Genomic DNA, 54,084 nt, shown 5'->3' with positions numbered 1-54,084 from the left:
GTCATGATCGCCCCGCCCAGCGAAACCGCCTTGGACAGATCGGTATCGAGCAGCACGATCTCGGAGGCGCCCAGATCAGCCAGCCCGAACGCCACCGCGCGGCCCACGCCGCCCGTGCCCAGAACCAGCACGCGGCCGGGGGCCTGCGCTCCGAACCGGTTGCGATAGGCCGCGACGAAGCCGGAGTGATCGGTGTTGAAGGCACGCGGACCCTGCGCGGTGAACTTGACCGCGTTGGTCGAGCCCATTGCCGCCACCACGGGCGTGCCCGGCGCTACGAGACGCAGCGCCTCTTCCTTGTAGGGGAAGGTGACATTCACCCCGTCGAAGCCCAGCTCCGCGCATTGTGCGAGCGTCTGCGCAAAGCTCAACCCGCGCTCCTTCGGAATGATCAGGTCATAGGTCGCGTTGCGCCCGATCGCGAGCCCGCAGGCCATATGCAGCACCGGCGAACGGGTCTCGGTGATATTGCCGCCGATCAGTCCAAGCCGCAGCGTGCGCTCGGTCGAGCAGGAGGAAGAAGAGGTCGCGTGCGTCATCCGTTATATCCAAACAGGCGAGGAACGAAGAGAACGAGGTCGGGGAAAGCCGCGAGCGCCACCAGCGCCGCGATCAGCGCGGCCAGGAAGGGAAGGATGCCGCGGATGATATCCTTGATCGGGATGCCGGTGACGGCGTTGATCACGAAGATCAGGATGCCGTAGGGCGGCGTGATCAGGCCGATCATCGTGTTCACCACCGCGACAACCCCGAAATGGATCAGGTCGATGCCGAGCGCCTGGGCCGCGGGCACGAAGAGCGGCAGCACCACGAGAATGATCGTCCCGCCATCGAGCAACATGCCCAGCAGCAGGATCAGGATATTGACGCCGATCAGGAACTCCATCCGGCCGATCTCGTGCCCGTTCATCCAGGCGGCGAGCTTGGTGGGGACGTTCTCGGAGGCGACGATATAGTTGAAGATCAGCGCCGAGCCGATGACGATGCCGACGGTCGCGGCCTGCCGGGCGCTTTCCGAGAAGACCTTGCCAAGCGCCACGATCGAGAGCTGCCGATAAAAGACCATCGCCAGCAGAAGCGCATAGAGCGCGGCGATCGAGGCGGCCTCGGTGGGCGTGGTGGCCCCGCCATAGATCCCGCCCAGCAGGATCACCGGCATGAAGATCACCGGCAGTGCGCGGAACGTGCGGCGCGGCAGCTCGCGCATCGGCACCGGGGCCTCGCGCTTTTTCTCCGCCTTCTTGGCGAGGAAGAAGTTCATCACCGAGAGCGCCAGCGCCATCAGGAGCCCCGGCACGATACCGGCCAGGAACAGGTAGCCGATCGACTGATCCGAGATCAGCGCATACATCACCATCGGGATCGAGGGGGGCACGATCGGCCCGATCGTCGCCGCCGCCGCGGTGATGCCCGCCGCATAGCTTTTCGAGTAATGCCCGTCGCGGGTCATCATCGAGATGATCATCTTGCCCGGCCCTGCCGCATCGGCCACCGCCGAGCCCGACATGCCCGCGAAGATCAGCGAGACGGCGATGTTGACGTAACCCATCCCGCCGCGGAACCGGCCCACCAGCGCGATACAGAACGCCAGCAACCGATCAGAGATCGAGCCCGCATTCATGATGTTGGCCGCGATGATGAAGAGCGGCACCGCCAGCAGAATGTAGCCGTTATAGAGGTTCTGGATCAGCTGCTCGCCCGCAAGCGCGAGATCGGCGCCCGAGACCGCGAGATAGGTGATCGCGGCGACGATCATCGCGTAGCCGATCGGCGCGCCGAGGGCGGCGATGCCGAACAGCACCGCTAGGCAGATGTAGAAGGCAAGGCTCATGCGTCAGGTCTCCGCGCCGCTCAGGGGCGCAATGGTCTCAGTCCTGAAGGATATCGCGATCGTCCTTGGACAGATCGTAACCGCGAAGGATCTGAACGATGCGCCAGCCATAGCGGGCGATCATCACGACGAGGAAGGCGATATAGATCGAGTAGACGTAGTTCAGGGGCCAGCGCAACGTGGCCGATTTCTTGATCTTGTAGAAGGTCACGTAATCCCAGCTTGCCGGCAGCGAAGCCGCAAAAGCGATCACGATCGCCACGGCCGCGAGGATCGCGAAGACCTTCTTGCGGCCCGGCGAAGCGGCGTGGAAGAACAGGTCGAACTTCACATGATCGCGCTCGCGCAGCACGAAGGCGCAGGAAAACAGCACCAGCCAGAGCCACAGCGTCAGGTTCAGTTCGATCGTCCAGCCGACCGACCATCCCAGGATGTAACGCGCGGTGATCTGGTAGAGGAAGGTGAGGAAGATGGCGGCGAGCATGCCCGCCGCCACGACCTCCGCCCCGATCCCCAGCCCGTTCCCGAGTTTCCGACCGAGGCGCTTCATCTTACTGCTCACCCAGAGCGTTGATCTTCTCGAGCATGCCCTCGGGCCAGTTCTTCGACAGATCCGAGCTCAGATAGGCTTCCTGAACGTGCTTGCGGAAGGCAGCAACGTCGGGCGTGTTGAAGACCAGACCCTTTTCTTCGAGGAAGGCGCGGTCCTTTTCCTCGTTGGCGAGCTGCATCTTGGTCTCGGCTTCAGCGGTGGCGAGCGCCGCTTTCTGGACCGTGTCCTGCTGCTCGGGGGTCAGACTGTCCCAGACCTTCTTCGAGAACGCGATGTAGTTCAGGTCAACGAGATGCGAGGTCAGAACGATCTGGTCGGTCACCTCGTAGAACTTCATGTTCACGTCATTCGGGAGCGGATTGTCCTGACCGTCCACGGCGCCGGTCTGCAGCGCGGTGTAAAGCTCGGTGTAAGCAATCGGAACCGGCGAGGCACCCAGGGCCTTTCCGAGGAACTGCCACGCTTCCGAGCCGGGCATGCGCAGCTTCACGCCATCCAGATCGGCCGGGGTCATGATCTTCTTGTCGCCGCGCAGGTTCACCTGACGCTTGCCGAGATACATCACCGCGAGCAGCTTCACGCCAAGCTCGTCTTCAACCTGCTTCTTCAGCGGGTCCATCAGCGCGTCATTGAACACGGCAACCTGGTGCTCGGGCGATTGCATGACATAGCCGGCGGTGAAGATCGAAAAGGCCGGGATGAACTCCGAGAGCTCCTGCGCCGAGGTGATCGACATTTCGAGGTTACCACGCGCGATGGCTTCCAGCTCGGTGCCCTGCTTGAACAGCGTGCCCGACCAATGCGGTTCGAACTCGGCGAAACCGGCCACGGCGGGCGCGAAGATCTCGGTCATCGTGACAGCGCGGGCATCCGCCTCGTTGTTCACGGCCGACAGGCGCAGCTTGATCTTGTCTTCGGCGAGTGCGACCCCGGCGCTGAAGGCGACGGATGCGGCGGCGGTCACCGCGAGCAGCGCGCGGCGGGTCATGTTCATGGACATGCGGTTCCTCCCAAAATGTAACGGATCCCTCCTCCGGGATACGCCGATCAGGTTTGCGGATTCGCCAGACCCTGTCCAGTTAATATCTGTTCATTAGTGTAACCTAATGTTAATTTGTTATTGCCTTATGATTTGTAGATAATCGATTATTATCTTGATACCTCGGAACCTTGCCTGTGCGGGCTCCGCATCTCCTGTTTGAGGTAGGCAATCATGGTCTCGGCAAAGATCGAAAGCGGATATTCGACGTTGACGACCGCATAGGTGCGAAAGCTCGTGGGCTCGCGCAGCGGGCGCACCGCCAGCCCCGGCAAAAGCGGGCCTGCGACCGAGAACTCGTCAATCAGCGCCACCCCGGTGCCCTGCGCGACGAGCGCCTGCAGGGTCTGACCGAAGCGCGCCTCGATCTCGAACTGCACAGGCAGATCGGCATCGCGCAGGGGCCGCGCGAGGATCTGGCCGTAAGGATCGCTCGGCGTGATCCCGATCATCGGATAGCGCGCGAGATCGCTGACCGAGACCGTGCTCTCCTGCGTCAGCTCGTGCCCCTCGGGCAGCAGCGCCATCACCCGCCCCGTCCCGAGCGGCTGCGAGGACAGGCCCGGATGGTCGATCTTGAACGAATTCGCGACCAGCTCGACCTTGCGCATCAGGAGAAAGTCGATGGTCTCCTCGATCTTCGTCTGATCGACCGAGAGCCGCAGATCGGGATAGCGCGCACGCATCCGGCGCACAGCACAGGGCAGGATGTGCTGGGCAATCGAAGGCACGGAGGCCAGCGCGAAGACCCGGCTTTCCCCACGCTTCAGCATGTCGATCGATTCCTGCAGGTTCTCGACCTTGGCGAAGACCTCGTTGATCTGGGTGAAAATCTCGCGCGCCTCATCGGTGGGCGCGAACCGCCCATGCGCACGCGAGAACAGTCGCAGGCCAAGCTGGCTCTCGGTATGCTTCATCACGCGGCTGATCCCGGGCGCCGAGACGCCCAACAGGTCAGCCGCCCCTTTCACGGTGCCGGTCAACAGGATCGCACGGATGACCTCGATCTGGCGCAATGTGAGCATGGTATCTCCTCCACGCTCAAAAATTAACATGATGTAACCAGTAGCGCCACTCCGCATATTCGACGTTATTCTGATCCAGCTCTAATCTGATCCCCGAAACGACGCCGCTTTGCGTCTGGGAGGATCACATGTTCGAGGCGACTGGCCCTGTCCTGATCGAGGACGAGTTCCTGCGTGACGGGCTGCAAAACGAGAAACGCCTGTTCTCGCTCGACGAGAAGCTGGGTTTCCTCGCCGATCTGGAAGCAGCCGGCGTGACGCGCATCCAACTGGGCTCCTTCGTGCATCCCAAATGGGTGCCGCAGATGGCCGACACGGACGAGCTTTTCACCCGCATCACCCGCACGCCCGGCGTGACCTATTCGGCGCTGGTGCTGAACAAGGCGGGGCTGGAGCGGGCGCTGGCGGTGAAGGTCCCGCATCTGTCGATTTCCGTCTCGGCCTCCGAGACGCATTCGCGCAAGAACACCAACCGGTCGGTCGATGAGGGCCGCGCCGTGATCGCCCCGGTGATCGAACGGGCGCTGTCAGAAGGGGTCGAAGTCCGCGCTGGCATCCAGTCGGCCTTTGGCTGCGGTTTCGAAGGCGCGATCGACCCTGAAGTTGTGATCGACATCGCGCGGCAATGGTCCGCTCTCGGCGCGCAGGAAATCAACCTCGCCGATACCGCGGGCCTCGCCAATCCGCGCCAGGTTTATGATCTGTGCCAGCGTGTGCACGATGCGGTGCGTCCCGACTGTGCGCTGTCGCTGCATCTGCATGACACGCGGGGGCTCGGGATCGCGAATATGGTCGCGGGGCTTCAGGCGGGTGTGCGGGTCTTCGATACCGCGCTTGGCGGCCTTGGCGGCTGCCCGTTCATTCCGAAAGCGGCTGGCAATATCGCGACCGAAGACGTGGCCTTCGCGCTGTCCGAGATGGGGATCAAAACCGGCATCGACTGGCGCGCGCTCAAGCCTGCCATCGCCCGCGCCGAGGCCCTTCTGGGCCGTCGCCTGCCCGGGCGCATGGGCCATATCACGCAGCCGGGCGAACCCGACACCGAACTGGGAGAATGCGCATGAGCCGTCTTTATGCCCTCGAATACCTGACCTGTCCGGGCGTGACCCCGTCCGAGCTGGTCCATATCGCGGCCGATGCGGGTTATGACGCGGCGAGTTTCCGACTGATCCATATGGGCGTCGCGGGTGAGCCCGATTGCGACCCCTGCGCACCGGAAATGCTGCGCGAGACCAAGCGCGCCTTGGCCGATCGCGGTCTGATTGCCTGGGATGTGGAACTGGCCCGCATCCTGCGCGACACGCCCGCCTCGGCCTATGAGCGTGCCTTCTCGGCGGCTGCCGAACTGGGCTGCACCCAGGCGATCTCCTCGGCCTGGACCGATGTGCGCAATGACGGGTCCTTCGTCACGGAACGCTTCGGCGAAATCTGCGATCTGGCCGCGCAATATGGGCTGACGGTAAACCTCGAATACCCGGCCTTCTCGCGGCTGTGCTGCATCGAGGATGCGCTCGACGTGCTCAAGCGCGCGAAACGGCCCAATCAGGGGCTGCTGATCGACACGCTCTATCACCATTTCACCGGCGGCAAGATGGCCGACCTCGCCCGCGTGCCGCGCAAATGGGTGAACTTCCTGCATGTCTGCGACACCGATCACGTCGCCTATGACAAGGCCGAGATGATCCATATCGCGCGCGACGCGCGGCTCTATCCGGGCGAGGGGGTGATCTCGTTTGCTGCGATCGCGGCCGCCCTTCCCGATGCCGTTGTCGCGATCGAGCTGCCCAATGCCGCGCGCTCGGCCGAGCTGGGCCACACCGAACACGCCCGCCGCGCATTGGAGGCGGCGCAACGTTTTTTCACTGAAGGCGCGGTTTCCCGCGCCGCCTGAACATCAAGCCTGACGACCGGAGGAGAGAGCAGATGGCTCGCGAAATCACCGCAGAAGAAATCCGCATCGCGGATGAAATGATCGCCCGCGCCCGCGCGGCGATGGAAGAGATCAAGGATTACGATCAGGCGCAGGTCGACCGGCTGGCGCGCGCGCTCGGCTGGGCCTGCGGCAACGAGACGACCTTCCTGCGCATCGCGCAGATGGGCGTCGATGAAAGCGGTATCGGCGACCGAGCGGGCCGGGCGGGCAAGCGCTTCAAGATCCTCGGCGTGCTGCGCGATGCGCTGCGCGGGGCCTCGGTCGGCGTGATCGAGGTGGACGAGGCCAAGGGCCTGACCAAGATTGCCAAACCGGCGGGCGTCATCGCCTCGCTGATCCCCACGACCAACCCGGAACTGACCCCGCCGGTCACCGGCATCTACGCGATCAAGTGCAAAGACGCGGTGATCTTCTCGCCCCACCCGCGCGCCAAGAAGACGACCTTCGAGATGGTCCGCGTGATGCGCGAGACGCTGGCGAAGCTGGGCGCGCCGCGCGATATCTTCCAATGCGTCGAAGAGCCCTCGATCCCGATGACCGATTATCTGATGGCCAATTGCGATCTGACGATGGCCACGGGCGGCAAGCCGATGGTCCACGCGGCTTACAGCTCGGGCAAGCCCGCCTATGGCGTGGGTGCAGGCAATGCGACGATGGTGATAGACGAGGATGCCGATATCGCCGAGGCCGCGATGAATTCGCGCATGTCCAAGACCTCGGATTTCGGCTCGGGCTGCTCGGCGGACGGCAACCTCGTGATCCATTCCAAGATCTATGACGCGATGAAAGCGGCGCTGATCGCCGAGGGTGGCTATCTGTGCAACGCGCAGGAAAAGGAACTGCTCAAGGCGGCGCTCTGGAACGAGAACGGCGGTCGCCGGATCGAGACGGTGGCGATCGCCGCGCAGCGGATCGCGGAATTCGCAGGTTTCGAGATCCCCGAGGATCGCAAATTCCTCATGGTCGAGCAGGACGAGATCGGCCCCGAGCACAAGTTCTCGGGCGAGAAACTCTCGGTGACGATGGCGCTGTATAAAGCCCGCGACTTCGACGACGCGATGACCAAGGTCCGCGCGATCTACGAGGTGGGCGGCAAGGGCCATAGCTGCGGGATCTACTCGTTCAACGAGGACCACATTCTGCGCCACGCGATGAACGCGCCGGTCAGCCGCGTGATGGTGCGCCAGCCGCAATCCAAGGCCAATGCGGGCAGCTTCACGAACGGGATGCCGATGACCTCCAGCTTGGGCTGCGGCATCTGGGGCGGCAACATCACCAACGAGAATGTCAGCCTCAAGCATTACATGAACGTGACCTGGGTGGCCCGCCCGATCCCCGAAGACCGCCCCTCGGACGCGGAGCTGTTCGGCGAATTCTACAACACCGAAGTGATGTGAGGGGGATGATCTGATGGTCGCCAAGCATATCGAACCCGGCAAGGATCTGGTCGCCAACCAGCTGTGCCGTTACCTCGCGGGGCGCGGGGTCAAGCATGTCTTCGGCCTGTGCGGGCACACCAATATCGCGGTGCTCGCGGCGATGGCCTCGTCGGAGCTGGACTTCGTCAATGTCCGGCACGAGCAGATCTCGGCCCATGCGGCGGATGGCTATGCGCGGGTGACGGGCCGCGCCTCGGTGGTGCTGAGCCACCTCTCGCCGGGGCTGACCAATGCCGCGACCGGAGTGGCGAATGCCGCGCTCGATTGCATCCCGATGGTGGTGATCGCGGGCGACATCCCGAGCTATTACTACGGCAAGCACCCCCATCAGGAGGTGAACCTGCATGCCGACGGCAGCCAGTATGAAATCTACCGCCCCTTCGTGAAACGCGCCTGGCGGGTCGATACGCCCGAACTGCTGCCCGAGATCATGGAGAAGGCCTTCACGCTGGCCGAAAGCGGCCAGCCCGGCCCGGTTCTGGTCAACGTGCCGATGGATTATTTCTCGGCCCAGATCGAGGACAGCCTCTGGGAGCGTCAGCAGGCCAATGCGAAGGCGCTGCGCAAGCCCTCGCTGGACGAAGAGACCGCGCGCGAGATCGTCGGCCAACTGATCGCGGCAGAGCGCCCGGTGATCTATGCGGGCGGCGGCGTGGCGCTGGCGAAGGCGTGGGACGAGCTGCGCGAACTGGTCGATCATCTGCAACTGCCCGTCGCGCATTCGTTGATGGGCAAGGGCTGCCTGCCCGACGATCATCCGCTGGTGCTGGGCATGACCGGCTTCTGGGGGACCGAGTTCACCAACCGTCAGACCCATGATGCCGATTGGATCCTCGCGCTCGGGAGCCGGTTCAAGGAGGCCGACAGCTCCTCGTGGTATCCCGAGTTCACCTTCGATATCGGGCCGGGCAAGACGCGCCTGATCCATATCGACATCGAGCCGCAGGAGATCGGGCGCAACTACCCGGTCGAGATCGGCGCGGTGGCGGATCTGAAAGCGGCACTCAAGGTGCTGGTGAAGGTCGCGCGCGAGATGGTTCCGCAAGGCATCCAGCGTCCCGACCTGATCAAGGCGATCGGGAATTTCCGCGCCGAATTCAAGGCGAAGAACGCGTCGATGCAGACCTCGGATGCCTTCCCGATGATGCCCGAGCGCATCCTTGCCGATCTGCGCGAGGCGATGCCGCGTGATGCGATCCTCACTTCGGATGTGGGCTGGAACAAGAACGGCGTGGCGCAGCAATTCGACATCTACACACCGGGCTCGATCCTGATCCCGGGCGGGTTCGCCACGATGGGCTTCGGCCCGCCCGCGGCCGTCGGTGCGAAGATCGCGGCGCCGGATCGTGTGGTGATTTCGCTCGTGGGCGATGGCGGCTTCGGGCAGAACCCGGCGGTGCTGGCGACGGCGGCGGCAGAGAATCTCGCGGTGATCTGGGTCGTGATGAACAACAACGCCTTCGGCACCATCGCGGGGCTGCAAAAGGCGCATTACGACCTGACCTATGGCACGACTTTTGCCAAGGCCAATGACCCGATGGAACAGACGCCCGACTACGCCACCATCGCGCGCGCCTATGGCTGCGACGGGGTGCGCGTGGACAGTGCGGCGGCGTTCAAGCCCGCGCTGGAAGCGGCGATCGCCTCGGGCCGTCCGACGGTGATCGACGTGGCGATGATCAACAACCCGACGCCGACCTCGGGGCATTGGAACATCCTCGACATCTATTCGCCCGAGGGCGGGGTCGGGCACGTCACGACCGACTGAACAAAAGCGATCGCCGCGCCTGATCAGGGCGCGGCGATTTCGGTTTCCCCCTTGCGGGGTGCGGGCTAGTGTGAGCCCGACCGGGCATCGCGCCCGCGTTTTTCATCAAAGATGACCGGAGGCTAGCCGCATGTTCCGCTCGATTTCCTCGATCTCCTTCTCGGGCCAGCTCGAGGACAAGATCGACGCCGCAGCCCAGGCCGGTTTCGACGGGATCGAGATCTTCCGCGAGGATATCATCGGTTTCGAAGCCCCGCCCGAGGCGATTTCGGATTACGCAGCCCAAGCGGGGATCGAGATCGTCTCGTTGCAAAGTCTGCGCGGGTTCGAAGGCTACACTGGCGAGGCGCGGGCGGCTGCGTTTCGGCGGGCCGAACGGTTCCTCGATCTGGCCGAGCGCATCGGCGCACCGCGCTTGATCGTCTGCGCAAATACCGACCCACACAGCGATCCCGAGACCGCCAGCGTCGATCTTCGCGAGCTGGCGCAGATGGCCGCCGAGCGCGGGCTGCGGCTCGGCTATGAGGCACTGGCCAGCTCGGCCCATCACAACTCCGTCGAGGCCGCCTGGCGGGTGGTCGCGGCGGCGGATGCGGACAATCTGGGGCTTGTGATCGGCGCGGTGCATCTCTTCGCGATGGATGGTGATCCGTCGATGCTGGGCGAGATCCCGGCGGGCAAGATCGAGCTGGTGCATCTGGCCGATGCCCCCACGACCCGCATTGACCGCGCACTTCTGACGCAAAGCTTCCGGCTCTTTCCGGGCCAGGGCAACCTGCCCGTGGCTGACCTTTATGCGCGGCTTCTGACCCAAGGCTTCGAGGGTCCGTTTTCCATCGAGATCTTCAATGACCAGATCCGCGCCCTGCCCCCGAGCCAGATCGCGGGCGACGGGATGCGCGCTTTCCACCTGATGGACGAGACCCGCAAGCGCGCGGGCTCGGCTCATTCCGATCTCGTCGCGCCGGCCTTTGCCGAGTTTGCCGCCCCGGCGAAGGCGGCAGGCGAGCTGGTTGGCCTACTCAAAGCGCTGGGGTTTGTCCGCACCCATGTCGCGGGCGAGGTAGCGCTGTGGCGCAACGGCGGGGTGACGCTCGCGGTGAACGGGCGGGAGAGCGGGCTTGCCCATGCGATCTACCTTTTGCAGGGCGTCTCGGTCTCGGGCATCGGCATGGTCGTGGATGATCTGGGCCGGATCGACCGCCGCGTGGGCCGCTTCCACGGCGAGAATGTCGAGCGCCCCGAGCAACCCTATGACCTGCCCGTGCTGCGCGGTCCCGGCGGGTCTGTCTTCTACCTCTCGACGGGGCCTCTGGAAGAGGCGCCGGGCTATGGCGCCTTCAAGCCCACCGGCGAGGCACCCGGCGACGGGCTGACCCGGATCGACCATTTCGCGCAGGCGCTCCAGCCAAACCTGTTTCTGTCGGGGCTGATGTTCTACCGCTCCAGCTTCAACATGCGCTCCGAAGAAATCCGCGACGTGCTCGACCCGCATGGCACGGTGCATTCGCGCACGCTGAGCAACGACACGGGCGCGGTGCGGCTGTCGCTGAACGCAAGCTTCGGCGCGGGCACCACGACCCAGAGATTCCTCGAAAAATCGGGCTTCGCGCCCTGGCACCATATCGCGCTTGCGACCGAGGATATCATCGCCTTCGCTCAGCGGCTCGACCCGGTGGACGTGCTTCCGATCCCGGCGAACTACTACGAAGACCTGCCGCTGCGCTTCGATATCGACGCGGAGTTGCTGGAAGTGCTGGCGCGGCTGAACATCCTCTATGATCGCGACGGGCACGGGGAGTATTTCCAGCTCTATACCCGCGCGGTGAACGGCTTCTTCTTCGAGATCGTGGAACGGCGCGGCTATGCGGGTATGGGGGCACCCAATGCCGCCGTCCGGATGCTCAGCCAGTTGCGCGAGTTGGAAGTCGAAGACGTCATGCATCTGATGTGAGTGCGTGCAGATTGCACGCGATCTGACGCGCAAGGAATAAAGGGAAACGACCATGATCTCCGGCAAGACGCGGCTGATCGCGCATCTCGGCTACCCGACCGAGAATTTCCGCGCGCCGATGATCTACAATCCCTATTTCGAGAAATACGGGATCGATGCTGTCGTGATGCCGATGGGCTGCAAACCCGAGGATTTCGAGGCTTTCTTCCCTCTGGTCTTCAAACTGTCGAACATCCACGGAGCGCTGATCACCATGCCGCACAAGGTCTCGGTCCTCGGGCTTCTGGACGAGATCTCCACGACGGCGCAAGTCGCTGGATCGTGCAACGCCGTGCGATTGACGCCCGAGGGAAAATTGATCGGCGACCAGTTCGATGGCGAAGCCTTCGTGCGCGGGTTGATACGCAAGGGGCTGGTTCTGAAAGGGGCACGCGCCTATCTCAGCGGCTGCGGCGGCGCGGGGGCGGCAATTGCGGCCTCGCTCGCCAAGGCGGGCATCGCCGAGATTGCGCTGCAAAATCGCAGCCCCGCCCGAATGGAAGCGCTGGCCGAACGCTTGGCTTCGGCTTATCCGGCCCTCGACGTGATCATTGGCCATGATCATCCCGCCGGTTTCGATCTTGTGGTGAACGCCTCGCCCTTGGGGGCCAAGGCGGGAGACCCCCTTCCCATTGATGTCGACCTGATCAGCGCGGAAAGTTTCGTCGGCGAGGTTGTCATGAGCGCGGAAATCACGCCTTTCCTCGCCGCCGCGCAAGAAAAAGGCTGTCGCTACCAGGTCGGCAGCGACATGCTTCTCGAACAAATTCCCGCATATCTCGAATTCTTCGAGTTCCGCTCTGCGACCCCGGAAGAGGTGCGTGAAGTCGCTCGCATCACCTACTGACGCAAAAGATCGACAAAGCGTGAAAACGGACAGATCAACTGTCCGCTCCACATCGTAGAGACAACGCGAAAGGCCCGCGGATCAACGGGGCCACTCAACCACGCCCATCACGGGAGCGCGGCGTCAATGTAGTCGAAGGACCGTCTGATATCCGTCAGGAGCGATGCGCTCTCCAGCACCTCCGGCGCCGTGCACTCGAAGGAAAACATTCCCGTATAACCAGCCGTCAGAAAAGCCGAAATCTGCTCGAGATTGCCGCAACGATCCTTTGCATCCACAAGAACGCGATGTGCGTCCTGCTCCGCGTCCAGCGCGACATCCGGGTCGGATATCCCCGAGATGTGAACGATTCCGGTCTGAACCGGAAAGACGCCCTCATCGCCCGCGATACAGTGCTGGAACGTGTCATGCACCAGCCCGAAACGATCCGATCGGAAGGCCTCGATTTCCGCGACCAGCGCGGCCTTGCGCGGGAGCGACGAAGACGCAAACCCGATCGGCTCGATCAAGGCGCGCACCGAACTACCCTCGAGCAGCGGCGCGACCTTCTCCATCGCCGCGCGCAACGGCAGGACCTCCCGGTCATCGACACAGGGGATCAGGCTGATCGTGGCCGCGCCCGCCGCTTCGGCAACCGCGATCAGGTCGCGAATGGCCCCCTCACGCTCGGCATCCCAGACGTTGAACCCGTAGACCTCGCTCAGCCCCGGGAACTCCAATCCGCGCGCGCGTGCCAATTCGGCCGCGCGCTCGGGGGCGAGACCGTCGAAAAACGGCCGCCCAAGATCATTGCGCGGCTCGACACCGACACAGCCCAGCTCGGCGGCGAGGTCGAGAAACGCCTCGAAGGGCAGCGCACGCGCTGTCTTCTGGTTCAGCGCCCGCCGGATCATTTCGCATCACGCTCCATGATCCACTCCACCGCCGGGTCGGGCTGGAAGCGCCAGTTGCGGCGCGGCCCGGCCATGACGTTGAGGTAATACATCTCGAACCCGTAAGGCGCGCCGCAGGGGTGATGCCCGCGCGGGACCAGCACCACGTCGCCGCTCGAAACCGCCATCGTCTCATCCAGAGTGCCGTCCTCGGTATAGACCCTCTGGATGCCGAAACCCTGCGCGGGGTTCAGACGGTGGAAATAGGTCTCTTCGAGATAGGTGATGCGCGGGAAGTCATCCTCGTCATGGCGGTGGCTCGGATAGGAGGACCAATGACCTGCCGGGGTGAACACCTCGGTCACCAGCAGGCTGTCGCAATAATCCTCGGCCTCCATCGCGATATTGTTGATATAGCGCGTATTCGTGCCCTTGCCGCGCTCGGTCAGGCTGATCCCGTCGGGCCCGATCTTGCGCGCTTCATGCCCGCCCTTGCCGGGCGCGAGACAGACCGCGATCGTGCAATCGGTCTCGGCCACGGCCTCCCAGTCCTGCCCGTTGGGCACGTAAAGGCAATGCGGCGGTGTCTTCTCAAAAACGTCCATCCGCTCGCCCAGCACACCCCAATCTTGCCAAGCGGCCGTGACCCGTGCCTTTCCCTCGACCATCACGAGGATCGCCTCGTTGCCGCCCGTGGCTTCCGCCGCGCTCTCGCCCGCCCGCAGCTGGTAGAGCGAAAAGCCGACATAGCGCCAGCCCGCCGATTGCGGGGTGATCTCATGCACCTTGCCATGGGTCCCAAAGGGTTTGCGCAACAGATCCGCCATCTCTCTCTCCTTCCAACTGCTTCAAATATCCCGGAGGGGGCTCGCATCCGCGAGCGGGGAGGCAGAGCCTCCCCTCCACCCTCTCAATTCACCAGCCGCGCGCTTGCGATCTGGGTCAGGTATTCCGCGAAGCGATCGCGCTGCTTCTGGCGATCGGACACTTCCGGAACCGCCACGTCCCAGAAGAAGCCATGCTCGCCCGCCGTGGTCTCGAGCCCCGTGCCGGGGAAGTCCTTGGCCACGGTGTCGATCACGATCACCGTCGGGATGTCACGCTCGCGCGCAGCTTTCACTTCCGCTTCCAGCTGATCGGTATTCGCCGCCTTCACCGCATGCGCGCCCATCGCCGCCGCATGGGCGACGTAGTCGATCTCGGGCTGCACCTCGACATTGCAATCGACATACATGTTGTTGAAGGGCTCGCCGCCGCAGCCCATCGTCTGCAGCCGGTTGATGCAGCCATAACCGCGGTTGTCGGTCAGGATCACCGTGAATGGCACCCGCCGCATCACCGCCGTCGCGAGCTCCGAATTCGCCATCATGTAAGAGCCGTCGCCCACGAAGCAGAGCACCTCACGCTCGGGCCGCGCGAGCTTGAGGCCCATCGCACCCGCCACCTCATAGCCCATGCAGGAATAGCCGTATTCCATGTGATAGCCGCCCTGAGACGGCTTCCACAGCAGCTTCAGCGCGCCCGGCATCGTGCCGGCCGCGCACATCGCCACGGCATCCTCGCCGGTTGCACGCTGCACCGCGCCGATCACCTGACCGTCGGTCGGCAGCGCCGCCTGATCCTCGGGACGCGCACAATAGGTATCGACCGCGCACAGCCAGTCCGCGCGGGCATCCGCGTCAGGGGCCTCGGCCTTATAGTCCCCAAGCGCCGCGCTCAACATCTCCAGCGCGACCTTGGCATCGGCCACGAGGCTTTCCGCCCCATGTTTGGCCGCGTCATAGCCGTGCGTATTGATCGAGACGAGCTTCGCCCCGGCCCCGAACAGCGTCCGCGAGCCGGTGGTGAAGTCCTGGAACCGCGTGCCCACCCCGATCACGAGATCGGCGGCCTGACTGGCCGCATTCGCCGCAGCCGAGCCATCCACGCCCGAAGCGCCAAAACTCATCGGATGGCTCTGCGCGAGGCTCGACTTGCCTGCCTGCGTCTCGGCCACCGGGATCCGGTGCTTCGACGCAAACTCGGCCAGCGTGTCCTCGGCTTGGCTATAGACCACACCGCCGCCTGCGATGATCACCGGGTTCTTGGCCGCCTTCACCATCTCGGCGACCCGCGCCAATTCCCCCGCATCGGGAGCGGGACGGCGAATGCGCCAGACGCGCGGTTCGAAGAACGCGACCGGGTAATCATAGGCCTCGGCCTGCGTGTCCTGACAGAAAGCCAGAACGGCGGGGCCGCAATTGGCCGGATCGGTCATCACCCGCAGCGCCCGCGGCAGCGCGGAGAGGATATGCTCGGGGCGCGAGATCCGGTCGTAGTAGCGGCTCACGGGCCGGAAACAGTCATTCGCGCTGACCGTGCCGTCGTCGAAATCCTCGACCTGCTGCAGCACCGGATCGGGACGGCGCGTGGCGAACACGTCCCCCGCCACGATCAGCACCGGCAGCCGGTTCACATGCGCCAGCGCCGCCGCCGTCACGAGGTTGGTCGAGCCCGGCCCGATCGAGCTGGTCACCGCATGGGCCCGCGTGCGTTTCTTGCCCTTCGCATAGGCAATCGCCGCATGCCCCATCGTTTGCTCGTTCTGCCCGCGCCAAGTCGGGAACACATCCTGGTAGGCATGCAAAGCCTCACCGATCCCGGCCACATTGCCGTGCCCGAAGATCGCCCACATCCCCTCGATGAACCGCTCGCCATCCTCGGTCATCTGCACCGAGAGCCATTTTACCATCGCCTGTGCGGCGGTCAGCCGGATCGTCTCGCTCATCTTTTCGTCCTCTCCGGGGCCACTTCTACTTGACCCAAATATCTCGGGGGGCTCGCGTCAGCGAGCGGGGGCAGAGCCCCCTCCCCGTTCACATCTCACGCCGCCTTCGCCGCCTTGGCGCGCGCCGCATCCCAGATCCCGCAGAGCCGGGTGTAGCGGCTCGCCATCTCGGCCACCGCCTCGGCATCACTCAGCTCATCCTTCATCCAGCCCCGCGCCACGTCGCCGAAGATCGTCCGACCCACAGCGAAGCCCTTGACCAGATCGAACCCGGCCGCGACCTCGAAGCTCGCCGCCAGTTCCGCCTCGGGGGCGTCCAAGCCCAGCACCACGATCCCGCGAGTGTGCTTGTCATATTCCTCGATGGCGGCCACGGCCTTGGCCCATCCGGCCGCGTCCGCCATCGGTTCCAGCTTCCACCAGTCCGGGTAGACCCCGATCTCGTAGAATTGCCGGATCAAGGTGGCGGTCGTATCGGGAGTGACAGCCCCCACCTTGGAGGGAATGATTTCGAGCAGGAATTCCAGCCCGTTGCGCCGCGCCGCGGTGAAGAGGCGCTTGACGACCGCCTCCTGTTTCGCGCGGGTCTCGGCATCGTCATCGGGGTGGCAGAAGACCAGAAGCTTCACCACCTCTTCGCGTGCCCATTGGGTCAGACCGCCGCAATCGGTGCCCAGCTCGGCCTCCAACGCGATCGGTCGTGAGCCGGGAAGTTCCGTCGGCCGCCCGATCCAGAGCCCCGAGCCCGAAGCCGCATGCAGCGCCGTGCGTCCGATCCGGTCGTCACACAGGATACCATAGCCCGGCCGCCCGGCCTGCACGTCGGTCGCCGCTTTCAGGCACAGCTCCTTGAACGCCCCACCCTTCGCCTTGGTGTAGCCCGGCATCTCTTCGAGCTGCATCCGGTGATCGAAGGCGAAGACGCGGTAGTCCGGCCAGTCGGGCAGCGAACGGGTGTGCCGGTTCGTCGACCAGTGGATCTGCTCCAGCTCCGGATCGTTGCGCAGATCGGGCTGTTTGACACCGCGCTTGAGGAAGAATTCCAGCTCGGTCAGCGAGGGATAAGCCGGCGTGCAGCCATGGCGCGAGACCGCGAAAGCCCCGCAGGCATTGGCGTATTCCAGCGCCTTCGGCCAGCTCTCGCCATCGAGCCAACCCTTCATCAGACCCGAGAAGAACCCGTCCCCCGCGCCCAGCACGTTGAACACTTCGATCGGGAAGCCCGGGCCGGTCTGGCCATCATCGAGGCTGTCCGGGATCGCACCCTCGAACGCCACCGCGCCCGCGGCCCCGCGTTTGCAGACCAGCGTGGCGCCCGAGACTTCACGCACCGCGCGCAGCGCCGCGATCGTATCCGTCGAGCCGCCCGCGATGTGAAACTCCTCCTCGGTGCCCACGATCAGGTCGAAATGATGAAGCGTGGCCATCAGCTTTTCGGTGACCTCGGCGCTCTCGACGAAGCGGCTCTCGCCCTCGCCATGACCCGCCACGCCCCAGAGGTTCGGGCGGTAGTCGATGTCGAGCGCGGTCTGCGCGCCGTGCTTGCGCGCGAGTTCCAGCGCCTTGAGCACCGCCGCCCGCGTGCGCGGATGGCTCAGATGCGTGCCGGTCGCCAGCACCGAGCGCGTCCGCGCGATCAGCGCCTCGTCGATATCCGCCTCGCACAGCGCCATATCGGCGCAGTTCTCGCGATAGAAGATCAGCGGGAACTGCTCCTCGTCGCGAATGCCGAGGATCACCAGCGCCGTCAGCCGCTCGGGATCGGTCGCAACGCCCGACACATCGACGCCCTCGCGCAGCAGCTGCTCGCGGATGAAACGGCCCATATGCTCATCGCCGACCCGCGTGATGAGGCCCGATTTCAGCCCCAGCCGCGCCGTGCCGCAGGCGATGTTCGTGGGCGACCCGCCGATATATTTCTCGAACGAGCCCATATCCTCCAGCCGCCCGCCGATCTGCGCCCCGTAAAGGTCCACACCGGCCCGGCCAATCGTGATCACGTCGAGGTTTTTCGTCATCTCAGAACCCTGTCTTTGCGAGGAAAGCGCGCGACGCGGCGAGATCGCCCGTCACCCCATCCGCATTGCGCGGATCGCGTTCCTGTTCGATGGTGATGTAGCCGGAATATCCCAGCTCGCTCAGCAGCTTGCGGATCGCCGGATAGTCGATATTGCCGCGCCCGATCGGGCACATGACGCCTTGCGCACAGGCCTCGAAAAAGCGGATTCTCTCGCCCATGACGCGGGAGAAAACCTGCGGATCGATATCCTTGAAATGGATGTAGTCGAGCCGGTCGAAATAGCGGCGCAGCATCTCGACCGGGTCCATGCCCGCATAGGCGAGGTGCCCGGTATCGAGGCACAGCCCGGCCGTCTCCGGCCCGATGTCGGCGGCGAGTTTCGCGATCTCGTCTTCGAATTCGATATAGCCCCCCGCATGGGGGTGGGTCGTGGCGCGCACGCCGAATTCGTCGCGCGCGCATTCGGAAATGGCGCGGATATTGTCCATCATCCCGGCCCAGGCGGCCTCGGACAGGCGCGGGGCGCGGTCCGAATGGCCGGCGGCGAAATCGCGTTCGTCATGGCCCCAGTCCATCACCGTCAGATAGGGCGCGGGGTAGCGCTGGCCGTCATGGCGCATAGGCGCGGGCAGCGCGGTGATGAAGGCGCAGATCTCGCGGGTCTGGCGCAGCAGGTTGTCGCGGTTATCCGGGTCCACCAGATCGTCAAAGATCGTGCCCGCGACGATGCTGAGCCCGCGCTCTTGCAGCGCCGCGCCGACCGTGTCGACATCGAGCGGCATATAGCCATAGGGCCCGAGCTCCAGCCCGCCAAAGCCCGTCTGCGCCGCCTCGTCCAGCACCGTCTGCCAGCTTGGCAGATGCGGGTTCGACACGTCATCGACCCCCCAGCAGCAAGGCGCGCATGTCACCGTGATATGCCGATCAGCTTGCGACATTGATCGTCTCGAAGACCAGCTTGTCGTGGAATTGCTCGTGCCAGGCGATGAAGGCCTTCGTGTGGTCCTGCTCCATGTGGAAATCATGGGCCGCCTGATCGACCCAGGATTCCACGAAGACCAGCTTGTCGGGGTCATCCGTGCAGGTGAAGAAATCATAGGCGATGCAGCCCGGCTCGGCCCGCGTCGCTTCCTGCGCCTCGGGGGCGCGCTCGAGGATCTTGTCGCGCGTGCCCGGCTGACAGGTGATGGTGATGATGAACTTATACATCGTTGATCCTCAGAGCGTGACGGTCAGCCCGGTCGCGGCGCTTTCGCGCGCGGCATCGAGCACGGAGAGCACGGCGATCCCCTCCTCGGCAGTGACCGGCGGGGCGGTGCCGCTGCGGATCGCCTCGGCGAAGGCCTCGTAATAGCGGAAATAGGCGCCCTGTTCGGAGGGCACGCGGCGCGCGCCCTCGGCATTGCGCAGGGTTCCCCAGTAGGGTTCGGCCTCGTACCCCCAGCCCGACTTATCATCCGCGGGGCGCTTGCCGGCGAAGATCGCCTGCGCCTGCACATCGGTCCCGTTCGAGACATAGCTGCCCGCCGCGCCATAGATCCGCAGCTCACGCTGCTCGATATGGTTGAGCTTGGAGGCCGAGAGATGCGAATGCGCGCCGCTTGCGTGGCGCAGCGTCAGGCAGAACCCCGCATCGGTGCGCCCCTCGGCCAGATCGACATGATCGAGCTGCGCATCGACCGAAGTAACCGGCCCCAGCACGAAGATCGCCTGATCGACGATATGGCTGCCAAGATCGCGCAGCAACCCGCCTGTCGGCCCGGCCTCCAACGTGGCCGGATCGTCGAAATCCATCCGCGAATGGAGCCGCCACGGCGTGCCGATCTCGCCGGCATCCACTACTGCCTTGAGCGTGCGAATATCGGCGTCCCAGCGGCGGTTGTGATAGACGCCGAGCGTGACGCCCGCCGCCTTCGCCGCCTCGGCCAGCGAGCGCGCGGCCGCGGCGCTCGGCGCGAAAGGCTTGTCGGCGATCACATGAACCCCGGCGGCGATCGCCTCGCGCACCAGCGCGTCGCGGGTCTGCGGCGGCGTGGTGATCGTGACGGCCTCGACGCCCGCGCCCAGCATCTCGGTCAGGCTGGAAAAGATCGGCGTGCCGGGCAGGTCGGCTGCGACCTTGGCCTGCGTGGCCGGCGCGCGCGCAACCACGCCCGCCAGCTCGCAGCCCTCGGCCGCGGCGATGAAGGGCGCGTGGAAATGCTGCCCTCCGGTGCCATATCCGACAATGCCGATCTTCATGGTTTCAGCCCCTTAGCGGATGATCGTCGCTTGCAGCGCGTCGATCGAGGACTGGATGCCCGCTTCGGTGGACATGGTGAAATCTTCCATCTCCAGCGACACCCAGTCGTCATAGCCCATCATGCCGACGACCGAGAAGAATTCCTTCCAGTATTGCAGGTCGTGACCCGCGCCGACGGCGACATAGTTCCAGCTGCGATTGGCGACATCGGTCACCTCTTTCAGCTCCAGCAGGCCGTTCACATCGGCCAAGCCACGCTCGATCCTTGTGTCCTTGCCGTGGACGTGGTGGATCGCATCGCCAAGGGCGCGCGCCACGGCGATCGGCTCGGCGCCTTTCCAGAACAGGTGGCTGGGGTCGAGGTTCATGCCGACCATCGGGCCGACCTCGTTGCGCAGGCGGAACAGGGTTTCCGGGTTCCAGACCAGCATGGCCGAGAAGTTCTCGAGCGCGTATTTCTCGACGCCGCAGGCTTTCGCGTGAGCGACCAGATCGTGCCACAGCGGGAAAGCGCGGTCTTCCCACTGGTAGCGGTCGCGCTCGGGCATCTCGTCGGGCCAGCTTTTGGTATAGACCAGCCAGTTCGGAACCATATCGCCGGGGGCCGCTTCGGGCAGGCCCGACATGGTGACGATCTTTTTCACGCCGATCTCGCCGGCAAGCTGGATCGTCTCTTTCATCTCTTTGAGGTGCCGCTTGCCCATCGCGCCCGGATCGAGCGGGTTGGCCGAGCAGTTGAGCGCCGCGATCTGAAGGCCACGGGCCTCGATCTCCTTGAGCTTGGACTTCAGCAGGCCCTTATCGGCCAGCAGCTCATCGGCGCGGAAATGCGGGCCCGGCGACCAGCCGCCGCCGGTCATCTCGATCCCTTCGACGCCCAGCTCGACGCATTTGTCGAGCATATCGGTGAAGGACAGGTTGCCCATGACATCGGTGCAAATGGAAAGTTTCATCTCTCGGTATCCTTGTTGAGAGGGGTTATTCGAAATCGACCCAGGCGCTGCCTGCATCGGCCGAGCGCACGCAGGTCTCGAGCCAGCGCACGCCTTCGGTGCCCGCCGCGATGCCCGGGTAATGGTGGTTTTTCAGGAAGGCCTCATCGTCGCGTTCCGCCGCGTCGATAGCTTCGGCGATCCAGAGGTAGATATTGGCCCAGCTATCGCCCAGACCTTCGGTGTGCAGCGCCCCCATCCGGTCGCAGGCGAGGCTCTCGTCTTCCAGATAAGGCATGCCGTGATGCAAGATGCGCTCGGGCTCGCCCTGAACCTGATAGACGAGCTGATCGGGATGCGTATCCGACCACGCGACCGAGGCTTTCGAGCCCACGAAGCGATAGCGCTGCGAACCCATGTTCCCGGCATCGACCGAGGACACCCAAAGCCGCCCGCGCGCGCCATTGTCGTAATGCATCAAGACCGTCGCATGGTCTTCCAGCGGGGCGCGCGAAGGGATGAACGCGGTGCGATCACAGAGCAGTTTCGCCACTTTCAGATGCGGCAGCACCACTTCCGAGAGGTAGTAGAGATGCGTCCCGATATCGCCGAGCACGAAGGTCGGACCGGCGGTCTTGGGATTGGTGCGCCACTTCACGGCATCGGCGCTGTCATCGTCGCCAGAGTTGAAGCCGTGGGTATAGGCCATGTCGACGATGCGGATCTCGCCCAGCATCCCCTTGGCCACCATCGCGGCCATCTGGTGCACCAGTGGATGGCCGGTGAAGCCATAGGTCACGCCGACAATCAGCCCCTTCGACGCTGCCAGCGCCGCCACCTCGTCGCACTCGGCGACAGTGAAGAACAGCGGCTTTTCGCAGATCACGTGCAGCCCGGCCTCAAGGCAGGCTTTGGTGATCTCGAAATGAGTGAAGTTCGGGGTGGCAATCGAGACCACCTCGACCCCGTCCTCGCGCCCTGCCTCACCCGCGATCAGGTCCTGATAGGTTGCGTAGCAGCGGTCGTCCGCCACGCCGAGCTTGGTGCCGAAATCGCGCCCACGCTCGGCATCGAGGTCGAAGGCGCCCGCGATCAGCTGATACGTGCCGTCGCGCAGTGCCCCGGTGCGGTGCTTGTAACCCACCTGCCCCGTGCGGCCGCCGCCGATCATGCCCCAGCGGAGCGGCCTCTCGATCGTTCTTTCACCGTTGATCATGGTGTCTTGCCTTTACCAATGCCTGTCAGATCACTCCGCCGCCAATGCGGGGGCCGGGCCGTAAAGCGCGGGCTTTTCGATCATCTCGATGCTCTCGCGGGTGCCGCTGGCAACCGCGCGCAGCGCCGCGTCACCGACCAGCGTGGCCGCGTAGCCATCCCAGGTGGAGGGGCCGGTCGCGGTGCCCTGCCCTGCCGCCACGATCCATTCGCGGAATTCCTGGTCATAGGCTTCGATGAAACGCTCGCGCCAATCCTCGGGGATCGCCTGGCGGATGCCGAAGCGATCCGAGATCACCGTCGCGGGACGGTTCGGCAGCGCTGCGACACCCATCTCGCAACTCACCTCGCCGCGGATGTCGTAGCCATAGGCGATGTTCACCGAGATCTCGACATCGACAATCGCGCCCGAGGTCATGTGCAGCAGCACGATGGTCGGGTCGCGCAGCTCACCGCCACGGGTCGAGCGGCGCGGGACGCGCACTTCGACCGCAGCCACCTCGTCGTCCAGAAGCCAGCGCGAGATATCCGCGTCGTGGACCAGCGTGTCGTTGAGCGGCATGTCCGAGGTATAGAGCCCCTCGGGCACCGACGCGTTGCGATGGGTCGAGTGATACATCAGCGGCGCACCGAGGCTGCCCCCGTCAATCACCGCTTTCAGACGACGGTAATCCGCATCGAAACGGCGCATGAAGCCCACCTGCACGAGGCGACGGCCAAAGGCCACCTCGGCCTCAATCACGCGTTTCGCGGCGGCCTCCGAGGTCACCAGCGGTTTCTCGCAGAACACCGGCTTGCCGGCCGCGATGCAGTCGAGCAGTTGCTCTTCGTGGGCGGGGCCCCAGGAACAGATCACCACCGCCTCGACCGCGTCCGAGCCGATCAGCTCCTTCGGCGTGTCGAAGACCTGCGCGCCTTTGGGCGCTGCGGCCTCGGCGCGCGCGCGGTCGATATCGGTGACCGCCGTGATCTCGGCCCCCGAGAGGACCTGCGTCAGGCGACGGATGTGATCGACCCCGATCATCCCCGTGCCGATGACTCCGATTTTCAGTGCCATGGCGTGATCCTCACTTGAAATGCTTGTCGATCAGGCGCTGCATTTCTGCGCGCATGAACTTGCCGGACTCGTCGGCCTTCTCTTCCCAGGCGAAGACGCAGGCCGTCATGATGCCGTCGAAGCCGATCTCGGCGAGCGTGCGGTAGAAGTCATCCCACGGCACTTCGCCCTGACCGATATTGAGGTGCTGGTGCACGCGCGCGGTCGAGCCGGGCGGGTTGACGATGTAGCGCAGCCCCGAGCTGGCCTTGTGGTTGAACGTGTCCGCGATATGGACATGGGCCAGCACGTCGGCGCATTCGCGCAGCATCGCGACCGTGTCGTCACCGAAATAGAAGGTGTGCGGCGTGCAGTAGAGGAAGCGCACGTTTTTCGAGTTCACCGTGCGGATCAGGTCCACGGAGGGTTGCAGCGTCTCGACCCAGTCTTCCGGGTGCGGCTCGATATGCAGGTTGATGCCTTCGCGCTCGAAAATCGGCACCAGCTCTTCCATCGAGCGCCACCACGCATCTTCGCAGGCCTCGACCATGCTTCCGGTATGGCAGCAATAGCAGGTGCCCTTGTCGGGATGCGGACCACGGCCGAATTCCGAGTTCATCGTGTCGACTTCCATCTCGACCGCGATCTCGATGGCGCGCTTCCAGTGGCGCACGGCGGCCTTGCGCTCTTCCTCGTCATTGGAGGCCCAGCGATACATGGGCAGCAGCGTCGCGATGCCGACATCGGCATCCTTCAGAGCCTTCTTGAAGCTCTTGATGCGGTCGGGGAAGACGCGCGGCGCCTTGAACCATTCGAGGAAATCGCCGCGCGGCGAAAGCTCGATCCAGTCGTAGCCAAGCTCTTTGACTTTCGACGGCATCTCTTCGAGCGAGAGGTGGCGATGCATAAACGGGTCGAGGGCGATTTTCATGTCCGGTCCTCCGGGATGGGATTTTGGGGGCCCGCACCAGACGCATCCGGCGCGGGCGGGGAGGTATGCTTATTCGGCGGGTTCGGTCTTGGGCGGGTGACCCTCGTGGGTTTCCATGTAGCCCTCGATCGAGGCCTCGAGATCGGCCATCGTCTCACCGCCGGCCATCAGGTCGGTGATCTCTTCGCGGGTCTTCTCGCCTTTGCGGAAATCGGCGGCGATCGCGCCACGGATCAGCACCGCGAAATGGTCGCCCACGGTCATCGCGTGCATCACCTGGTGGGTGATGAAGATCACCGCGAGGCCGCGCTTCTTGGCCTCGTTGACGATGCGCAGAACGTGGGCCGCCTGCTTCACGCCAAGGGCCGCGGTCGGCTCATCGAGGATCAGCACGCGGGCGCCGAAATAGACCGCGCGGGCAATGGCGAGCGACTGGCGCTCCCCGCCGGACAACCCGCCGACCAGACGGTCGCCGTCGTCGATCCGGGTGATGCCCATCTTCTGGACTTCTTCCACCGCGATCCGGTTGGCGGTCGCGCGGTCGAAGACCTTGAACGGACCGAAGCCCTTGGTCGGCTCCACGCCCATGAAGAAGTTGCGCCCCACCGACATCAACGGATAGGTGCCGCCGAACTGGTGCACGGTGGCGATGCCGCGATCCTGCGCGTCGCGCGGACCGGCGAAGCTCACCGGCTCGCCATCGACCAGGATCTCGCCGCGGGTCGGCGCATGCACGCCCGCCAGCGTCTTGATGAGGGTCGACTTGCCCGCGCCGTTATCGCCCAGAAGGCAGAGCACTTCGCCTTCGCGGACCTTCAGCGAGATTTCATGGAGCACGTCGATCGGGCCGAAGCTTTTGTCGACATTCTTCAGTTCGAGAACCACTTTTGCGTCAGACATGGTTTCAGCCTTTCTTCTTCTTGGCGGCGGTCATCGCCTTTTTGCGGAAGGTCTCGTTCATACCGACCGCGATCAGGAGCATGATGCCGATGATGAGGTTCGACCAATTCCGGTCGATGGAGGTGAAATCGATCCCCTTGTTCACGATGGCGAAGGTGATCGTGCCGATGAACACGCCGGGGATCGATCCGAAGCCGCCGGTCAGGAGCACGCCGCCGACGACGACGCTCACGATGATGTTGAAGATGTCGTTCATCCCGCCCGAGACCTGCGCCGAGTTGAACAGGATCGCGTTGCACATCCCCACAAAGGAGGCGGCAGTGGCGGTGCCCACGAAGAGCGCGATGGTGATCTTGTCGACCGGGATACCGGCGTTGCGGGCGCTGACCTTGTCGCCGCCGATGGCGAAGATCCAGTTGCCGTATTTGGTCTCGTGCATCACGAACCAGACCACCACGGCGAGACCGATCCACCACAGGATCACGACCTGGTGGCTGCCGCCGAACATCAGGTCACCGAAGATCGTCTTGGCCCAGCCCGGGGCTTCCAGCGGCACCGAGGCGCCCCCCGTGAGCAGTTTCGAACCCGCGAGCACTATGCCCTGCATGGCGACCAGCGTGCCGAGCGTGACGATCAGCGAGGGCACCGTGGTCCGCGTGACGATATAGCCGTTGAACAGGCCCACGATGACGCCGATGGCCAGCGCGCCGAGCACACCGAAGATCATCGGCATGCCGTAGTAGCCCGAGATGATGGCCGTCGTCATCGCACCCGCCGGGATCATCGCACCGATCGAAATGTCGATCTCGCCCGAGATCATCAGCAGCCCCACGAAGAGCGCAACGATCCCGATGCGGGCGGCGTAGTTGACCCAGCTGGCCGCGCCCATCAGCTTGCCCAGATCGACGCCGCCGAGGATCACATAGACCAGAAGCACGCCGATCAGGCTGAGAATAGAAGCCGCGGAGGGCCTACGAAGCATTCCTGCAAACATATCTAAGCCCTCACTTCTTCTTGCTTGCATAGGTGGTTGCGAGGGTGCGGAACGTGTCGTTCGAGAGAACCGCAGCCAGCAGCAACGCGCCGATGATGATCGAGCCGATATTGGGGTCGAGCGAGGCAAAGAAGATGCCCTGGTTGACCACCGCGAAGGTCATCGTCCCGAGCACGATCCCGACGATCGACCCTGCGCCGCCGGTCAGCAGCACACCGCCGATGACCACGCACATGATCGAGTTGAAGATGAAGGGCTGCCCGCCTGCGACCTGTGCGCTCTGATAGGTCATCAGCTGCGCGATGCCGACAAAGGCAGCGCCGAAGCCCGACATCATGAAGAGCGAGATCTTGAGCTTGGCGGTCGGAACGCCCGCGTTGCGTGCACTCTCGGCGTCGCCCCCGAGTGCAAAGACCCAGTTGCCGGTCGGCGAGATGTGCAGGAAGTAGAAATAGACCGCGATGAAGCCGAGCCACCAGAAGATCGACACGTTGAACATGCCGCCGATGAAGGTGCCGAGCAGCGCCTTGGTCACCGGGCCGGGGACATAGCTGAGGCTGGTCGAGCCGGTGATCAGCACCGCGAAGCCCAGCGTCAGCCCCATCACCGCGAACATCACGCCGATCGTCACGATCAGCGACGGGATCGCGGTGCGGGTAACGAGAAGCCCATTCGCCAGCCCCACCAGAAGCCCGAGCCCGAGCCCGCCAAGGATACCCACCAGTGCGGGAAGTTCGAAATGGCCGCACAGCAGCGCGGTCGTGACAGAAGCCGCAGGCACCACCGCGCCAACGGAGAGGTCAAACTCGCCCGCGATCATCAGCAAGCCGATCGGCAGCGCGATGATCCCGACCTCGGCCGCGATATTGAGCCAGCTCGACCATCCGGGCGCGCCGACGAAAACAGCGCCGCCAAGGATCGCGAAGAAGAGGTAGACGACGATAAAGCCGAGGAAGGACCCCGTCTCCGGTCGCCGGATGAGACTGCCGAGCGAAAAGCTATTCGCACCGGCTTCCGATTGCATCGACATCTGTGCGGTTCCTGTTGCGTCTGGTGTGTCGGCCTCATGCCCGCCGTAACGGGTGCCGGCCGTATTGAAGGTGACCGCCCACGCGCGAGGCGCGCGGCCACCTTCGGTCTTTCGGGCGCGGCTCGATGCGGCGCCCGGCGTGTCAGATCAGCGTGCGCCGGCCTTCACGCCTTCGATCACCTGATCCACGTTCTTCGCGTCGATCACGCCCGGGCCGGTGAGGACCTCACGGGTCGGGATGGTCACGCCGTAATTGACGTAGTTGTTCAGGATCGACACGGCGAAGAAGCCCTGCTGATAGCCCTGCTGGTCGATGGCGCAATCCTGCGAGCCCGCCTTGATGTTGGCGAGGATCGAGTCGTTGAAGTTCATGCCGCAGACATGGACGCTGCCGGTCTTGCCAGCCTGCTGGATGCCCGACACGGTGGCGTTGGTGTCGCCGTCGCCGATCGCGAACATCGCGTCGATATCGGGGTTCTTGAGCAGGTGCGCACGCACGGCCTGAGCAACGGCGGTCGCGTCGCCAAAGGCGGTCGCGGGCAGTTGCAGGGTCGAGCCGGTGCCGCCCTCGGCCTTCAGACCGTCGTTGAAGCCGTTGCAGAAGGCTTCGATATTGGCCGCACCCGGCAGGGTGTTGACGCAGGCGCCGTTCTTGTGACCGGCTTTCGCGAGATACTCACCGCCCGCATAGCCCGACTTGTAGTCCACCGCGCCGACATAGTTCATCGCGCCGAGCTTGTCGGCCGCTTCGAGGCCACCGGCGTTGTAGATCACCAGCGGGATGCCCGCATCGGTGACAGCCTTGAAGGCCGGGTCCATCGCTTCGGGAACCCAGTCGGGGCCGACGATCGCGTCCGCGCCCTGGTCGATCGCCTGACGGATCAGTTCCGCTGCGTCCGGGCCGAGGTTGTCGTAGTTCTGCGGGCCGAGCCAAGTGACCGAACCGCCCTGAGCTTGCGCGACGATGCCGGCATCCTCGGCGCCTTTCTTGACGCGCGACCAGAACGGGTCGTCGGGCTTGCCGCCGATGACATAGATGTCGGCCGCCATGACGGCGGATGCGGTGCAAGCAACAGCGATGGCAGTCGCGGCAGTGGCCGCGAGCCGGGTAAATTTACTCATGATGTCTCCTCCGGTGCCCCGCTCTCCTCCGCAGGGCTTCAGTGCCAGCGACGTTAGGACGCAGAAGAGATTCTGGAAACAAGGAATGATTATTTTGATTGCATTAGTGCCATAATGTGTCATTCATTATGAAACATTTTAGGGCGCCTCACATGAACCGACCGACCATTGCCGATCTGGCCAAAGAGGCCGAAGTCTCTGTTTCTACAGTGAATCGTATCCTGTCCGGCGCCACGCGCGTGAAGCCGATGACCGTTCAAAGGGTGCAGGCTGCGGCTGAGAAAATCGGCTTCTATGGTCTTGGGGCGATCGAGGATCAGCTGCGCAAGAGCGCGCCGCATTACAAACTCGGCTTCTTGTTGCAGCAATCCTCGCGCGAGCTTTACCAGCTTTTCGGCCGCAAGGCCGTCGAGGCCTGCCGGTCACGCCCACTCGAAGTGGTCGATCCACTGGTCGACTTCGTGGACCTTTTGACCCCCGAGAACATCTCGCAGCGCCTGCGCGCCTTGGGGCAGGCCTGTGATGCGGTCGCAATCATCGCCGCCGATCACCCCCAGATCGGGCACACAATCCGCGAGCTGCGCGAGATGGGCAAACCCGTCGTCACCTATATCACCGACCAATCCGCCCCCGAACGCGCGGGCTATGTCGGCACCGACAACTGGAAGCTCGGACGCACGGCCGCCTGGTTCATCTCGCAGATGACCCACGGGCCGGGACGCGTCGCCGTGTTTCTGGGCAATCACCGCTACCAGTGTCAGGACGTGGCCGATGCGAGCTTCCGCTCTTACCTGCGCGAACACGCCCCGCACCTGACAGTCGAGGACAGCCGCCCCACCCATGAGGAAACGACCGAAGCCTATCGCATGATCAAGCAGCTGCTGCAGACTACGGATGACCTGAACGGCATCCTCATGGTCGGCGGCGGGATCTCGGGCGTGTTGCGCGCCCTGCGCGAAGTGCCGCCCGAACGCCGCGCCAATATCAAACTGATCTGCCGTGACATCGGCCCCGAAACCCGCAAGGGTCTGTCGGAGGGGCTGATCACCGCCGCGCTGTGCCACCCGCTGGAGGCGACCTCCGCGGCCCTCGTCCAGACCATGATCGACGCGGTCGAAGGGGGCGCAACCATGACCCCGGTGCAAAAAGCGATCCCGTTCGAGATCGTCACCCCGGAGAATGTCTAGGCCAAGCAAGCCTCCGAAACGCCAAAGCAGGCTTTGACGCCCCAGGCCAATCATCTCGCGCCAGTGCTGATCTGTGCAAACCACTGAGATCAGGCCACCCGGCGTCTCATCGTTCGCAGTCGACTGCCAAATGAATTTCGGGACCGGCTTTCCGGGTATCCGCGTCATGCGAGCACGAAGCACGTGACCCGGATACACTCCGCGCACCGACCTCATCCGCTTTTCGTTTCGAGCGGATGCCTGTCGAAGTCGCTGGATCTAGGCCCAATGGTGACGGAGCGGCTAAGCCGCAGTGAAACTGGAAAGATCAGGCTGATATTCGACGCACACCCAGCCTTGTTTGAACGGGCCGCGCGCATTGCCCGCGATCCAGTTGGATCACCCGCGCCGTGTCATCGAAAGCTGGCGCTCGAAACATCGTCAGGTCGCCTGACCGCCTCGAGCGCCTCCGACTGCCCGCACCTGCCGCGCTCAGGCTTGGGCAGAGAGCTGATCGGCAATGATGCACAAAAGCTCGAAGATCACCGTAGCGCCAAGATAGGCTGTGCCGCCTGCGGAATCGAAGGGCGGGGAGACCTCGACGAGATCGGCGCCGACCACCTTCACCCCCTTCAGTTCACGCACCACCTGCAAGGCCTGATACGAGTTCGGCCCACCGATTTCAGGCGTGCCGGTGCCCGGCGCGAAAGCAGGGTCGATGAAGTCGATATCGTAGGAGATATAGGTCTCGCCCTGCCCGACAATGTCGCGCGCCTCGGCCATCACATCCTCGACGCCGCGGGCATGGAATTCTTCGATCGGGATCACCCGGATGCCCTCGGAGCGGGCGAAATCGCGATCTTCCTGATCGTAGGTCGAGCCCCGAATGCCGATCTGGCAAACGCGTTTCGGGTCGAGCAGGCCTTCTTCAACGGCGCGACGGAAGGGCGTGCCGTGGGTGTACATCATCCCGTTGAAATAGGAATGGAAAAGGTCGGTATGGCTATCGAAATGGATCATGCCGACCGGTGCTTTTGCGGCCACGGCGCGCAGCACCGGGAGCGAGGTCAGATGATCCCCGCCTGCCGTCAGCGGCACGATCCCGGCCTCGAGCACGCGCGTGTAGAACCGCGTAATCCGATCCATCGCGTCCTGAATATCGGCAGGATTGGGCGAGACATCCCCGAGGTCGGCACATTTCACCGCCTCGAAGGGGCGCACGTGGGTCGCCCCGTTCTCGGCGCGCAGCATCGAGGACATGTCACGGATCTGGCGCGGCCCGTGACGCGGACCGGGACGGTTCGTGGTGCCACTGTCCCACGGCACGCCGATCAGCCCGACCTGCACCTCGGAGAGGCGCGCGTCGTCGAGCCCGACATGGGGCAGGCGCATGAAGGTCGGGATGCCGGCATAGCGCGGCATCTCCATCGCGGAGACAGGAAGGAAGAAGGGGTCGCTCATGTTCGGTCCTCAGGTCATTGCGCTGCCGCCATTCACGCCGAACACCTGCCCGGTGATGAACCCGGCGCCGGGTCCGGCGAGAAAGACGGCCATCGCCGCTATTTCCTCGGGCGTGCCAAAGCGCCCGAGTGGGGTATCGAGATCCTTGGCCAATGCCTCGGGGCTCATGTTCTCGGGGCTCGTCATGTCGGTCACGGTCGAACCCGGTGCGATCGCGTTCACGAGGATCGCGGGCGCAAGCTCGCGCGCAAGCGAACGGGTCAGGCTGACCACGCCGCCTTTCGAGGCGGCATAGGCCGAGAGCCCCTCGCGGCCCAGATGCGCGAGGTCCGAGGCGATGGTGATGATCCGGCCGGCCTTGGCCTCCGACGCCCCCATCCGTCGCGCGGCTTCGCGTGCGGTCAGGAAAGAGCCGCGCAGGTTTACCGCGATCACCCGGTCAAATTGCTCGACGGGCATCTCGGTGATCGGGGCTTCGCGCAGGATGCCCGCATTGGCGACGACGATATCGGGGGCGCCAAGGCGTTCCTCGACCGCATCGAAAAACGCGACCACATCGGCTTCGACCGAAACATCAGCGGCAAAGGCGAAAGCAGGTCCGAGAGCTGAAAGCTCGGCTTCGGCGCGGCGCGCATGCGGATCGCCCGGATGGCAGATCGCCACGCGCGCGCCTTCGGCCGCCAGTGCCTTGGCGATCGCGAAGCCGATGCCGCGCGTACCCCCGGTGACGATGGCGGTCTTTCCCGAAAGCGTCATTGCAGGATTTCTCCGCGGTCGATGGAAATGGCTTGCCCGGTGATATTGGCCGCTGCGTCCGAGGCGAGGAAGAGGTACAGCCCCGCGACATCCTTGGGCTCCATCAGCCCACCGATGGATTGCGCGGCCATCACTTCGCCCAGAAGCTCGAACTCCGGTTTGCCTGTCGAACGCGACATCGCCGCGAGCGAGGCCATCGCCGCATCGGTCTTCACCCAACCCGGACAGACCGCGTTCACCGTGATATCGCGCGGGCCTAGCTCGCGTGCCCAGGTACGGGCAAGCCCGATCATCGCATGTTTGGAGGCCGCATAAGCGGAAAACTCCGGCACCGAAGTCTTGCCCCAGATCGAGGAGGTCAGGATCACCCGGCCCCCATCGCGAATGCGAGAAATCAGCGCCCGGGTGACGTTCTGCGTGCCAGTGACATTGACTGAAAGCACGCGTTCGAAGGTCTCGTCGGTTGAGGGTGCAGGACCGTTGAGCGGCGTCGGGCGCTCCATCCCGGCATTGTTCACCAGGACGTCGAGGCGTTCGATGCCCAAGAGCGCATCGGCCAGCGCCGCGCGATCGGAGATGTCGCACAGGATCGGGGTCGCGCCGAGCGCGCTTGCCGCCGCGAAGACCTCCTTGCTCTCGGCCAGGATCGTCAGATCGGCCCCAGCTTTCGCGAAGCCCTCGGCGATGCCGTAGCCAATGCCGCGGCTCGCACCGGTAACCAGGACCCGCGTCCCGCTGTAATCGAAAGAGGCACGCATCAGCCGAGCTCGTAGAATTCGTGTTTCACAGCGGCCGAGATGTCGCGCAGATATTGCGCGGCGATCAGAGCGCCTTTTTCGGGGCTCGCACCTTTGGCCGAGATCAGAGAGCCCTCTTTCGCAACCCATTCGCGGCGTGGCGGCCAGGTGTCGTAGCAGGGCGCGTCGGCGGCGGCATTGTCGGGCACCTTGTCGAAGAGCACCAGATCGGGACGGTAATGCATCATCAGCGAGGTCTCGAGCACGGCGGCATGTTCCAGCTCGATCCCCGGATAGCCATCGGGAAAGACCTGCCCGAGCGTCTCTTCAGTGAGAAACTCCCAATGCTGGAGGCACATCACCCGCACGCCCTTGTCGCCGACCTCGCGCATCGCGAGATCGATGCCTTCGTTGAGAAACCACAGGTTCTCGTAATTGCCATCGAGAACGCAGATCCGGCGCGCGCCATGGCGCACGAGTTCACGGATGATATCGCGGATGATGCAGCTCAGCGTCTGCCCATCGAGCCCCGTCGAGCCGGGGAAAAATGGCCCGCCCGCCGAGCGCGTCATCGACTTGTAGCCATAGGTGACAGGCGCCGCGACCACGCCGCCCACCGCCTCGGCCACATCCTTCGCGATCGCCGAAGGCACGAGATAGTCGAGCCCCATCGGCAAATGAGGCCCGTGCTGCTCGAGCGCGCCGGTGGGAATGAAGACAACCGGGTTCGATTTCAACGCCTCGGCATATTCGGGCCAGGTCATCTCGGGCATCACATGGGTGCGCATCGTCTTGCTCATTCGTGTTGTCCTTCTTCGCGCATCAGGCGCATGATCTTGCGTTCCAGCTCGGCATAGCCCGGCGTCTGAACCAGCTCTTCCTTGGAGCGGATGCGGCCGCCGGATTTGAAGGCGGGGATGATCTCTTCCTTCACCCGGCCGGGATGGGCGGAAAGGAAGACGATCTTGTCGGCGAGGAAGATCGCCTCTTCGATATCATGGGTGACGATGATCATGCCGGTCTGGGCCTGTTCGGCCACGTCGATCATCAATTCCTGCATCTGCCAGCGGGTCTCGGCATCGAGCGCGCCGAAGGGCTCATCCATCAGCAGAAGCTCGGGTCCGTTCGCGAGCGTACGCGCGATCGCGACGCGCTGGCGCATTCCGCCCGAGAGCTGCGAGGGATAGGCGTCGAGGAATTTCGACAGGCCCACGAGACGGATGAAATGCTCGGCCTGCTCGCGCCGTTCGGCAGCGGGCACGCCGTTGATCTTCATACCGAACTCGACATTGCGGCGCACCGAGAGCCAGTCGAAGGAGGTATAGGCCTGAAACACCATCCCGCGGTCGCGCCCGGGGCCGGTGACTGGCGTCTCGCCCAGGGTGATCGTGCCACCTGTTGGCGTCTCGAGCCCCGCGATCATCCGCAGCACCGTCGATTTCCCGCAGCCCGAGGGACCGAGCAGAACCACGATCGAATTGCGCTCGACCTCGAAGGAGACCTTGTCGACGGCAGTCAGTTCCCGCCCTTTCGCAAGCGCGAAGGTCTTGGAGACCTCGTCGAGATGAAGAACGGCCGAACTCATCAGCGTTTCTCCTGAAGATAGGGGAAGAGCCAGCGATGCGCAGCCTTGAAGAGCAGGTCGAACACAAGCCCGAGCACGCCGATCACGATGATCCCAGAGAGGATCTCATCGGTCTTCAGGAAGCGCCGCGCACGCATCATCATCGCACCGATGCCGGTGGTCGAGGCAACGATCTCGGCGATCACGAGATAGGTCCAGGTCACCGCCAGCATCTGCCGCATCGCGGTGACGATCTCGGGCAGCACGGCGGGCAACACCACGTTGAGCACCGTCACCTTGCGGTTCGCACCCAGCGTCAGCGCGGTCTCGATCAGTTCCTTGCGCACGTTCTTGGTGTGATCCATCACCAACGTAATTAGGAAGAACACCACGCCGAGGAACAGGAGCGCCAGTTTCGGCGCCTCGCCCGTGCCGAACCACATCAGCAGGATCGGAATGAAAGAGGGCGCGGGCAGATAGCGCCAGGCCGAGACGAAGGGCGCAAAGATCGCCTCGATGGCGGGAAAAGTTCCCATCATAACGCCCAGCGGCACCGACAGCGCGCTCGCCATCGCGAAGGCCAGCACGACACGCCAGACCGAGATGCCGATATCGCCGATGAAACCGCGATCGACAAAGAGGTTCCAGGTGGTCTCGAAGACCTGCACCGGCGAGGGCACGAGCAGCGGGTTCACCATGCCGCCCTCCGCGGCAATCAGCCAGATGCCGAAGAACAGCACCCAGATGGCGATAGCCGAGAGCGCGGCTTGCCGACGCGAGACGGGACGCCGGACTTCGAGAAAGCGCGATTTGTGGGGGCTGGGGGAGCGCATGTCAGAGCCTGCCTTGATCAGGTGCGGACGCCACCCGTGGTGGGGATGGGCGGCGTCCGCGGGGGATTACTCGTTCGGACCGAAAGACTGGCGATAGCCAGAGGCCACGAGGTCCCCCATCAGCGAGCAGTCGATGGCCGAGGTGACGTCGACCTTGTTGGTCATCAGCCCGAGCTTGATCCACCAGTCATTGGTAAGCGCGGCGGCCTCCGGCATGAAGCCGTTCTTCAGACCGAGCGGCATGTCACCCTCGAGCACGCCACAGGCTTTCGCGGATTCGTCGAAGTCGAACATGTAGATGCCGCCCTCGAAGCTCTTGCCGTTTGTGCCGATGACATAGCCGATATCCTCGGCCGGCCATTGCAGGAAATCAGCGAGCATCTGGTTGGTTTCCTCGACATGGTCATGCCAGTAGCCCAGACCTTCCCAACGCGCCTTGAGAACGGCAAGCGCCGCATCGCGGTCCTTCGCGATGAAGTTCTTGTTCATGTAAAGCGCGTCCATGAAGATCCCGGTTTGCAGGACATCGGGCTTGGACGTGTCGGTGACGCTTTTCGCACCCGGGCTCGCCTCGAGCACTTTCGAGATCCAGGGCTCGTACATGTAGGCTGCCGAAAGATCGCCCGAGAGCATCGGTCCCACTGCCTCGTCGGCATTGAGGTTGACCCATTCGACATCGCCCGGCGCGATGCCTTCCCCGTCGAGCCAGACGCCCATCAGAAGCTGGCCGATATAGGCTTGCGGGGCGGCGACCTTCTTGCCCTTGAGATCGGCGGCGGTCACATCGGGGGCCAGGATCACGTGATCCACCCCGTAAGAGGGGTTGAGCAGCGCGACATTGACGACATCGGTGCCGCGATTGGCCACCAGCGGCGTGTAATCCGCAGTGCAGCCATAGACATCAACCTGCCCCGCCGCGAGCGCCGCATGGCCGCCGAGCGGATCTTCGAAGATGGTGATGTTCAGGTCGTAATCGGGAATGAGGTCTTTCTGTTTGGCGACCTCGAGCATCGCGTAGCCCGGCCAGGAGACGCAGACGCCCACATTGACGGTTTCCTTCGCGAAGGCGGCGGTGGTGCTCAATGCGGCGGCGAGCGTCGCGGCCGGAAGGAGGAGCGGAAGAGTACGCATGATTCGATCCTCTGTGCGTGATGGCTTCTGTCACAATCTTTGTCGCGAAAAATTTTTTACGCAATAAAAATTTTTTCTGGCTTAATTTTTCTTGTCCATGCAAGCTGGGCGCGATAGTCAGGGCTGAGTTCAAGGAGGCTCCCTCGTGTCCGGGTTGAGAGAAAAGCAGAAGGCAGATCGCCGCCGCCGAATCCTCGAAGCGGCGCGCAAGCTCTTTGCCAAGGCCGGTCCCGACGCGACCACGATCGAGGCCATCGCCGACGAGGCCGGCGTCTCGGGCGTGACCGTGCACAACTATTACGGCACGAAATCCGGCGTTCTGTTGGCACTCGTGGCCGAGAGCGACCGGGAGCTTCTGGAAAAGATGGCGCACGATCTGCCCGGCCAGAGTGACGATCTGATCGACCTCGCACGTCGCTTCGCGGCGATCATCCGCGACCACGCGATCACCTTTCTCGACAAGGGGATCTGGCGACAGGTCTTCGCCGCCTCCATCGCCGAGGCGGATTCACGTTTCGGCAAATCCTATCACTCGCTCGACCATCAACTCGCACTCGTCCTGGTGCGTGAGATCGAGGTGCTTCAGGCCTGCGGCGCGGTCGCTTCCGAGGTCTCGGCCTATGATCTCGGCAAGGCGATCTTCAGCCTGCAAAACATGCGCTTCGTGAATTTCATCTCTTTCGACGAGATGACGGATGTCGAAAGTGACGCGGCCTTTCTGCGCGACCTGCGATCGATCCTTGGCGCGCTGCCCGCTAACCGGCGCTGACAGTGGAGTGACCGCAGAAGCGCGCGCGATGGATCACGCCTCGGGCGTCAGCTCACCGCAGAGCGCGCGACCGAGCCGCGCCCGTTGTTCCGTGCGGTCCTGGCTGTAAGAGAGTGCATGGTTGAGCTTGGCGAACGCGGCCTCGACGGTCATGTCACGCCCGTCAATCACGCCATGATCGCGCAGCACCGCGCCCGCCGCATAGGTGCCGAAGGCGATCCCGCCCTCGGGGCATTGGCTGACCGCGATCACCGGAATGTCGCGCGCCTGCGCGGTCGCGAGAGCGTTGTGCAACCCGTCCGAGTTGGGCGCCGTGCCCGAGCCATAGCAGCGTAGCACGAGCCCGTCGCAGACCTGCGCGGCATGCTCGAAAAGGCTCTCTTCCATCCCTGGTGCCACGGCCAGAACCGCGATCCGGGTCGGGGCGATCGGGTGGCGGCGCAACCTATCGCCCGGCTGGCGCGGCGAGATCTCCGACGGATCCGCATTGAAGGCATCAAAGGCGCGCGAATGGCTCTTGCGGACTCGCGCGCCATGCAGGCGGCGGCCTGCGAATTGCACCCAGACACCGGGCTCGGCCGCGCGTGCTGCGTCGAGCGCATCGAGCAGATTGCGCCCGCCATCCGAGCCCTCGACCGTCAGCGGCAACATCGCTCCGGTAACGATCACCGGCTTGCCCAAGCCCTCGAGCGCGAAGCACAGCGCCCCCGCCGTATACGCGAGCGTGTCGGTACCATGGGTCACCACGAACCCATCGAAAGCGTCGTAATCCGCGGCGATTTCACGGGCGATCCGGTCCCAATCGGCGGGCGTGGCATTGGCGCTGTCGATCAGCGGCGTGAAGGCGCGGATCTCCACGCCTTCGGCAGCCCCCGCCTGATCGTCAAGAAACCCCTCGATCACTCCGGGTTCGGGCGCGAAGCCCTCTGGCGTGGCGATCATGCCGATCGTGCCACCGGTATGGATCAGCAGGATCGCCATGACGGTCAGGCGCGCGACAACACGCTGGAGGGGCGCGCCTTGGCCAGCGCCGAGGTCAGCGCGCCAGCGATCGCCGCCTTGATCAGGTCACCAGGGATGAAGACCAGCATCAACGAAGTGCTCTCGGTCAGGCTCTTGCCGAGCGCAAGCGACAGTCCCACGATCCCCATCGCATAGGACAGCACGATCCCTCCCAGAATCGCCGCGACGAAGACCGACAGCGCGAGCGGCGGCTGGCGCCATTTCTCGACGATGAAACCGGTGAGCCAGGCCGCGACGGGCCAGCTGAAGAGGAAACCGGCCGTCGGGCCTGCGAAAACGCCAAGGCCACCCCGGCCTCCGGCCAGAAGCGGCAGGCCCACGGCGACGAGCAGCAGGAACAGCAGAACCGCCAGCGCCCCGCGCTTCGAGCCCAGCACGGCACCCGCCAGCATGATCCCGAGGCTCTGCGCCGTGATCGGCACGCCGAAGCCCAGGGTGATCTTGGGGATCAGCCCCAGCACCGCGATCAGCGCCGCGAAAAGCGCGATCAGCGCAACATTCTTTTCCATCTAACTCTCCCTTTCAGATGTGAGCCCGCCCCGGGCCCGGAGCGCATCGCCGACATGATCGGCATCGTCAAGCGCAAGAAGCGTGAAGGGCAGCACAAGCCGCCAGCTTGGCCGTCGGGTGGCGCGCGCGCGCCAGCTCTCGGTCAGCCGCGTGCCCTTTCCCATCAGAACCGGAACCATCCGGATCACCAGCGCGATCGCGATCTCGAGCACCTGCGTCGGCATCCCGAGTTTGCGCAGCGGCGTGCTAAGCCAGTTCACCACCGCGATCATGTCGCTCAGCCGCGTCGTCATCGACACGAGATTGGCCAGCGCCACCGCCGAGATCATCCGCATCACGATCATCAGCCCGTCCGCAATCTCTCCGATCACCACCTGCCAGATGCCGACGATCACGATGAAGGGCCAGAGCACCTTGAGCGAACGCAACCCCGAGCGCAGGAAGGCCCGGCCCGGTGCGGCATAGGCGGCAAGGATCGCCAGCAGGATCGCGAGATGCGCGTAGGGGCTCGTGATGTAGAACAGCCCCAGCGTGCTCGCACAGAGCCCGGCGAGCTTCAGCCCCGCGGGCCAGTCATGCGCGCGGGTCTTAACCGGGGAGGTCAGCGATATCATCGGCCTCTCCCTGTCGCGTCATCTCTTCGATATAGGCGGGCAGAACCTCGGCCACGCTGCCATGCATCCGCAGCTTGCCCTGATCGAGCCAGAGGATCTCGTCATACCCCTCGACCTCGCGCGGGTCGTGGGTGATCTGGATCAGCGTGCCGTGATAGAGCCCGAGATAGCGCGCCAGCTGCGCCTTGGTCGGAATGTCGAGCCCCGAGAAGGGCTCGTCGAGGATCAGCAGCTTCGGGGCCATCGCGCTCACCGCCATCAGGCACAAAAGCTGCTTTTGGCCCTGCGACAAGGTGGTGACATAGGCGTCGCGCCAGCCCTCCTTGTCGAAGCGGATCAGGGTCTCGACCGCCAGTGTCTCGGCCTCGCGCTTGGTTCTGCCCTGCTGGCGCAGACCAAAGGCGATCTCTTCAGTCACGGTCGGGAAGATGATCTGGTGGTCGGGGTTCTGAAACAGAATTCCTACTTCGCGCAGCGCGGCCTTGCGATCGGCGGCAAGGTCACACCCGTTCACCCGCAGACTACCGCGCGTGGGCGCGATCAGCCCCGCCAGCAGCCGCGCCAGCGTCGATTTCCCCGAACCGTTACGCCCGACGATCCCGATCCGGCGCGCTCGCGTCTCGACCGAGATGCCCTCCAGCACCACGCGCCCTTCAAGGTCGTGGCCCAGAGCGTCGAGCTGGATATGGCTCGCGGCGGGGATCGGATCGGTTCCGGACATGCGCGCGTGCTTACACGCAGCCGCGCGCGCTTTCCAGATGGCATTGGTCGTAGAGAAAGGACACGGGGGCAGGCAGCCCCAAATAAAAACGCGCGAGGCACCCCTGCCCCGCGCGTTTTCTTGATTTCGGAGCAAAGCTCAGCGCGGCTCGCTGCGCAGCCCCTTGAAGATCGCCCAGCACATCACCAGCAGGACGAGCGTGAAGGGCAGACCGGTCGAGATGACCATCGCCTGCAACGCCCCCAGACCGCCGCCAACCAGCAGCACGATCGCGACCGCGCCCTCGAAGGTGGCCCAGAACACACGCTGCGGAACCGGCGCATCGACCTTGCCACCCGCGGTGATCGTATCGATCACGAGCGAGCCCGAGTCCGACGAGGTCACGAAGAACACGATGACCAGAACGATCGCGATGACCGAGGTGATCGAGCTCAGCGGCAGCCCTTCGAGCATCGCGAACAGCGACAGCGGCGGGTTGTAGCTGTCGATCACGTTCGCCTTCACCAGCGAGCCGCTCGGGTCCGAGATCACCTGATCGATCGCAACGCCGCCGAAGACAGCCATCCAGAGCACGCAGACCAGCGACGGGATCAGCAACACGCAGATGATGAACTCGCGCACGGTGCGACCGCGCGAGACGCGCGCGATGAACATGCCGACGAAGGGCGACCAGCTGATCCACCAGGCCCAGTAGAAGGCGGTCCAGCCGTCGCGATAGCTGTCATCGGTGCGCCCGATCGGGTTCGAGAGCGGGATGATGTCTTTCGCATAGGCGAGCAGCCCCTGCCCGAAATCGGTGAAGATCATCAGCGTCGGCCCGGCGAAGAGCACGAACAGGAGCAGCAGCGCCGCGATGCCCATGTTGATCTCGGAGAGCAGCTTCACGCCCCCATCGAGCCCGCGCAGCACCGAGAACAGCGCCACGCCGGTAATCGCGGTGATCAGCACGACCTGCACGCTCGTGTTGATCGGCACGCCGAAGACGTGATTGAGGCCGGCATTGGCCTGCTGCGCGCCAAAGCCGAGCGAAGTCGCAAGGCCGAAGAGCGTCGCAAACACCGCGAGGATGTCGATGATATGGCCGGTCCAGCCCCAGATCCTCTCGCCGAAGATCGGGTAGAAGGCCGAGCGGATCGTCAGCGGCAAGCCCTTGTTATATGAGAAGAGCGCCAGCGCGAGCGCCACCACGGCATAGATCGCCCAGGGGTGCAGACCCCAGTGGTAGATCGTTGCCGCAAGACCCATCTCCTTGGCCCGCGCGACGTTTTCCGGGATCAGATTGCCATCCGCATCGAAGGGCGAAGGCGTGCCCAGAGGCTGCGAGATCGCCATGTGATAGACCGGTTCGAGCACCCCGAAGAACATCAGACCAATGCCCATACCGGCGGCGAAGAGCATCGCGAACCAGCCGACATAGGTATAGTCTGGTTCGGCATCCGTGCCGCCGAGGCGGACCGCCCCCCAGGGGCTCACGATGAGGATCAGGCAGAAGATCACGAAGATGTCCGCCGATCCAAGGAAGAACCAGTCGAAGGTCGAGGTCAGCCACGGGCGCAGCCAGCCGAAAACGGCACTCGCCTGTTCGGGCAGCGCGAGCGCGTAGAAGACAAAGGCCACGATGGTCAGTGCCGAGACCATGAAGACCGGGTTATGTACGTCGAAACCGAAGGGACCGAGCTGCCCCTCCAGATTGTCCTGACCGATCTCGTAATCGGTGTCGATGAGTTGGGTGTCCCCCTCCGGGGCAGGGATTCCCTGAATTTCCTCAGGTTCGGCCATATGCCGTCCTCCTGTCCTTGATTGTTTGTTTTGGTGCGCGCTCAGCCGCGCACGAGAAAGACCGATGCATCCGCATGGGTTGCCAGATGGCCCCCGTGCGAGGCCCAGAAGTAATCGGTGACATTGGGCAGATGCGTCGCCATGACGACGAGATCCGTTCCCAACGCTTCGCAGGCTTCCAGAAGATGCTTGTCGAGATCGATCGCGGGGTCATGGGCCACGATCATGTGTGCGCCTGCGCGATACCTCGTTTCTTCGGCCTTCGAAGACGCGAAATCTTTCAGCCGCGCCTCGTATTCCTTCGGATTATGCCCAAGCGCGTTCGGCTCGGGGCTGGTGATACCCACGAAGATCACGTCGGCATCATGCGTGGTTGCGAGTTCCGCTACGATGCTCAGCGCCTTGCCCATCTTATCGACATGACGCAGATCCACCGGAACCATGATTTTATTGAACATTTTATTCCCTCACGTTTCCGTCGGGCCCAACCGGAACGCCCGGACCCTACCTTCCCAACGGATGCTTCCGGGTCGGGTTCCCAGATTCGTGAAGAAAATTGGTGAAAAGACATGGCGGTCGCGGTGAAGCGGTGCACAGCTCGGATGGCAAGAGCGCGGGAAACCCGCACTCTCACGCGCTCAGTTGCCGTTGTTCCACATGTCTTGTGCCATACGCCACTGGCCGTCCGCCCCCTTCTTCCACACGACGAGGGTCTTGCCGCCGATTTGCTTATCCTTGCCGTCATCGCCCGGCACGCTCACCGCCCATGTTCCGGTTTCGATCGCTGTATCGCCAAGCAGATCAAGATGCAGCAATTCCAGTTCGAGCGAATGGGCAGGGGAATCGAGGATCGGCTGCCAGAACGCCGTAATCGCATCGCGGCCTGTGAGCATCGGCCCGTCCGGTGGCAGGAGAACAGCATCCTCGGTGAAGATCGCCTGCGCGGCCGCTCTCGCATCCCCGGCGTTCCACAACGCCTGCCACGTCCCGATCGCGGCCTCAACGTCGCTGGCATCATCGGCCCGCGAAACCGTCCCGCCACACAGCGCGGCGCAGACAAGCCCCACCATAATCATCTTTGTCATCGCGTTTCCTCCCCTTTTCCGATCGCGCGGAGCACGCAACCGATTGACCTAAGGTAACACGCGGGGCGTCTCGGCCGTTCCGCCACCAATGTCCGGCTTGACAGAACGGGATCAGATGCGCCCTCTCGGCTGAGCGCGCAAAGCAAAACGCCCCGACCTTGCGGACGGGGCGTTTCGTTATTCAGGTGAACCGTTAGGCTCAGGCCTTTTCTTCGATGATCGCCACGAGGTGCGGGATCTTCGCGACCATGCCACGCACGGCCGGGGTGTCTTCCAGCTCGCGGGTGCGGTTCATCTTGTTCAGGCCCAGACCTTTCAGCGTCTCGCGCTGGATGGCGGGACGACGGATCGGCGAACCGATTTGCTTGACGACGATGGTAGCCATTGATCGCTCTCCTTACGCTTCCGCGGCTTCGGCGGTCGCCTCAGCCTCGGGCTTCTTCAGGATGTCGGCCACTTTCTTGCCGCGGCGCGCTGCCACCTGACGGGGGCTCGCTTCCTTGGTCAGGCCGTTCAGCGTGGCGCGGATCATGTTGTAGGGGTTCTGCGAGCCCAGCGACTTCGAAACGACGTCCTTGACGCCGAGCATTTCGAAGACGGCACGCATCGGACCACCTGCGATGATACCGGTACCTTCCGGGGCGGTGCGCATCACAACACGACCGGCGCCGTGACGGCCCTCGATGTCGTGGTGCAGGGTGCGGCCGTCACGCAGCGGCACGCGAACCATGTTGCGCTTCGCCTGTTCGGTCGCCTTGCGGATCGCTTCCGGAACTTCCTTGGCCTTGCCCTTGCCGAAGCCGACACGGCCGCGCTGGTCGCCGACGACCACGAGGGCTGCGAAGCCAAAGCGCTTACCACCCTTCACGGTCTTCGACACACGGTTGATCGCAACGAGGCGATCGGCGAATTCCGGGGTTTCTTCGCGCTCTTCGCGGCGGCCCCGACGGTTGTCACGTTCTGCCATAAGGCATTCCTTCTCGTGATGGCGTGGTATCACGCCGTTTCATCCAATCCAGGTGAGCGCCCCCTTGCAGGGACGCTCCCGGATCATCGGGGTGGCGCTACCGCCACCCTCCGGTTCTTAGAACTTCAGACCGCCTTCGCGGGCCGCGTCGGCAAGCGCCTTGATCTTCCCGTGGAACAGGAAGCCACCGCGGTCGAAGTAGCAGGCTTCGACGCCGGCTTTCTTCGCACGCTCGGCGATCGCAGCACCGACTTTCGCCGCCGCTTCGACGTTGTTCTTGCCGACGACGCCGAGATCTTTCTCGAGCGACGAGGCCGAAGCCAGCGTCACGCCGTTGACGTCGTCGATCAGCTGAACGCTGATGTTCTTCGACGAGCGATGAACCGAAAGACGAGCGCGACCAGCGGCCATCTTCCGAAGCTTGTTCCGAACGCGCAGGCGGCGCTTGAGGAACAGATCCCGTTTGCTGTTTGCCATTTTCGCGTTCCTTACTTCTTCTTACCTTCTTTGCGGAAGATATACTCGCCCTTGTAGCGGATGCCCTTGCCCTTGTAGGGCTCCGGCGCACGCCACTCGCGGATGTTGGCCGCAACCTGGCCCACCTGCTGCTGGTCGATACCTTCCACAACGATCTCGGTCTGCTTCGGAGCCGTCACGGTCACGCCGTTCGGGACTTCGAAGTTCACCTCGTGCGAGTAGCCGAGCGACAGCTTCAGGACGTTGCCCTGCATCTGGGCGCGGTAACCCACACCCTGGATCTCGAGCTCTTTCTTGAAGCCCTCGGTCACGCCGGTGACGAGGTTGGCGACCTGCGAGCGGGTCATACCCCACTGCTGGCGCGCGCGCTTCGACAGGCCACGCGGAGTGATTTTGACGGCGTTGTCTTCGACCGCGAGGGTCACGTCGTCGGTGGCGGTGAAGCTGCGGGTCCCTTTCGGGCCCTTCACTTCGATGGTCTGGCCCGACAGAGACGCCGAAACGCCGCTGGGAAGCTCGACCGGTTTCTTACCAATACGAGACATTGAGCCCTCCTTAGAACACGGTGCAGAGCACTTCACCGCCAACATTGGCAGTGCGTGCGCTTGCATCCGACATCACGCCCTTCGAGGTCGAGACGATGGAAACGCCCAGGCCCTGACGGACCGACGGCACATCCTGAGCGCCCATGTACACACGACGGCCGGGGGTCGAAACGCGCTTGAGTTCGCGGATGACCGGGGTGCCTTCGTAGTACTTGAGGCTGATTTCGAGCTCCGGATGACCTTTCGAGTCAGCGGTTTTCTCGTAACCACGGATGTAGCCCTCGTCCTGGAGCACGTCGAGCACCCAGGCGCGCAGCTTCGAAGCCGGCGTACGGACGGTGGATTTGCCACGCATTTGAGCGTTGCGGATGCGGGTCAGCATATCGCCGAGAGGATCGTTCACAGACATGTCGCCCTCCTTACCAGCTCGACTTCACCATGCCGGGGATCTGGCCGTAGGAGGCCAGTTCGCGCAGCATGATCCGCGAGAGTTTGAGCTTACGGTAGTAAGCGTGGGGACGACCGGTGAGCTGGCAACGATTGTGCAGCCGGGTCGCCGACGAGTTGCGGGGCAGTTCCGCGAGTTTCAGAGACGCCTTGAAGCGCTCCTCCATCGGGCGGTCCTGGTCCGCGATGATTTCCTTGAGCGCGGCCCGCTTCGTCGCGTACTTGTTCACAAGACGCTGACGCTTCACTTCGCGCGCAACCATGGATTTCTTAGCCATAAGTTTCGTTCCTCCGCGATCAGGCGTTGAAAGGCATGTTGAAAGCTTTCAACAGCGCCTTCGCTTCGGCATCCACGTCAGACGTGGTCACCACGATGATGTCCATACCGAGAACCTCGTCGACTTTATCGAAGTCGATTTCCGGGAACACGATGTGTTCCTTGAGGCCCATCGCGAAGTTGCCACGACCGTCGAAGGACGGCTTCACGCCGCGGAAGTCGCGGACGCGCGGCAGGGCGACGTTGATCAGGCGATCGAGGAATTCGTACATCCGCTCGCCGCGCAGGGTGACTTTGCAGCCCAGCGGCATTTCTTCACGGACGCGGAAGCCAGCGATCGACTTCTTCGCCTTGGTCATCACGGCCTTCTGACCGGCGATGAGCGAGAGCTCGTCGGCGGCCTGCTTGACCTTCTTGGTGTCCTTGACGGCTTCACCAACGCCCATGTTGAGAACGATCTTCTCAAGGCGCGGGATCTGCATGTCGTTCTTGTAGCCGAACTCTTCTTTCAGCGCCGCACGGATCTGATCCTTGTAGAGCGCTTTCAGACGCGGAGTGTAGGTCGCTTGATCGAGCATCAGATCGCCTCCCCGGTGGTCTTGGCGTAACGCACCTTCTTGCCGTCTTCCTCGCGGAAGCCGACGCGGGTGGCTTTACCATTGGCATCCATCAGAGCCAGGTTCGACAGGTCGATCGGCATAGCCTTCGGCTGACGGCCGCCCTGGGTGGTCTGGGTCTGACGCTGGTGACGGATCGCGACGTTCACGCCGTCCACGACAGCCTTGCCGGCTTTCGGGTCAACCGAGGTGATCTCACCTTGCTTGCCCTTGTCCTTGCCAGCGAGCACGACGACCTTGTCGCCTTTACGGAGTTTAGCAGCCATCACAGCACCTCCGGAGCAAGCGAGATGATCTTCATGAAGTTCTTGGCGCGCAGCTCGCGAACGACCGGCCCGAAGATACGGGTGCCGACCGGCTCGCCCGCGTTGTTCAGGATGACGGCGGCGTTGCGGTCGAAACGGATGGCGGTGCCATCTTCACGACGAACTTCCTTGGCGGTGCGCACGACGACGGCCTTGCGGACGTCACCTTTCTTCACGCGGCCGCGCGGGATCGCTTCCTTGACCGACACCACGATGATGTCGCCCACGGATGCGTAACGGCGGTGCGAGCCGCCGAGGACCTTGATGCACTGAACCCGGCGAGCGCCGGAGTTGTCAGCAACATCCAGATTGGTCTGCATCTGGATCATGGGGTTACTCCCGACCTTTGGGGACGCCTATGCAGTAAGGGCCCCAGGGTTTCGAATACTGGCGATATGGCCGGGGCTTACGCCTCGACCACGACCCGCCAGCGCTTGGTCTTCGAGATCGGCGCACATTCTTCAATGCGAACAACGTCACCGGTCTTGAACTGGTTAGCCGCGTCATGGGCGCGGTATTTCTTGGACTTCCGGATCGTCTTCTTGAGAACCGGATGCGTGAAGCGGCGCTCGACCGAAACGGTGACCGTCTGGTCGTTCTTGTCCGAGGTCACGGTGCCTTGCAGGATACGTTTGGGCATAGGAAGCTCTCCTTACTTCGCGGCTTCAGCGGCTTTGGCGTTCAGCACGGTCTTGATCCGCGCAACGTCACGACGAACGGTGCGCATGCGCGCGGTGTTCTCGAGCTGGCCGGTGGCTTGCTGAAAGCGGAGGTTGAAGGCTTCTTTTTTCAGCGCGACGAGCTGGTCACGCAGCTCATCAGGCGTCTTCGCCTTGAGTTCTTGGGCGTTCATCCCGGGTCCTTTCTTGGCATCAGAGGGCCCCTCGCGGGTGACCCTGTATCTGATGGGTTATGTCGGTCCTGAATTCAGGAACTTGGGGCCAATATCAGAGAGAATCGGATATGGCAAGGATTGATTGGCCTTTACCCCTCGATCGGGTAGGACAAGGCAACTTACCCCCTCTCGGAGCGCCCAGCCATGTCGCAAATCGAAAGCCTCTTCGCAACCCGCCTCTACCGCGCGAAACTCTCCGAGTTCGGCCCCAAGGTCGACACCGACGAGCTGGAAGCTTCCTGCTACGCCATCGCCGAGGATGACGAGGCGGGTCAGGAATGGTGCGAGGAGAACGGCTATCCGGGCTACACCTCCTACGCCTCGCTGACCGACCTGCCCTGGCGCTTCCCGATCTTCGACGACATCGTCAAATCGCTCGACCTGCACGTCGCCGCCTTCGCCGAGGACCTGCAATTCGAGCTGGGTGGCGGCAAGCTGGTGCTGGAGGATCTGTGGATCAACATCCTGCCCGAGGGCGGCACGCATGGCTCGCATATCCACCCGCATTCGGTGATCTCTGGCACGACCTATGTCGCGATGCCCGACGGCGCCTCGGCACTGAAACTGGAAGACCCGCGGCTTGCGATGATGATGGCCGCGCCGACACGGCTGAAACCTGCACGGCGGGAATTGCAGCCCTTCATCTATGTCGCCCCCGAGCCGGGCGAGGTGCTGCTCTGGGAAAGCTGGCTGCGCCACGAAGTGCCGATGAACATGTCGGAATACGACCGGATCTCGGTGAGCTTCAATTACAAGTGGGTGGAGTGAGGCGATCCGATTGGAGACCTCTTCAAACCAAAAGCCCCGCCGCTCCGGCGGGGCTTTTCATTGGTCGGTCGCAATACTCAGCGTTTGCGCTGCGTCTGCATCTCATGCGCCTCGTCGAACTTGCGCGAAAGATGGTTCGACCACGCCATCGCGCCAAGGCCGAGCGCGAGCGCAATGAACGGCACGATATATCCGTAGATCGCCATGTCTCAGACCTCCTTCTTCAGGTTACCCAAAATATAGTGCGAAATGCCGTGCAATGCGAGTCCGATGATCCCCCAGACCGCAAGCTGCATCGGGTCATGCCGGCTCTGCTCGACAACCGGCTTGAGAATCGCAAACCCCACCAGCGCCAGACCGATCGCATTCACCGAGGTCGCCATGATCTTCTGGCGCTCGTTATAGATCGACAGATCGTCGCTCTTCCAATGCTTCATGAAAACTCCCGAAGGCTTCAAATCATCGCCTCAGTATAGCAAAAGCCCCGCCGGATGGGCGGGGCTTTCGTTTCTCTCGCGAGGGACCGGGATTACCAGTCCTGACGCTCGACGATGCGGCAGGCAACGGGGAGCTTCGCGGCGCCGAGGCGCAGGGCCTCGCGAGCGATGACTTCGTTGACGCCGTCGATTTCGAACATCACGCGGCCGGGCTTGACCTTGGCGGCCCAACGGTCGACCGAACCCTTACCTTTACCCATACGGACTTCGGTGGGTTTCGCGGTGATCGGGGTATCCGGGAAAATCCGGATCCAGACACGGCCCTGACGCTTCATGTGGCGGGTGATCGCACGACGCGCGGCTTCGATCTGACGGGCGGTGACGCGCTCGGGCGCCACAGCCTTGAGGCCGAAGTGACCGAAGTTCAGGTCAAAGCCACCTTTGGCTTCGCCGTGGATCCGGCCTTTGTGCATCTTGCGGAACTTCGTCCGTTTCGGTTGCAGCATGACTATCTACTCCCTCAGCGATCGCGACGCGGGCCGCGCGGAGCCGGGCCCTCTTGGGCTTCGGCGTGCTTGCGGTCGCGAGCTTGCGGATCATGTTCCATGATCTCGCCTTTGAAGATCCACACCTTGATGCCGATGATCCCGTAGGGGGTCATGGCTTCGGAGAGTGCGTAATCGATGTCGGCACGCAGGGTGTGCAGCGGCACACGGCCTTCGCGATACCACTCGGTGCGCGCGATCTCGGCGCCGCCCAGACGGCCGGCGACGTTGACGCGGATACCCAGGGCACCCATGCGCATCGCGTTCTGCACCGAGCGCTTCATCGCGCGGCGGAACGAGACACGGCGCTCGAGCTGCTGAGCGATCGACTCGGCGACGAGCTGCGCGTCGAGTTCCGGCTTGCGGACTTCGACGATGTTCAGGTGCAGCTCGCTGTCGGTGAAGTTCGCCAGCTTCTTGCGCAGCGCTTCGATGTCAGCGCCTTTCTTGCCGATGATGACGCCCGGACGCGCAGCGTGAATGGTCACGCGGCACTTCTTGTGCGGACGCTCGATGATGACGCGGCTGACGCCGGCCTGCTTGGCTTCCTCGTGGATGAACTCGCGGATCTTGAGATCCTCAAGCAGGAGGTTGCCGTAGTCCTTGCTGTCGGCGTACCAGCGGCTGTCCCAGGTGCGGTTGACCTGGAGGCGCATGCCGATCGGATTGACCTTCTGACCCATTACGCTTGCTCCTCGATCTGGCGCACCTTGATGGTGAGTTCCGAAAACGGCTTCATGATCTTGCCGAACCGGCCACGTGCCCGCGGACGGCCACGCTTCATCACCAGGTTCTTGCCAACCCAGGCTTCCGCCACGACGAGTTCGTCCACGTCCAGGCCGTGGTTGTTCTCAGCGTTGGCAATCGCCGACTGGAGGCATTTTTTCACGTCGATAGCGATACGCTTCTTCGAGAAGGTCAGGTCCGAAAGGGCCTTGTCGACCTTCTTGCCACGGATCATCGCAGCGACGAGGTTCAGTTTCTGCGGCGAGGTGCGAAGCATGCGGGTTTTCGCCATTGCTTCGTTGTCCGCCACGCGGCGCGGATTCTTTTCCTTACCCATGACGATTACTTCCTCTTGGCTTTCTTGTCGGCCGCATGCCCGTAATAGGTACGGGTCGGCGAGTATTCACCGAATTTCTGACCGATCATTTCCTCGGTGACGTTCACCGGGATGTGCTTCTGGCCATTGTAGACGGCGAAGGTGAGGCCGACGAATTGCGGCAGGATGGTGGAACGACGCGACCAGATCTTGATCACTTCGCCTTTGCCCGACTCGCGCGCTTTTTCCGCTTTCTTCAGCAGATAGGCGTCAACGAAAGGGCCTTTCCAAACAGAACGAGACATATCTTAGCGACCCTTCTTCTTCGCGTGACGCGAACGCAGGATGTACTGGTCCGTCTTCTTGTTCGAGCGGGTGCGCTTGCCCTTGGTGGGCTTGCCCCACGGCGTCACCGGGTGACGGCCACCCGAGGTACGGCCTTCACCACCACCATGCGGGTGGTCGATCGGGTTCATCGCAACACCGCGAACGGTCGGACGCACGCCCATGTGGCGCTTACGACCGGCTTTACCGAGGTTCTGGTTCGAGTGGTCAGCGTTCGACACGGCACCGATGGTCGCCATGCATTCCTGACGCACGAGGCGCAGTTCGCCCGAGCTCAGACGCAGCTGCGCGTAGCCACCGTCACGACCGACGAACTGGGCATAGGTGCCCGCGGCGCGTGCGATCTGGCCGCCCTTGCCGGGCTTCAGCTCGACGTTGTGGACGATGGTACCGATCGGCATGCCCGAGAAGGGCATCGCGTTGCCCGGCTTCACGTCCTGCTTGGCGCCCGCGATCACGGTGTCGCCGACAGCGAGACGCTGCGGAGCGAGGATGTAGGCGAGCTCGCCATCTTGATATTTGATCAGCGCGATGAAGGCGGTGCGGTTCGGATCGTATTCGATCCGCTCGACGGTCGCCGGAACATCGAACTTGCGACGCTTGAAGTCGACGATGCGGTAGAGACGCTTCGCGCCACCACCCTTGTGCCACATCGTGATCCGCCCGGTGTTGTTCCGGCCACCCGTCTTGGTCAGACCCTCAGTGAGGGCTTTGACCGGACGGCCTTTCCAAAGCTCCGAACGGTCGATCAGAACCAGCCCACGCTGGCCCGGCGTCGTCGGTTTATACGACTTGAGTGCCATGCTTTCTGTCTTCCGTTGGTTTGCGGCGAGTTACCCCGCCTGTCTGTGTGTATAGGGCCCCGAAGGTCCCCGAATTCAAAAATCACGGGCCCCGGAACGAATCCGAGGCCTCGAGACTGGCGCGATGTAGCAGGGATGGGTGGGCGAGTCTATAGGCTTGGGCCTGTTTTTGCGCGGTGCGCCCCAAGCAACTGGCGCTTCGCGGCCCGGCCATGCAGACTGGGCTCTGAGGCAGATAGAATAACAGGAGAAACCGATGCGTCCAACCAGAGCGATTGCGCTCGCCGCCCCCCTCTTTGCTTTCGCGCTTCTTGCCAGCCCTGCCCTCGCCGATAGCTGGCGAGGCACCTATGTCGTCGCCGGCGTCAAGGGCGAGGACATGCTCAAGATGCGCGAGGGGCCGGGTGTGGGCTACAAGGTGATCGTGGGGCTCCCCAACGGGACGCTCCTGCGCGTCCAGAGCTGCGAACGGATCGGCAATACGCGCTGGTGCAACGCCCGCCTCGACCGCGCTCCGGGGCTCAAGGGATATGTCTCGGAGAGCTACATTCGGGAGAAGTGAGGGCTCAGCCCTACCAGCGGCAACGAGCAAACGAAAAGGCCCCCGCTTGCGCGAGGGCCGTTCCAATTTCACGATCCAGAATGGATCAGAGGCCGGTCGACACGTCGATCGTGTTGCCTTCTTCCAGCGTCACGTAGGCTTTCTTCACGTCCGAACGCTTGCCCGGGATACCCCGGAAGCGCTTGGTCTTGCCTTTGGTGATGGTGGTGTTGACCGCCTTCACCTTGACGCCGAAGAGGGTCTCCACGGCTTCCTTGATCTGCGGCTTCGAGGCGGTTTTCGCCACTTCGAAGACCACGGCGCCGTTCTCCGAGGCCATGGTGGCCTTCTCGGTGATGATCGGCTTGACGATCACGTCGTAATGTTCGGGTTTCGCGCTCATTTCAGACGAGCCTCCAGAGCTTCGACACCCGCCTTCGTGAGCACGAGCGTGTCACGCTTGAGGATGTCATAGACATTGGCGCCCATCGAGGGCAGCACGTCGATGCCTTCGATGTTGCGCGCGGCTTTGGCGAAGTTCTCGTTCACCTCGGCACCGTCGATCACCAGGACCTTCTTCCAGCCCAGCTCCTTCGCGGCTTTCGCGAGCAGTTGGGTCTTGGCTTCGGCCATCACGGCATCATCCAGCACCACCAGCTTGCCGCTGGCCGCTTTCGACGACAGCGCGTGCTTCAGACCCAGAGCCCGGAACTTCTTGGGCAGGTCGTGAGCGTGGCTGCGCGGGGTCGGGCCCTTGTAGACACCACCCTTGCGGAAGATCGGAGCCTTGCGGGAGCCGTGGCGTGCGCCGCCAGTGCCCTTCTGGCGGTAGATCTTCTTCGTCGAGTAGCTGACTTCCGACTTGGTCAGAACCGAGTGGGTACCAGCTTGCGCTTTCGCGCGCTGCCAGCGCACGACGCGGTGCAGGATGTCCGCACGCGGCTCGAGCCCGAAGATCTCGTCGGAGAGGTCGATCGAACCGGCCTTGCCGGCGTCGAGTTTGATCACGTCGAGTTTCATCACTTGTCTCCTTCGGGCGCGTCACCCGCGTCGTCAGCCTTGTCGGCCTCGATCGAGGCTTCGGCTTCCTTCAGCGCGGCGGCTTCCTGAGCGGCTTGCTCTTCTGCGAGACGCTTGGCTTCGGCTTCAGCCTCGGCAGCAGCGGCGGCAGCAGCTTCTTCAGCGGCTTTCGCAGCAGCTTCGGCAGCCGATTTCAGCGCGGCCGGGTAGATCACGTTTTCCGAGATCGGCTTCTTCACGGCGTCTTTCACCGTGACCCAGCCGCCCTTGGCGCCCGGGACCGAACCCTTGACCATGATCAGGCCACGATCGGCGTCGGTCTTGACCACTTGCAGGTTCTGGGTCGTGACGCGCACGGCACCGAGGTGACCGGCCATCTTCTTGCCCTTGAACACGCGGCCCGGATCCTGACACTGACCGGTCGAACCGTGCGAGCGGTGCGAGATCGACACGCCGTGCGAGGCGCGCAGACCACCGAAGTTGTGACGCTTCATCGCACCGGCGAAACCCTTACCGATCGAGGTGCCCGCGATATCCACGAACTGACCTTCGAAGTAGTGGTTGGCCGTGATCTCCTCGCCCACGTCGATGAGGTTTTCCTCGGCGACGCGGAATTCGGCGACCTTGCGCTTGGGCGCCACGTTCGCTTTCGCGAAGTGACCGCGCATCGCAGCCGTGGTGCGCTTGGCTTTGGCTTCGCCCGCACCGAGCTGAACAGCGGTGTAGCCGTCCTTCTCGGAGGTGCGCTGAGCCACCACCTGGAGCTTGTCGAGTTGGAGAACGGTCACAGGAACCTGCTTGCCGTCCTCGAGGAAGAGCCGGGTCATGCCCAGCTTCTTGGCGATAACACCAGTCCGCAGCATGTTGCTCTCCTTAAACCTTGATCTCGACGTCAACGCCCGCAGCGAGGTCGAGCTTCATCAGCGCGTCCACGGTCTGGGGGGTCGGATCGACGATGTCGAGAAGACGCTTGTGCGTACGGATTTCCCACTGGTCGCGCGACTTCTTGTCGATGTGCGGACCACGCAGAACCGTGAATTTCTCGATCTTGTTCGGAAGCGGGATGGGCCCGCGAACCTGGGCACCCGTGCGCTTCGCGGTGTTGACGATTTCCTGGGTGCTGGCGTCCAGCACGCGGTAATCGAACGCCTTGAGCCGGATGCGGATATTTTGGCCGGTCATATGTCATGCCTCTCGCATGGCGTGAAGGTTGAGAGGCAGACAGCACCGAATGTGGTGCCTGCATCGAACCTGTAATCTTGGCAGATCAGGCGCGTCCTCTATGGGGGTTCCCTGAGTCTGTCAAGAGCGAATGGCGCGCCTTGCGGCGCACCATTCAAATTCTCGTCCACTGTCGTTTTTCGGGGCCGGAAAACCGGTCCCGAAAGCGTCAGATCACTCGATGATTTTCGAGA

Annotated in this window: 66 protein-coding genes (1 of these 66 only partly in view); 10 read left to right on the top strand and 56 right to left on the bottom strand. The window is 63.6% G+C overall.

All coding sequences use genetic code 11. The features are described from left to right. The 5 genes from TP2_RS03660 to TP2_RS03640 form a co-directional block, all read right to left on the bottom strand. On the bottom strand, positions 1-539 hold the 5' portion of the coding sequence (locus TP2_RS03660; RefSeq protein ID WP_051692159.1) for a shikimate dehydrogenase family protein. The gene continues 364 nt to the left of window position 1, outside the view; the window shows 539 of its 903 coding nt (coding positions 1-539); the start codon lies at positions 537-539; its stop codon lies off the left edge, out of view. Further along, positions 536-1,831 (bottom strand): TRAP transporter large permease, encoded by a 1,296-nt coding sequence (locus TP2_RS03655; protein WP_038073643.1) that lies wholly within the window; start codon positions 1,829-1,831, stop codon positions 536-538. The genes TP2_RS03660 and TP2_RS03655 overlap by 4 nt, the downstream gene beginning before the upstream one ends. Positions 1,832-1,868: 37 nt before the next feature. Beyond that, entirely contained in the window at positions 1,869-2,381 is a 513-nt protein-coding gene (locus tag TP2_RS03650) for a TRAP transporter small permease (protein WP_038073642.1), read from the bottom strand. A gap of 1 nt (position 2,382) precedes the next feature. Then, a complete protein-coding gene (dctP, locus tag TP2_RS03645; protein WP_038073641.1) occupies positions 2,383-3,384 on the bottom strand; it encodes a TRAP transporter substrate-binding protein DctP in 1,002 nt (333 codons plus the stop codon). A 149-nt stretch (positions 3,385-3,533) separates the two neighbouring features. Continuing rightward, positions 3,534-4,448, bottom strand: coding sequence for a LysR family transcriptional regulator (locus TP2_RS03640; RefSeq protein WP_038073640.1), 915 nt, complete (start codon positions 4,446-4,448; stop codon positions 3,534-3,536). 128 nt (positions 4,449-4,576) lie between these two features. Here TP2_RS03640 and TP2_RS03635 point away from each other — a divergent pair, with 128 nt between their 5' ends. The 6 genes from TP2_RS03635 (at position 4,577) to TP2_RS03610 (ending at position 12,428) form a co-directional block, all read left to right on the top strand. Next, the gene (locus tag TP2_RS03635; protein WP_051692158.1) at positions 4,577-5,512 is read left to right on the top strand and encodes a hydroxymethylglutaryl-CoA lyase; all 936 of its coding nucleotides are present in this window, start codon (positions 4,577-4,579) and stop codon (positions 5,510-5,512) included. Further along, entirely contained in the window at positions 5,509-6,339 is an 831-nt protein-coding gene (locus TP2_RS03630; RefSeq protein ID WP_038073639.1) for a sugar phosphate isomerase/epimerase family protein, read from the top strand. Before TP2_RS03635 ends, TP2_RS03630 begins: the two co-directional genes overlap by 4 nt. A 32-nt stretch (positions 6,340-6,371) precedes the next feature. Continuing rightward, complete coding sequence (locus TP2_RS03625; RefSeq protein ID WP_038073638.1) at positions 6,372-7,778, top strand: aldehyde dehydrogenase family protein; 1,407 nt, start codon at positions 6,372-6,374, stop codon at positions 7,776-7,778. A 13-nt stretch (positions 7,779-7,791) separates the two neighbouring features. Next, positions 7,792-9,588, top strand: coding sequence for a thiamine pyrophosphate-binding protein (locus TP2_RS03620; protein WP_038073636.1), 1,797 nt, complete (start codon positions 7,792-7,794; stop codon positions 9,586-9,588). Between the two features lie 130 nt (positions 9,589-9,718). After that, on the top strand, positions 9,719-11,542 hold the full coding sequence (locus tag TP2_RS03615) for a bifunctional sugar phosphate isomerase/epimerase/4-hydroxyphenylpyruvate dioxygenase family protein (RefSeq protein ID WP_038073633.1): 1,824 nt from the start codon (positions 9,719-9,721) through the stop codon (positions 11,540-11,542). A gap of 52 nt (positions 11,543-11,594) precedes the next feature. Further along, on the top strand, positions 11,595-12,428 hold the full coding sequence (locus TP2_RS03610; protein ID WP_038073632.1) for a shikimate dehydrogenase family protein: 834 nt from the start codon (positions 11,595-11,597) through the stop codon (positions 12,426-12,428). Between the two features lie 107 nt (positions 12,429-12,535). Here the strand turns inward: TP2_RS03610 and TP2_RS03605 are convergent, their stop codons facing one another. The 15 genes from TP2_RS03605 to TP2_RS03535 all read right to left on the bottom strand — a co-directional run bounded on the left by TP2_RS03605 (position 12,536) and on the right by TP2_RS03535 (position 28,489). After that, positions 12,536-13,321, bottom strand: a complete 786-nt coding sequence (locus tag TP2_RS03605) for a TIM barrel protein (protein ID WP_051692157.1) — start codon at positions 13,319-13,321, stop codon at positions 12,536-12,538. Then, on the bottom strand, positions 13,318-14,127 hold the full coding sequence (iolB, locus tag TP2_RS03600) for a 5-deoxy-glucuronate isomerase (RefSeq protein WP_038073631.1): 810 nt from the start codon (positions 14,125-14,127) through the stop codon (positions 13,318-13,320). Before iolB ends, TP2_RS03605 begins: the two co-directional genes overlap by 4 nt. A gap of 83 nt (positions 14,128-14,210) precedes the next feature. After that, positions 14,211-16,067 (bottom strand): 3D-(3,5/4)-trihydroxycyclohexane-1,2-dione acylhydrolase (decyclizing), encoded by a 1,857-nt coding sequence (gene iolD, locus TP2_RS03595; protein WP_038073630.1) that lies wholly within the window; start codon positions 16,065-16,067, stop codon positions 14,211-14,213. 95 nt (positions 16,068-16,162) lie between these two features. Further along, positions 16,163-18,085 (bottom strand): bifunctional 5-dehydro-2-deoxygluconokinase/5-dehydro-2-deoxyphosphogluconate aldolase, encoded by a 1,923-nt coding sequence (locus TP2_RS03590; protein WP_038073628.1) that lies wholly within the window; start codon positions 18,083-18,085, stop codon positions 16,163-16,165. Between the two features lies 1 nt (position 18,086). Beyond that, positions 18,087-19,025: a TIM barrel protein gene (locus TP2_RS03585; RefSeq protein WP_038073626.1), complete on the bottom strand. Its 939-nt coding sequence runs from the start codon at positions 19,023-19,025 to the stop codon at positions 18,087-18,089. Next, entirely contained in the window at positions 19,012-19,296 is a 285-nt protein-coding gene (locus TP2_RS03580; protein ID WP_051692156.1) for a putative quinol monooxygenase, read from the bottom strand. The genes TP2_RS03585 and TP2_RS03580 overlap by 14 nt, the downstream gene beginning before the upstream one ends. Positions 19,297-19,305: 9 nt before the next feature. Further along, positions 19,306-20,328: a Gfo/Idh/MocA family protein gene (locus TP2_RS03575; RefSeq protein WP_038073623.1), complete on the bottom strand. Its 1,023-nt coding sequence runs from the start codon at positions 20,326-20,328 to the stop codon at positions 19,306-19,308. Positions 20,329-20,340: 12 nt separating this feature from the next. After that, entirely contained in the window at positions 20,341-21,282 is a 942-nt protein-coding gene (locus tag TP2_RS03570) for a sugar phosphate isomerase/epimerase family protein (RefSeq protein ID WP_038073622.1), read from the bottom strand. Positions 21,283-21,307: 25 nt separating this feature from the next. After that, entirely contained in the window at positions 21,308-22,477 is a 1,170-nt protein-coding gene (locus tag TP2_RS03565; RefSeq protein WP_038073620.1) for a Gfo/Idh/MocA family protein, read from the bottom strand. 30 nt (positions 22,478-22,507) lie between these two features. Next, the gene (locus TP2_RS03560; protein WP_038073619.1) at positions 22,508-23,533 is read right to left on the bottom strand and encodes a Gfo/Idh/MocA family oxidoreductase; all 1,026 of its coding nucleotides are present in this window, start codon (positions 23,531-23,533) and stop codon (positions 22,508-22,510) included. A 10-nt stretch (positions 23,534-23,543) separates the two neighbouring features. Beyond that, positions 23,544-24,443: a sugar phosphate isomerase/epimerase family protein gene (locus TP2_RS03555; protein ID WP_038073617.1), complete on the bottom strand. Its 900-nt coding sequence runs from the start codon at positions 24,441-24,443 to the stop codon at positions 23,544-23,546. 69 nt (positions 24,444-24,512) lie between these two features. After that, complete coding sequence (locus tag TP2_RS03550) at positions 24,513-25,343, bottom strand: ATP-binding cassette domain-containing protein (RefSeq protein ID WP_038073616.1); 831 nt, start codon at positions 25,341-25,343, stop codon at positions 24,513-24,515. Positions 25,344-25,347: 4 nt separating this feature from the next. After that, entirely contained in the window at positions 25,348-26,325 is a 978-nt protein-coding gene (locus TP2_RS03545; RefSeq protein WP_206198306.1) for an ABC transporter permease, read from the bottom strand. Positions 26,326-26,347: 22 nt separating this feature from the next. Then, positions 26,348-27,367 (bottom strand): ABC transporter permease, encoded by a 1,020-nt coding sequence (locus TP2_RS03540; protein WP_157617030.1) that lies wholly within the window; start codon positions 27,365-27,367, stop codon positions 26,348-26,350. A 147-nt stretch (positions 27,368-27,514) separates the two neighbouring features. Then, positions 27,515-28,489: a substrate-binding domain-containing protein gene (locus TP2_RS03535; protein ID WP_038073611.1), complete on the bottom strand. Its 975-nt coding sequence runs from the start codon at positions 28,487-28,489 to the stop codon at positions 27,515-27,517. A 152-nt stretch (positions 28,490-28,641) separates the two neighbouring features. Here TP2_RS03535 and TP2_RS03530 point away from each other — a divergent pair, with 152 nt between their 5' ends. Further along, complete coding sequence (locus TP2_RS03530; RefSeq protein WP_038073608.1) at positions 28,642-29,676, top strand: LacI family DNA-binding transcriptional regulator; 1,035 nt, start codon at positions 28,642-28,644, stop codon at positions 29,674-29,676. Positions 29,677-30,147: 471 nt separating this feature from the next. Here TP2_RS03530 and speB read toward each other — a convergent pair whose 3' ends face one another. From speB to TP2_RS03495, 7 genes are all read right to left on the bottom strand, one after another. Further along, positions 30,148-31,116: an agmatinase gene (gene speB, locus TP2_RS03525; protein WP_038073606.1), complete on the bottom strand. Its 969-nt coding sequence runs from the start codon at positions 31,114-31,116 to the stop codon at positions 30,148-30,150. Between the two features lie 9 nt (positions 31,117-31,125). Continuing rightward, positions 31,126-31,872, bottom strand: a complete 747-nt coding sequence (locus TP2_RS03520; protein ID WP_038073603.1) for an SDR family NAD(P)-dependent oxidoreductase — start codon at positions 31,870-31,872, stop codon at positions 31,126-31,128. Then, a complete protein-coding gene (locus tag TP2_RS03515; RefSeq protein ID WP_038073601.1) occupies positions 31,869-32,630 on the bottom strand; it encodes an SDR family NAD(P)-dependent oxidoreductase in 762 nt (253 codons plus the stop codon). Before TP2_RS03515 ends, TP2_RS03520 begins: the two co-directional genes overlap by 4 nt. After that, entirely contained in the window at positions 32,630-33,409 is a 780-nt protein-coding gene (locus TP2_RS03510; RefSeq protein ID WP_206198305.1) for a creatininase, read from the bottom strand. Before TP2_RS03510 ends, TP2_RS03515 begins: the two co-directional genes overlap by 1 nt. Further along, positions 33,406-34,194: an ABC transporter ATP-binding protein gene (locus TP2_RS03505; protein ID WP_038073599.1), complete on the bottom strand. Its 789-nt coding sequence runs from the start codon at positions 34,192-34,194 to the stop codon at positions 33,406-33,408. The genes TP2_RS03510 and TP2_RS03505 overlap by 4 nt, the downstream gene beginning before the upstream one ends. Beyond that, positions 34,194-35,006, bottom strand: a complete 813-nt coding sequence (locus tag TP2_RS03500) for an ABC transporter permease (protein ID WP_038073597.1) — start codon at positions 35,004-35,006, stop codon at positions 34,194-34,196. The genes TP2_RS03505 and TP2_RS03500 overlap by 1 nt, the downstream gene beginning before the upstream one ends. Positions 35,007-35,072: 66 nt before the next feature. Beyond that, on the bottom strand, positions 35,073-36,137 hold the full coding sequence (locus TP2_RS03495; RefSeq protein WP_038073595.1) for an ABC transporter substrate-binding protein: 1,065 nt from the start codon (positions 36,135-36,137) through the stop codon (positions 35,073-35,075). Positions 36,138-36,282: 145 nt separating this feature from the next. Between TP2_RS03495 and TP2_RS03490 the strand changes: the two genes are divergently transcribed. Next, the gene (locus tag TP2_RS03490) at positions 36,283-36,906 is read left to right on the top strand and encodes a TetR/AcrR family transcriptional regulator (protein ID WP_038073593.1); all 624 of its coding nucleotides are present in this window, start codon (positions 36,283-36,285) and stop codon (positions 36,904-36,906) included. A 33-nt stretch (positions 36,907-36,939) separates the two neighbouring features. Here TP2_RS03490 and TP2_RS03485 read toward each other — a convergent pair whose 3' ends face one another. The 18 genes from TP2_RS03485 to rpmC all read right to left on the bottom strand — a co-directional run bounded on the left by TP2_RS03485 (position 36,940) and on the right by rpmC (position 47,126). After that, a complete protein-coding gene (locus TP2_RS03485) occupies positions 36,940-37,887 on the bottom strand; it encodes an asparaginase (protein ID WP_038073591.1) in 948 nt (315 codons plus the stop codon). 5 nt (positions 37,888-37,892) lie between these two features. Further along, on the bottom strand, positions 37,893-38,438 hold the full coding sequence (locus TP2_RS03480) for a biotin transporter BioY (protein ID WP_038073589.1): 546 nt from the start codon (positions 38,436-38,438) through the stop codon (positions 37,893-37,895). After that, positions 38,439-39,053 (bottom strand): energy-coupling factor transporter transmembrane component T family protein, encoded by a 615-nt coding sequence (locus TP2_RS03475; RefSeq protein ID WP_038073587.1) that lies wholly within the window; start codon positions 39,051-39,053, stop codon positions 38,439-38,441. Further along, complete coding sequence (locus TP2_RS03470) at positions 39,028-39,774, bottom strand: energy-coupling factor ABC transporter ATP-binding protein (RefSeq protein ID WP_038073585.1); 747 nt, start codon at positions 39,772-39,774, stop codon at positions 39,028-39,030. The genes TP2_RS03475 and TP2_RS03470 overlap by 26 nt, the downstream gene beginning before the upstream one ends. 138 nt (positions 39,775-39,912) lie before the next feature. Continuing rightward, complete coding sequence (locus tag TP2_RS03465) at positions 39,913-41,553, bottom strand: BCCT family transporter (RefSeq protein WP_038073584.1); 1,641 nt, start codon at positions 41,551-41,553, stop codon at positions 39,913-39,915. Between the two features lie 41 nt (positions 41,554-41,594). Next, positions 41,595-42,011: a universal stress protein gene (locus TP2_RS03460; RefSeq protein WP_038073582.1), complete on the bottom strand. Its 417-nt coding sequence runs from the start codon at positions 42,009-42,011 to the stop codon at positions 41,595-41,597. 180 nt (positions 42,012-42,191) lie between these two features. After that, the gene (locus tag TP2_RS17850) at positions 42,192-42,638 is read right to left on the bottom strand and encodes a YybH family protein (protein ID WP_051692155.1); all 447 of its coding nucleotides are present in this window, start codon (positions 42,636-42,638) and stop codon (positions 42,192-42,194) included. A gap of 199 nt (positions 42,639-42,837) precedes the next feature. After that, a complete protein-coding gene (gene rpmD, locus TP2_RS03450; protein WP_038073580.1) occupies positions 42,838-43,023 on the bottom strand; it encodes a 50S ribosomal protein L30 in 186 nt (61 codons plus the stop codon). A 12-nt stretch (positions 43,024-43,035) separates the two neighbouring features. Then, on the bottom strand, positions 43,036-43,605 hold the full coding sequence (gene rpsE, locus TP2_RS03445) for a 30S ribosomal protein S5 (protein WP_038073578.1): 570 nt from the start codon (positions 43,603-43,605) through the stop codon (positions 43,036-43,038). Positions 43,606-43,722: 117 nt separating this feature from the next. Then, positions 43,723-44,082, bottom strand: coding sequence for a 50S ribosomal protein L18 (rplR, locus tag TP2_RS03440; protein ID WP_038073576.1), 360 nt, complete (start codon positions 44,080-44,082; stop codon positions 43,723-43,725). Positions 44,083-44,093: 11 nt separating this feature from the next. Continuing rightward, positions 44,094-44,627, bottom strand: a complete 534-nt coding sequence (gene rplF / locus TP2_RS03435) for a 50S ribosomal protein L6 (protein WP_038073574.1) — start codon at positions 44,625-44,627, stop codon at positions 44,094-44,096. A gap of 10 nt (positions 44,628-44,637) precedes the next feature. Then, the gene (gene rpsH, locus TP2_RS03430) at positions 44,638-45,036 is read right to left on the bottom strand and encodes a 30S ribosomal protein S8 (protein ID WP_157617029.1); all 399 of its coding nucleotides are present in this window, start codon (positions 45,034-45,036) and stop codon (positions 44,638-44,640) included. Between the two features lie 10 nt (positions 45,037-45,046). Beyond that, the gene (gene rpsN / locus TP2_RS03425; RefSeq protein ID WP_038073572.1) at positions 45,047-45,352 is read right to left on the bottom strand and encodes a 30S ribosomal protein S14; all 306 of its coding nucleotides are present in this window, start codon (positions 45,350-45,352) and stop codon (positions 45,047-45,049) included. Between the two features lie 19 nt (positions 45,353-45,371). Then, positions 45,372-45,929, bottom strand: coding sequence for a 50S ribosomal protein L5 (gene rplE, locus TP2_RS03420; protein WP_038073570.1), 558 nt, complete (start codon positions 45,927-45,929; stop codon positions 45,372-45,374). Continuing rightward, positions 45,929-46,234, bottom strand: a complete 306-nt coding sequence (rplX, locus tag TP2_RS03415) for a 50S ribosomal protein L24 (RefSeq protein WP_038073568.1) — start codon at positions 46,232-46,234, stop codon at positions 45,929-45,931. The genes rplE and rplX overlap by 1 nt, the downstream gene beginning before the upstream one ends. Further along, complete coding sequence (gene rplN, locus TP2_RS03410) at positions 46,234-46,602, bottom strand: 50S ribosomal protein L14 (protein WP_038073566.1); 369 nt, start codon at positions 46,600-46,602, stop codon at positions 46,234-46,236. Before rplN ends, rplX begins: the two co-directional genes overlap by 1 nt. A gap of 77 nt (positions 46,603-46,679) precedes the next feature. Beyond that, positions 46,680-46,913, bottom strand: a complete 234-nt coding sequence (gene rpsQ, locus TP2_RS03405) for a 30S ribosomal protein S17 (protein ID WP_038073564.1) — start codon at positions 46,911-46,913, stop codon at positions 46,680-46,682. Between the two features lie 12 nt (positions 46,914-46,925). Beyond that, entirely contained in the window at positions 46,926-47,126 is a 201-nt protein-coding gene (gene rpmC / locus TP2_RS03400; RefSeq protein ID WP_038073562.1) for a 50S ribosomal protein L29, read from the bottom strand. A gap of 186 nt (positions 47,127-47,312) precedes the next feature. Here rpmC and TP2_RS03395 point away from each other — a divergent pair, with 186 nt between their 5' ends. Further along, entirely contained in the window at positions 47,313-47,936 is a 624-nt protein-coding gene (locus TP2_RS03395) for a 2OG-Fe(II) oxygenase family protein (RefSeq protein WP_038073560.1), read from the top strand. Positions 47,937-48,013: 77 nt separating this feature from the next. On the opposite strand, the gene TP2_RS18965 is transcribed toward TP2_RS03395, so the two are convergent. The 7 genes from TP2_RS18965 to rplB all read right to left on the bottom strand — a co-directional run bounded on the left by TP2_RS18965 (position 48,014) and on the right by rplB (position 51,108). Then, on the bottom strand, positions 48,014-48,142 hold the full coding sequence (locus tag TP2_RS18965) for a hypothetical protein (RefSeq protein ID WP_276202124.1): 129 nt from the start codon (positions 48,140-48,142) through the stop codon (positions 48,014-48,016). A gap of 3 nt (positions 48,143-48,145) precedes the next feature. Next, complete coding sequence (locus TP2_RS03390) at positions 48,146-48,373, bottom strand: hypothetical protein (protein WP_038073558.1); 228 nt, start codon at positions 48,371-48,373, stop codon at positions 48,146-48,148. 92 nt (positions 48,374-48,465) lie between these two features. After that, positions 48,466-48,879: a 50S ribosomal protein L16 gene (gene rplP, locus TP2_RS03385; protein WP_038073556.1), complete on the bottom strand. Its 414-nt coding sequence runs from the start codon at positions 48,877-48,879 to the stop codon at positions 48,466-48,468. 14 nt (positions 48,880-48,893) lie between these two features. Then, complete coding sequence (gene rpsC, locus TP2_RS03380) at positions 48,894-49,601, bottom strand: 30S ribosomal protein S3 (protein ID WP_038073554.1); 708 nt, start codon at positions 49,599-49,601, stop codon at positions 48,894-48,896. Continuing rightward, entirely contained in the window at positions 49,601-49,981 is a 381-nt protein-coding gene (gene rplV, locus TP2_RS03375; RefSeq protein ID WP_038073552.1) for a 50S ribosomal protein L22, read from the bottom strand. The genes rpsC and rplV overlap by 1 nt, the downstream gene beginning before the upstream one ends. A 5-nt stretch (positions 49,982-49,986) precedes the next feature. Next, complete coding sequence (rpsS, locus tag TP2_RS03370; RefSeq protein WP_038073550.1) at positions 49,987-50,265, bottom strand: 30S ribosomal protein S19; 279 nt, start codon at positions 50,263-50,265, stop codon at positions 49,987-49,989. A gap of 3 nt (positions 50,266-50,268) precedes the next feature. Next, positions 50,269-51,108, bottom strand: coding sequence for a 50S ribosomal protein L2 (gene rplB, locus TP2_RS03365; protein ID WP_038073548.1), 840 nt, complete (start codon positions 51,106-51,108; stop codon positions 50,269-50,271). Between the two features lie 256 nt (positions 51,109-51,364). Between rplB and TP2_RS03360 the strand changes: the two genes are divergently transcribed. Continuing rightward, positions 51,365-51,670: an SH3 domain-containing protein gene (locus tag TP2_RS03360; protein ID WP_038073546.1), complete on the top strand. Its 306-nt coding sequence runs from the start codon at positions 51,365-51,367 to the stop codon at positions 51,668-51,670. An 85-nt stretch (positions 51,671-51,755) separates the two neighbouring features. On the opposite strand, the gene TP2_RS03355 is transcribed toward TP2_RS03360, so the two are convergent. The 4 genes from TP2_RS03355 to rpsJ are packed head-to-tail and all read right to left on the bottom strand — an operon-like array spanning position 51,756 to position 53,851. After that, positions 51,756-52,052 carry a 50S ribosomal protein L23 gene (locus tag TP2_RS03355; RefSeq protein ID WP_038073544.1) on the bottom strand — a complete coding sequence of 99 codons (297 nt, stop codon included), beginning with the start codon at positions 52,050-52,052 and terminating at the stop codon, positions 51,756-51,758. Further along, the gene (rplD, locus tag TP2_RS03350; RefSeq protein WP_038073541.1) at positions 52,049-52,669 is read right to left on the bottom strand and encodes a 50S ribosomal protein L4; all 621 of its coding nucleotides are present in this window, start codon (positions 52,667-52,669) and stop codon (positions 52,049-52,051) included. Before rplD ends, TP2_RS03355 begins: the two co-directional genes overlap by 4 nt. After that, positions 52,669-53,532 (bottom strand): 50S ribosomal protein L3, encoded by an 864-nt coding sequence (gene rplC / locus TP2_RS03345; RefSeq protein WP_038073539.1) that lies wholly within the window; start codon positions 53,530-53,532, stop codon positions 52,669-52,671. Before rplC ends, rplD begins: the two co-directional genes overlap by 1 nt. A gap of 10 nt (positions 53,533-53,542) precedes the next feature. Next, the gene (rpsJ, locus tag TP2_RS03340; RefSeq protein WP_036639457.1) at positions 53,543-53,851 is read right to left on the bottom strand and encodes a 30S ribosomal protein S10; all 309 of its coding nucleotides are present in this window, start codon (positions 53,849-53,851) and stop codon (positions 53,543-53,545) included. Positions 53,852-54,084 lie beyond the last annotated feature (233 nt).

The sequence above is a fragment of the Thioclava pacifica DSM 10166 genome (assembly GCF_000714535.1).
Classification (GTDB): Bacteria; Pseudomonadota; Alphaproteobacteria; order Rhodobacterales; family Rhodobacteraceae; genus Thioclava; species Thioclava pacifica.
Note: the sequence above shows the minus strand (reverse complement) of the source record. Positions and strands in the feature narration are given on the sequence as shown.

Coding starts and splice junctions, on each gene's coding strand:
- TP2_RS03655 (WP_038073643.1), bottom strand. CDS start 1,831: ATGAGCCTTGCCTTCTACATCTGCCTAGCGGTGCTGTTCGGCATCGCC.
- TP2_RS03650 (WP_038073642.1), bottom strand. CDS start 2,381: ATGAAGCGCCTCGGTCGGAAACTCGGGAACGGGCTGGGGATCGGGGCG.
- dctP (WP_038073641.1), bottom strand. CDS start 3,384: ATGTCCATGAACATGACCCGCCGCGCGCTGCTCGCGGTGACCGCCGCC.
- TP2_RS03640 (WP_038073640.1), bottom strand. CDS start 4,448: ATGCTCACATTGCGCCAGATCGAGGTCATCCGTGCGATCCTGTTGACC.
- TP2_RS03635 (WP_051692158.1), top strand. CDS start 4,577: ATGTTCGAGGCGACTGGCCCTGTCCTGATCGAGGACGAGTTCCTGCGT.
- TP2_RS03630 (WP_038073639.1), top strand. CDS start 5,509: ATGAGCCGTCTTTATGCCCTCGAATACCTGACCTGTCCGGGCGTGACC.
- TP2_RS03625 (WP_038073638.1), top strand. CDS start 6,372: ATGGCTCGCGAAATCACCGCAGAAGAAATCCGCATCGCGGATGAAATG.
- TP2_RS03620 (WP_038073636.1), top strand. CDS start 7,792: ATGGTCGCCAAGCATATCGAACCCGGCAAGGATCTGGTCGCCAACCAG.
- TP2_RS03615 (WP_038073633.1), top strand. CDS start 9,719: ATGTTCCGCTCGATTTCCTCGATCTCCTTCTCGGGCCAGCTCGAGGAC.
- TP2_RS03610 (WP_038073632.1), top strand. CDS start 11,595: ATGATCTCCGGCAAGACGCGGCTGATCGCGCATCTCGGCTACCCGACC.
- TP2_RS03605 (WP_051692157.1), bottom strand. CDS start 13,321: ATGATCCGGCGGGCGCTGAACCAGAAGACAGCGCGTGCGCTGCCCTTC.
- iolB (WP_038073631.1), bottom strand. CDS start 14,127: ATGGCGGATCTGTTGCGCAAACCCTTTGGGACCCATGGCAAGGTGCAT.
- iolD (WP_038073630.1), bottom strand. CDS start 16,067: ATGAGCGAGACGATCCGGCTGACCGCCGCACAGGCGATGGTAAAATGG.
- TP2_RS03590 (WP_038073628.1), bottom strand. CDS start 18,085: ATGACGAAAAACCTCGACGTGATCACGATTGGCCGGGCCGGTGTGGAC.
- TP2_RS03585 (WP_038073626.1), bottom strand. CDS start 19,025: ATGTCGCAAGCTGATCGGCATATCACGGTGACATGCGCGCCTTGCTGC.
- TP2_RS03580 (WP_051692156.1), bottom strand. CDS start 19,296: ATGTATAAGTTCATCATCACCATCACCTGTCAGCCGGGCACGCGCGAC.
- TP2_RS03575 (WP_038073623.1), bottom strand. CDS start 20,328: ATGAAGATCGGCATTGTCGGATATGGCACCGGAGGGCAGCATTTCCAC.
- TP2_RS03570 (WP_038073622.1), bottom strand. CDS start 21,282: ATGAAACTTTCCATTTGCACCGATGTCATGGGCAACCTGTCCTTCACC.
- TP2_RS03565 (WP_038073620.1), bottom strand. CDS start 22,477: ATGATCAACGGTGAAAGAACGATCGAGAGGCCGCTCCGCTGGGGCATG.
- TP2_RS03560 (WP_038073619.1), bottom strand. CDS start 23,533: ATGGCACTGAAAATCGGAGTCATCGGCACGGGGATGATCGGGGTCGAT.
- TP2_RS03555 (WP_038073617.1), bottom strand. CDS start 24,443: ATGAAAATCGCCCTCGACCCGTTTATGCATCGCCACCTCTCGCTCGAA.
- TP2_RS03550 (WP_038073616.1), bottom strand. CDS start 25,343: ATGTCTGACGCAAAAGTGGTTCTCGAACTGAAGAATGTCGACAAAAGC.
- TP2_RS03545 (WP_206198306.1), bottom strand. CDS start 26,325: ATGCTTCGTAGGCCCTCCGCGGCTTCTATTCTCAGCCTGATCGGCGTG.
- TP2_RS03540 (WP_157617030.1), bottom strand. CDS start 27,367: ATGTCGATGCAATCGGAAGCCGGTGCGAATAGCTTTTCGCTCGGCAGT.
- TP2_RS03535 (WP_038073611.1), bottom strand. CDS start 28,489: ATGAGTAAATTTACCCGGCTCGCGGCCACTGCCGCGACTGCCATCGCT.
- TP2_RS03530 (WP_038073608.1), top strand. CDS start 28,642: ATGAACCGACCGACCATTGCCGATCTGGCCAAAGAGGCCGAAGTCTCT.
- speB (WP_038073606.1), bottom strand. CDS start 31,116: ATGAGCGACCCCTTCTTCCTTCCTGTCTCCGCGATGGAGATGCCGCGC.
- TP2_RS03520 (WP_038073603.1), bottom strand. CDS start 31,872: ATGACGCTTTCGGGAAAGACCGCCATCGTCACCGGGGGTACGCGCGGC.
- TP2_RS03515 (WP_038073601.1), bottom strand. CDS start 32,630: ATGCGTGCCTCTTTCGATTACAGCGGGACGCGGGTCCTGGTTACCGGT.
- TP2_RS03510 (WP_206198305.1), bottom strand. CDS start 33,409: ATGAGCAAGACGATGCGCACCCATGTGATGCCCGAGATGACCTGGCCC.
- TP2_RS03505 (WP_038073599.1), bottom strand. CDS start 34,194: ATGAGTTCGGCCGTTCTTCATCTCGACGAGGTCTCCAAGACCTTCGCG.
- TP2_RS03500 (WP_038073597.1), bottom strand. CDS start 35,006: ATGCGCTCCCCCAGCCCCCACAAATCGCGCTTTCTCGAAGTCCGGCGT.
- TP2_RS03495 (WP_038073595.1), bottom strand. CDS start 36,137: ATGCGTACTCTTCCGCTCCTCCTTCCGGCCGCGACGCTCGCCGCCGCA.
- TP2_RS03485 (WP_038073591.1), bottom strand. CDS start 37,887: ATGGCGATCCTGCTGATCCATACCGGTGGCACGATCGGCATGATCGCC.
- TP2_RS03480 (WP_038073589.1), bottom strand. CDS start 38,438: ATGGAAAAGAATGTTGCGCTGATCGCGCTTTTCGCGGCGCTGATCGCG.
- TP2_RS03475 (WP_038073587.1), bottom strand. CDS start 39,053: ATGATATCGCTGACCTCCCCGGTTAAGACCCGCGCGCATGACTGGCCC.
- TP2_RS03470 (WP_038073585.1), bottom strand. CDS start 39,774: ATGTCCGGAACCGATCCGATCCCCGCCGCGAGCCATATCCAGCTCGAC.
- TP2_RS03465 (WP_038073584.1), bottom strand. CDS start 41,553: ATGGCCGAACCTGAGGAAATTCAGGGAATCCCTGCCCCGGAGGGGGAC.
- TP2_RS03460 (WP_038073582.1), bottom strand. CDS start 42,011: ATGTTCAATAAAATCATGGTTCCGGTGGATCTGCGTCATGTCGATAAG.
- TP2_RS17850 (WP_051692155.1), bottom strand. CDS start 42,638: ATGACAAAGATGATTATGGTGGGGCTTGTCTGCGCCGCGCTGTGTGGC.
- rpmD (WP_038073580.1), bottom strand. CDS start 43,023: ATGGCTACCATCGTCGTCAAGCAAATCGGTTCGCCGATCCGTCGTCCC.
- rpsE (WP_038073578.1), bottom strand. CDS start 43,605: ATGGCAGAACGTGACAACCGTCGGGGCCGCCGCGAAGAGCGCGAAGAA.
- rplR (WP_038073576.1), bottom strand. CDS start 44,082: ATGGCAAACAGCAAACGGGATCTGTTCCTCAAGCGCCGCCTGCGCGTT.
- rplF (WP_038073574.1), bottom strand. CDS start 44,627: ATGTCTCGTATTGGTAAGAAACCGGTCGAGCTTCCCAGCGGCGTTTCG.
- rpsH (WP_157617029.1), bottom strand. CDS start 45,036: ATGTCTGTGAACGATCCTCTCGGCGATATGCTGACCCGCATCCGCAAC.
- rpsN (WP_038073572.1), bottom strand. CDS start 45,352: ATGGCTAAGAAATCCATGGTTGCGCGCGAAGTGAAGCGTCAGCGTCTT.
- rplE (WP_038073570.1), bottom strand. CDS start 45,929: ATGCTCGATCAAGCGACCTACACTCCGCGTCTGAAAGCGCTCTACAAG.
- rplX (WP_038073568.1), bottom strand. CDS start 46,234: ATGGCTGCTAAACTCCGTAAAGGCGACAAGGTCGTCGTGCTCGCTGGC.
- rplN (WP_038073566.1), bottom strand. CDS start 46,602: ATGATCCAGATGCAGACCAATCTGGATGTTGCTGACAACTCCGGCGCT.
- rpsQ (WP_038073564.1), bottom strand. CDS start 46,913: ATGCCCAAACGTATCCTGCAAGGCACCGTGACCTCGGACAAGAACGAC.
- rpmC (WP_038073562.1), bottom strand. CDS start 47,126: ATGAACGCCCAAGAACTCAAGGCGAAGACGCCTGATGAGCTGCGTGAC.
- TP2_RS03395 (WP_038073560.1), top strand. CDS start 47,313: ATGTCGCAAATCGAAAGCCTCTTCGCAACCCGCCTCTACCGCGCGAAA.
- TP2_RS18965 (WP_276202124.1), bottom strand. CDS start 48,142: ATGGCGATCTACGGATATATCGTGCCGTTCATTGCGCTCGCGCTCGGC.
- TP2_RS03390 (WP_038073558.1), bottom strand. CDS start 48,373: ATGAAGCATTGGAAGAGCGACGATCTGTCGATCTATAACGAGCGCCAG.
- rplP (WP_038073556.1), bottom strand. CDS start 48,879: ATGCTGCAACCGAAACGGACGAAGTTCCGCAAGATGCACAAAGGCCGG.
- rpsC (WP_038073554.1), bottom strand. CDS start 49,601: ATGGGTCAGAAGGTCAATCCGATCGGCATGCGCCTCCAGGTCAACCGC.
- rplV (WP_038073552.1), bottom strand. CDS start 49,981: ATGGGTAAGGAAAAGAATCCGCGCCGCGTGGCGGACAACGAAGCAATG.
- rpsS (WP_038073550.1), bottom strand. CDS start 50,265: ATGTCTCGTTCTGTTTGGAAAGGCCCTTTCGTTGACGCCTATCTGCTG.
- rplB (WP_038073548.1), bottom strand. CDS start 51,108: ATGGCACTCAAGTCGTATAAACCGACGACGCCGGGCCAGCGTGGGCTG.
- TP2_RS03360 (WP_038073546.1), top strand. CDS start 51,365: ATGCGTCCAACCAGAGCGATTGCGCTCGCCGCCCCCCTCTTTGCTTTC.
- TP2_RS03355 (WP_038073544.1), bottom strand. CDS start 52,052: ATGAGCGCGAAACCCGAACATTACGACGTGATCGTCAAGCCGATCATC.
- rplD (WP_038073541.1), bottom strand. CDS start 52,669: ATGAAACTCGACGTGATCAAACTCGACGCCGGCAAGGCCGGTTCGATC.
- rplC (WP_038073539.1), bottom strand. CDS start 53,532: ATGCTGCGGACTGGTGTTATCGCCAAGAAGCTGGGCATGACCCGGCTC.
- rpsJ (WP_036639457.1), bottom strand. CDS start 53,851: ATGACCGGCCAAAATATCCGCATCCGGCTCAAGGCGTTCGATTACCGC.